Origin of the sequence: Candidatus Tisiphia endosymbiont of Melanophora roralis (genome assembly GCF_964026575.1) — a bacterium.
GTDB lineage: Bacteria > Pseudomonadota > Alphaproteobacteria > Rickettsiales > Rickettsiaceae > Tisiphia.
The window spans coordinates 1268769-1325222 of sequence record NZ_OZ032161.1; the positions used below are offsets into that span (position 1 = coordinate 1268769).

Sequence of the window (56454 nt, forward strand, 5' to 3'; positions counted from 1 at the left end):
TCATAGTAATAGAATTGATGTCACCCCCTGCAAAAACAAGGGTCTACAATCTATAAACACCCCCTCAGAACATTTCTTTCCCGTACCGAGGCTGGGATGACATCGATAGCAGCTAAATAATTTATACCACCCACTGGTAACGACTTTTAAACTGCCCTGTATTTATGTCTATATGCTGAGCTTGCTACTAAACCTTACAAAAATTGTAGGCTATTATGTAATCTACGCTTCTATGTTGTTATCGTCTTTTTTATTATTTAACAACTCTCTTGCTTTAGCAAGTCTTATAAACCGTGCAAAAGCAAAAATCATAGAGTCAACAAAACCATCAAGACCAAACACCCAATATCGTCTTATAAAAAATGATTTAAAAAAATAAAACATAGTTTCTGTAACAATTCTTGTTTTTGATGGACTCCTACCTAGTTTAACTAAGTTTTCTGCTTGCTCAGAGGAATAGCAATTTGCTTTAGCTACCAGTTGTTCAATTGACGTGCCAAGCCTGCGATAAATTATACCATTTAAATCATAGATTTTGTTTTGTAAACTAATATTTAGATTAAATAACACCGAATCATGGGTAGTAATATTATTATCAGAAAAACTACTATATTTACGATTATACAATCTGATGCATTTATTATAAGGAGCAAAGCAGCGAATCTTATCATCATTACGGTGCAATGTGACAATTTTAGTGCGATAGGCTAAATAGTTATCTTGATTATTTGAAGCGAATATAAACTCTATTTCATCCTGTAATTCTTTTGACAATTCTTCATCAGCATCAATATTTAATATCCAATCATTCTGACATAAATTTTTACCAAAAGTCTTTTGTTTAACATATCCATTCCATCCGTTAGAAATCACTTTGACTCCTAAATTTCTAGCAATTTGTACTGTATCATCAGTACTCCCACTATCAACAACAATAACCTCCTCGACAATGTCCTTAACACTGTTGATAGCTCTTGCAATCCTAGTAGCTTCGTTTTTTGTGATAATAAAGGCTGAAATATTTAGCATATCCCTCTCAACTATATCCTTGCATACATTTTCTATCTAGCTTCTGTAAAGGTTTCATTTCTATAGTCTATATGTTCATTAGACTTCTTTCGAAACTCTACTTCTGCTGGTGATTTGTACGCGACGTCTGTACTCGAATCCTCACGTACATTAGAGTCACACTACTGGACAAAAAGGTTAGGTTGGTTGCACAAAGTGTAACTTAAACAATTTTATGATTAAGGAATCAAAAAATTGCTTAGAACGACTATAAGCTTGTTTAATTGATCTTATACCTAACTGTAGTACAGAATAACTCCTACATCCTAGCGTTTTCTTCATTTTTATCGGTTGCTCTTGCTCTCCAATTGCTCCTATTTTTATTGCCATTGCATATGCTATAAATAAACATTTTATAAAATTCTCTAATCGCACTTTACTCTTTATATGCGTATCTTCCATTCTAAAACCATTACTTTTGCACCCTTTAAAGGCTGCCTCGATATCCCATCTCTTGAACGTATTTAGTCTTGAATCTTTCATCTCAAAATGATTATATAGTAATTCGGCTAGTAACATAGAGTACCACAGATTTTTTTGTGTTCAATCTAAAATACTCTATTTACTAGCTCTTGCAACCACCCCATCTCTTTTGTCCAGTAGTGTGACATTAGAGTACGCTGCGGGTCGAGGTTCCGCGTCTCCTTCACACCCTTGCGCATAAGCGAGTTTCGAAAGAAGTCTATTATTTTTAGGGAGTACCCAAAAATTGAATAATTATTGAGGAATTTCTGAGTAAAAAAGTAGCCAAGTAACCACAAGCAGTACATATATGTCCATGAGGAACGAAAGCAAATTTTGACAACAAAACTACCAAAAGGAATCAATTCGTGAACACTTCTTTTGGTTCTCGAATCCTCACTTGCATACCTACTATTACCTACATCTTTTAAAAGTCGTATATTTGAACCTACTGACGTCATATACGACGTCCCACAAATCTAGAGATGTGGGTAATAGTAATAAGGCAGGGATAATACACCCTAGGCTATTAAACTGTCTTTCATCAAACTGAGGTTACACAGAAGGCATACACAAGAAGCTAGAAGCTAATTCATATTTTTAATTTTTTGAGATAATCTACTGATTTTACGTGAGGCTGTATTTAATTTGATAATGTTTTTTGTTACACCTTTCATTATTTCAGATTGTGCAACAGTCAAAGCTAATTTAGCTGATTCTTTCGAGCCATGCGTTACTTCTTGCAAAACTTTTTTTATGTAAGTTTTAATTCTACTTGACCTATTCTTATTTATTAAAGTTTTTTTTATTGTTTGTCTTATTGCCTTTTTTGCTGATGAATGATTAGCCATATTTATTATTTTCCTACAGATTCATTAGTTTTGTTCTTCATGGTTATGACTTTCTGCTTTTGGGGTCATACAGCCTTTACTATTTACATCTCTATCAACGAACTCAATATAAGCTACTGATGCCATATCCCCATAACGAAAACCAGCCTTTATTATCCTAGTATAACCACCTGGACGTTCACTATATCTTTTGCCTAAAACACTAATAAGTTTTTCAGTAGCAACTTTATCTTTGATTTTAGCAAGCACCATTCTTCTAGTCGCTAAATCAGATTTCTTGGCCTTAGTTACCAGCACTTCAATATATGGTCTAAGCTCTTTAGCCTTAGGTAAAGTTGTTTTTATTTGCTCATTCATCACAAGTGCAGCGGCCATATTAGCAAACATCGCCTGTCTATGACTACTTGTTCTATTAAGCTTTCTACCCTTAATTTTATGTCGCATGTTGTTACCTTTTATTAACCTCAATTCGATATAAGAATTGTTAATTCTTATATCGAATTGGCTTGTTATAAGGAAAAATGCATTCTTGAAGCGATTCTACGAATGCATTTTAATCTATTACCGCTAATAATCTTATTTTTATATCGTATAAAAATAAAATTATTAGCAAATTAATACTTAACAATCAGGTAAAGAATCGCTTCAAACCTGATTGTTTCTATATGTATCCCTGAATTAGATATAACTTGTTACATCTAATTCAGGTTTTATTAATATGGATCTTCATAACGCTTAGATAGCTCCTGAATATTTTCTGGAGGCCATCCTGGTATGTCCATACCAAATTTTAAACCAAAGCCTGATAATATATCCTTAATCTCATTAAGAGACTTTCTACCAAAGTTTTGAGTTCTAAGCATTTCTGTTTCTGTTTTGATAACAAGATCGCCTATATAAATTATATTTTCATTCTTTAAACAATTCTGAGATCTAACAGATAATTCTAATTCCTCAACTTTCTTCAACAACGCTGGATTAAATGCTAATTCTTCTAACTTATCCTGTTTATCTTCTGTTTGTTCTTCAAATGTAATAAATAATTGCAACTGATCTTGCAAAATTCTAGCAGCAAGTGCTATAGACATCTCCGGAGAAATACTACCATTAGTTTCAACGGTCATAATCAATTTGTCATAATCTGTAACTTGACCAACACGTGTATTATCAACTTTATAGGTAACCTTTCTTACAGGACTGAATAACGCATCTATTGGGATAACGCCAATAGCTAATTCCGAACCAACGCTGCTTGCAGCGGGAACATACCCTTTTCCCGTCTCACACACTAATTCCATTTCAAGCTGAGCCCCTTTTGCCAAAGTACAAATCACATGATTAGGGGTTAGTACCTCCACATCATGCCCTGTTCCAATCATCCCAGCAGTTACAACGCAAGGACCAGTAGCACTTAATCTGACAATCTTTCTTTCTGAAGAATGCATCTTAATGACCACAGACTTAAGATTCAAAACTACATCAACTAAATCTTCCTTAACCCCAGGTATAGCAGAAAATTCATGCACCACCCCTAGTATCTTTATTGATGTTATTGCAGCACCCTGAAGAGATGAGAGTAGAATTCTCCTCATAGCATTACCTATTGTTAAACCAAAGCCTCTCTCTAAAGGTTCAACCACAATTTTTACTATATTACTACTCTTATCAGGACTGTCATAAACTATCTTAGAAGGTTTTATTAATGCACTCCAGTTTTTATTTAATGATAACATTATTTACCTATGCCCCTATACTCTTCTTCTTTTTGGTGCTCTAACACCGTTATGTGCAACAGACGAAACATCTAAAACTGACGTAACTATAAAATTTTGACTAAATACCGCACGCATAGCCGATTCCCTTTGAGATCCTGCACCTTGCACTCTAATTGAAACAGTTTTCAGACCGTGTTCTTTTGCAACTTCTGAGGCTTTATCAACAGTTATTTGAGCAGCATAAGGCGTAGCTTTTCTAGCCCCCTTAAAACCATGTGTACCTGCTGTTGAAAAAGCTATAGCATTACCTTGTACATCCGTAAAAGTAACAATAGTATTATTAAAAGTTGTCTTTATATGAACAACGCCAAGAGTAATATTTTTTCTTTTTTTCTTGACCTTAGTATTAGCCTGACTCATCATTATACCATATTACTTTGTAACTTTTTTCTTACCGGCAATCGCAACAGCTTTACCTTTTCTTGTTCGAGCATTAGAATGAGTATTCTGACCTCGAACAGGCAACTTTCTTATATGTCTAAGACCTTGGTAACTTCTAATATCCTTTTTCTTCTTGATATTAAGATTCACTTCTCTTCTTAAATCACCTTCTACTTTATATTCTTTTTCAATAATATTACGTAAAATAATAAGTTCTTGATCTGTTAAGTCTTTGACCCTTTTACTTGCAGATATTCCAGTTTTTTGACAAATCTCTTCTGCAGCAGAAAAACCAAGCCCATAAATATATGTTAAGCTCACTACTAATCTTTTGTTTGCTGGAATATTAACACTCGCTATTCTTGCCACAAATAATCTCCAAAATTTCGATAATAACCAAAAGGGAATAATATAAAAATATCCCTTAAAGTCAAATCATTTTTAATACTTTATATAAAACAAGCTCTACTTCTTCTTTATCCTTATTTGCATCAACAACATAGAATTCACTATTATCTCTATAATAGTGAAGTAACGGATAAGTTTCTATTTTATATTCTTCTATTCTTTGCTTAATAGTCTGTTCATCATCATCTTGTCTGTGCATAAACTTATCTGACCCACAAACATCACAGACATTATCAACCTTAGGTTTAATAAAATAACTATTATAAATTTGTCCACAATTCTCACAATTAAACCTACCTAAAATCCTCTTGATAATCACTTGATCGTCTATGTCAAAAAACACAACTTTAATCTTTTGATTAGCAAACATTCTTAAAAAATTAGCTTGCTCTAAATTACGAGGATAACCATCTAGCACATAACCGTTTTTATATATATCCTGAGTTAAAAACTCCTTAACTACATTATTCACCAATTTAGGAGGGACAAGTTTTCCTTGTGCCATATACTCTTTAATTAACAAACCATCCTTGTTATTAACCTTTACCATTTGTCTGAATATATCGCCAGTAGACACATGAGGTAAATTTAACTTTCTTGCCAATAACTGCCCTTGAGTTCCCTTCCCTGAACCAGGAGACCCTATAAGCACTATAATCATTTGAAACTCTTCTTTAAACATAACATAATATATACCCTCCACTAAGTTAAAATGTATAATTTTTTGCTTTAAAGAATTGTTTTTTTATAATATCAGTTAGTTTTTTAACTTCATTTTTTTAATTAATCCCTCATACTTACTGCTAAATAAATGAGTTTGAATTTGTACAAATGTATCTAGAACAACATTAACAACAATTAAAAAACTTGTACCCCCTAAGGCAAAAGATACGGCGTATTTATTCATTAACATTTCAGGAACTATACATATAAAACTAAGATATATACCACCTATTACAGTTAACCTAGTTAACAAATAATCAAAATATTCCGCAGTATTCTTACCAGGTCTTTTGCCAGGAATATATGCCCCATACTTTCTTAAATTATTTGCTGTTTCTTCTGAATTAAAAACTACTGCTGTATAAAAAAAACTAAAAAACATTATCAACGCAACATACAACAAAATATATAAAGGCTTCCCATGCCCTAGATGGAAAGTTAATAAACTCATAATTTCTGAATTATTGCTAGAAAAATTAGCTATTGTCACAGGAAACAACAAAATCGAACTAGCAAATATTGGCGGAATTACCCCAGAAGTATTAAGTTTAAGAGGCATATGAGTCGAATCACCACCATAAATTTTATTGCCAACTTGTCTCTTTGGATATTGTACCAAAACTTTTCTCTGTGCCTTCTCAAAGAAAATTATTATAGCTATAATTACAATAACTCCTAAACAAATAGCCATAACTACTATCGGAGACAAACCACCACTTCTTGACAACTCAAACATGCTTATAATAGCACTTGGTACACCCGACACTATACCTATAAATATAATCAAGGACGATCCATTACCAATACCTCTACCAGTAATCTGTTCACCAAGCCACATTAAGAACATAGTACCTACAACTAAAGTAATAACGGTAGTAACCTTGAAAAAAAGCCCCGGTATAATAACTACTGGACCTACATTAGTTACAACATGTTCCAAACTTACTGCAACACCATATGCCTGAAAAGAGGCTAATAAAACAGTTAAATATCTAGATAATTGATTGATTTTCCTTTTACCAACCTCACCTTCTTTTTTTAAATTCTCTAAAGGCTTGTAGGCTATTGACATTAATTGAATGATAATTGAAGCAGTTATATATGGCATAATTGCTAAAGCAAAAATAGACATTCTACCTAGAGACCCCCCAGATAGCATATTAAACATACCAAGTATACCAGATTGATTTTGTTCAGCCACACTGCTTAACGCAACCGAATCAATACCCGCTATAGGAATAAATGACCCAAATCTACATACTATAAGAGCCAAAATAGTAAAAATAATCCTATTAACTAAGTCTTTATTAGATTTTTGTGTGGAATTTAAACTCATAAATTACAATATTTGACCACCAACTTGTTCTATTAACTTCTTAGCAGAAGCAGAATAAGCATCTAATTGAAATGATAAGGGACTATTAAATTCACCATTTCTAACAGATAGTAATTTAACCAATAATTTAGTATTCTTAATTAACCCGACTTCAACTAATCTCTCTTTTGTTACAACTTCTGTTGAGTTCAAACGATTTTCTGCTATTAAAAATTCTATATCAGCAATATTTACTACACTATATTTCTTAGAACTAGGACAGTTAAAGCCTCTCTTTGGCAATCTTTTAATCATAGGCATCTGCCCCCCTTCAAAACCCTTGATAGCTACACCAGATCTAGATTTCTGCCCCTTAACACCTCTGCCACATGTTTTACCTTTACCACTGCCAATACCGCGACCTACTCTTTTTTTATCTCTCTTGGCACCAAAATTGTTAGATAACTCATTTAATTTCATTTTCTAAACTCTAATTTATTCTAATTTATATTTTCTACTTTTAACAAATGTCGTACCTTCTTGATCATCCCTCTAACAGAGTTTGTATCTTTCAAAATAACAGATTTATGCATTTTATTTAGACCCAAACCTACCAAGGTTTCTTCCTGATCATATTTACGACCTATACTACTACCAATTTGGGTAACTTTAACCTTTGCCTCATTCACTTTTTCTTGATTACTACTCATAAATTCCTACAACCCAATTATTACTTTACTTTAAATATAAAGACTCACTATAGCCCATTGCTTCCAAACCCCATTCACACGCAAATTCGGGATAAGAATTAGTTAATTCTTATCCCGAATTGGGGTTAATAGCCTTTGCAGGTTATTTTTTAGATTCTGCTACCTACGCGAGAATGACATCGAAACTTCTTAAGTTGACACCCATGAGTCTACGCCGAAAGGACTATTACACTATTTAAACTTGCACACTTGGTTCTGATATGATTTGTTGCCCTTTTGTAGATTTAGTTGATACCTCATTTATTCTTTTTCCTCTCCTTTCAGCAATATTCTTTGGAGAAGAGAGTTGAGATAATGCATCAAAAGTTGCAGCAATCATCGCATATACATTACTAGAACCCAAAGATTTGGCAACAATATCATGAACTCCTAAAGAATCAAAAATTGCTCTCATAGCACCACCAGCGATAACACCAGTACCTGCCTTGGCTCTTCTTAAAATGACTTTAGCTGCTCCGCTTTTACCAATGACATCATGATGAATAGTCCTATTTTGATAAAAAGGAATTTTAATCATATCTTTCCTTGCTTCTTGAGTAGCCTTAGCTCTAGCTTCTGTTACCTCTTTCGCCTTACCATGACCATAACCAACCTTACCGGCTTTATCACCAGCAACAATACAAGCAGAAAAAGAGAATTTTCTACCCCCCTTTACTACTTTAGTAACTCTGTTTACATCCACCAAAGTTTCTGTTAGTGCTTCACCCGTATTTTTTTTAGCTTTAGCCATTTCTTAAACCTAAAATTAAAATTTCATTTTTTTTCTTGCTGCATCAGCTAAAGCCTTAACAACACCATGATATTTATAACCACCCTTATCGAATACAACTTCTTGTACCCCTTTAAGCGATGCTCTTTCGCCTATTAAACCACCTACTTTCGTGGCTGTACCAATATTACAGTTGGATTTTTTTAACTGTCTAATTTCTTTATCTAAAGTCGAAGCAGATGCAATAGTTATTGATTGTTTGTCATCTATGACTTGTGCATATATGTGCTTTCCAGACTTAAAAATAGACAGCCTGAGTCTGTTTGATACCTTTGATATCTTAGACCTCACTCTAGCCTTTCTTATATCAAACTTTAACTTTGAACTACGCATATTTAACTCTTAAATTTTAATTTTTCTTACCTTCTTTCCTCTGAACATATTGACCTTTGCGTTTAATACCTTTACCTTTATATGGTTCAGGTGGTCTCTGCTTTATAATAATTGATATAAACTGACCTAACTTTTCTTTATCAACACTTTCCAATATAATCTGATTTTGTTTAGGAGCGGTAACTTTAATATTTTGAGGTATTTCTACTTTAGTATTATGACTTTTAGCAAGCATTAAGTTTAAATATTTATCCTTCACCAAAGCCTTATAACCGACGCCATTGACTTCAAGCTCTTCTGTAAAACCTTCTTTAACACCTTTTATCATACTATTTATTATACTTCGTGCCGTACCCCACATAGATCTAGCACTTTTAGTCTCTGCTAATGGTTTTACAAAAAGCTGATTATCTTGCAATAAAATTGCTATATTTCCTGCGAAAGTTTTTGTTAATTCTCCCTTGGGACCAACAACATTAACTTTCAACCCATCAAGTTCAACTTTCACCCCTTCAGGCACAGGGACTGGCAATTTTCCAATACGTGACATCTTTATACCTTAAAACACTTTACAAATTATTTCACCGCCAATTTTTTGGCTATGTGCTTCTCTATCTGATAAAACTCCTCTAGAAGTAGAAAGAATATAAATACCCATATTGTTATAATATCCTTTTAATTTATCAATAGAAGAATAAATCCTCTTACCTGGTTTTGAAACTCTACTTATTTCACATATAGCAGGTTTTCCATTAACAGAATATTTTAGATCCACTTCAATATGACTTATATTACCATCCTTGACAACTACATACTCTTTTATATAACCTTCTTTTTTTAAAACGTCCAAAATAGCACATTTTATTTTTGAACAAGGTAGAGATATATTCATCAATTTACTTTTTTGACCATTTCTAATTCTAGTCAACATATCCGCTATATTATCTGTCATTGACATACGATAAACCTACTATTTTAACTTCAGTTCGATATAAGAATTATTAATTTTTATATCTAATTGGCTTGTTATAAGGAAAAGTGTACCCTTGAAGCGGTTCTACGAGTACATTTCAACTTTTTTCATCATTCAATGGGTGATTTTAATTATTAAAACCACCTATTGAATAGAATATTACATTTTAACAATCAGGTACTGAACCGCTTCAAACCTGATTGTTTCTACTTAACCCTTGAATTCGATATAATAAGTTATATCGAATTCAAGCTATTTTACCAACTTGCTTTAATCAAACCAGGAACTAATCCCTTACTACCAAGATCTCTCAGCTTATTTCGTGATAGACCAAATTTACTATACACTCCTCTTGGACGTCCAGTAAGCTCACAGCGATTTCGGACTCTATTCATAGCTGAGTTTCTAGGTAACTTAGCTAAAACCATCACTAGCGAAAATCTTTCTTCCAAAGATAAAGTTTTATCGTAAATCTTGTCCTTTAATTTAGCACGCTTGTTATATAAACTTTGTGCCATCTTTCTTCTTCTATTATTCTTTTTTATAGAACTTACTTTAGCCATCTATTTTTCTTCTAAAAATTAATTATAAAAAGGCAAATTAAAGCCAGAAAGTAATAATTTACCTTCTTCATTATTCATAGCACTTGTAACAATCGTGATATCCATACCACGAATTACATCTATCTTGTCGTAATTAATCTCTGGAAAAACAATCTGTTCTTTTATACCAAAAGTAAAATTACCTCTACCATCAAAACTTTTACTGGAGAAACCTCTAAATTCTTTAATACGCGGTAGAGCAACGATTACTAATCTCTCTAAAAAATCATACATTCTATCTTTGCGCAGAGTAACTTTACAACCAACTTTCATACCTTCACGAAGCTTAAAAGTAGCAATAGATTTTTTGGCCTCAGTCACTAAAGGCTTTTGTCCTGAAATTAGAGTTAGATCATTGACAGCATTATTAATTACCTTAGAATCTGCAACCGTTTCACCAACACCCATATTAACAACAATTTTTACAACCTTAGGCATTTGATGTTTATTCTTGTACGCAAACTCTTTCTGTAAGTTTGGTACAATCTCTTTAGTGTATAAATCTTTAAACCTGAGCAACATTACTTACCTTCCTTACTACTAATAATTTCACCAGACTTCTTAGCTACTCTTACTTTAGAACCATCTTCTAGAAATTTAAAAGCAACTTTTGTATGGTTACCTGTTTTAGGATCTATGTGAGCAACATTGGATATATGTATGGATAATTCCTTTGACACTATGCCACCTTCACTTGTTTTACTCGCCTTAACATGCTTGCGAACAATATTTATACCCGAAACAATAGCTCTATTTTGCTCAGGCAAAACCTTTAAGACCTTACCCTTTTTTCCCTTATTTTTTCCGGTGATAACAATAACTTCATCACCTTTCTTAATTTTTAGCTTAATCATTACAACACCTCTTCTGCAAGTGACATAATCTTAACGAATTTTTTTGCCCTTAATTCTCTAGTTACAGGACCGAAAACTCTTGTACCTATTGGTTCTCCTTGCTTATTTAAAAGTACTGCTGCATTAGAATCAAATTTAATTGTACTACCATCTGCCCTTCTAACACCCTTTTTTGTTCTAACAATTAGAGCCCTATGTACGTCACCTTTTTTTACTTTTCCGCTTGGTAAAGCTTCTTTTATAGATACCACAATGACATCCCCAAGATTTGCTATCATGTGATGTGACCCACCAAGCACTTTAATACACATAATTTTTTTAGCACCAGAGTTATCCGCAACATCTAAGATGCTCTGCATCTGAATCATAACTTACTTCCACTTGAGAATTTAATAACGCAACACAATAAACAATCTAAACAACAAAGTCAAAGGATAAAACTCACCATTCTGTAACAACTAAACCTATTATTAAAGAGATACCTCTACATCCCCTAACACTACCCAAGACTTAGTTTTAGATATAGGGCGACTTTCAACTATACTAACCTTATCACCATCCTTATAAGTATTTTCTGAATCATGAGCAGCATATTTTTTAGAAACTTTTACAATTTTTTTGTATATAGGATGCTTAAACCTACGCTCTACTTTAACTGTAATAGTCTTATCAGTTTTTGAACTTACAACAACACCCTGTAGCACTCTTTTCGGCATTTCCCTATTCTCCAGTTTTTGATCTTATAGTTAACTCTGTATTAATACGAGCTATTGTTTTTTTTACAAAAGAAAACCTGCTAGTATTTTGTAATTCACCTAATGTTCTCTGGAATCGTAGATTAAAAAACTCTTTTTTAAACAAAATTCTCTTTTTGTGAAGCTCTTCCGTAGTCTGCCCAACCAATTCCTTTGCTGATACCCCTAAATTATTCATAACGCCTCACTATCTTTGTTCTTACAGGCAATTTTGCACTAGCAAGCTCAAGTGCTTTCGTCGCTACATCATCTGTAACCCCTTCCACTTCAAACATAATTCTTCCAGGTGATACTCTCACTGCAAAAAATTCAGTAGAACCTTTTCCTTTACCCATTCTAACTTCCGCAGGCTTCTTTGATACAGGCAAATCAGGAAAAATTTTAATCCATAATCTCCCCTGCCTTTTCATACAACGAACTGCAGCCTTTCTTGCTGCCTCTATTTGTCTTGCGGTAACCCTTAAACCATCTAATGATTTCAAGCCAAAAGAACCGAAAGCTAGCATAGTACCAGCCTTTGCTTTTGAGGAAACTCTCCCCTTATGTGCTTTTCTAAATTTTTGTTTTTTTGGAGCTAACATTATTTTACTTCAAAATTAATTATGTTTCTTTCTACTTTCCACATGATCACCCCTATAGACCCAAACCTTTATACCTATAACTCCATAAGTTGTCATAGCTTCAGCAGTCGCATAGTCAATATCAGCTCTCAAAGTATGTAAAGGTACTCTACCTTCTCTATACCACTCTGTTCTCGCTATTTCAGCTCCAGCTAAACGTCCAGAACAAGCAACCTTTATACCTAATCCTCCTTGCTTAAAGCAGGCTTGGATAGCGGTTTTCATAGCTTTTCTAAAAGACACTCTTTTTTCAAGCTGCATAGCAATCGTTTGAGCAATAATGTTAGAGTCTATATTAGGCTTCTTTACTTCATGTATGTTAATATATATTTCTTCTAAACCCGTAATTTTTTGGACAGATTTTTTTAATTTATCAATGTCGTTACCACTTTTACCTATAATAACTCCAGGCTTTTTAGCAAAAATATTAATTATAACATTCTTATTAGAAGGCCTCTCTATTAATACTCTACTAACTTGTGCTTGCACATAGTTTTTATTAACTAGATTTCTAACCTCTAAATCTTGGATAAGAAGGACTTTATAGTGCTTCTTATCAGCATATAACACCGAGTCCCAACCTTTAATTAATGTCGGACCAACTCTAAAGCCATGCGGATTAACTTTTTGCCCCATATCTTATTTCCCCTCAACTTCAGTAACTGTAATATATAAATTACTAAAAAATTTATTAATCCTTGTTGCTCTTCCTTTAGCTCTTGGCATAATTCTTTTCATCACCAACGCCTTACCTACAGTTGCAGAAGTAATAAACAAAGTATCAATATCTAAACCAAAATTATTTTCAGCATTAGCAACAGCAGACTGCAAACATTTTTTTACATCTTGAGCAATTCTTCTAGGGGAAAAGGTAAGCTGAATTAGAGCCTCAGACACTTTCATATTCCTAATAGAAGTTGCAACCAAATTCAATTTCCTCGGACTCACTCTAAGAGATTTAGCAATTGCTGTAGTAGAGCCTTTATTCACCTTCACCATATCTATTTTCTCTTAACTTTTTTATCTGTGCCATGACCATGAAAAGTCCTAGTTGGAGAAAATTCACCTAATTTTTTACCAACCATTTCTTCACTTACAGTAACAGGTATAAATTTATTTCCATTATGTACAGCAAATGTTATTCCAACAAAAAATGGTAAAATTGTTGACCTTCTAGACCAAGTCTGAATCATTTCTGATTTACCAGATTCAATCAATTTTTGTACTTTTTTTATCAAATAACCATCTACAAAAGGTCCTTTCCAAACTGAACGAGCCATAATTACTACCTAATTACTTTCTTCTCTTAATAATAAATTTTGATGTAAGCTTATTCTTACGTGTTTTCTTACCCTTAGTTGGGAAACCCCATGGAGTCACTGGATGACGACCACCAGAAGTTTTGCCCTCTCCCCCCCCATGTGGGTGATCGACTGGATTCATTGCAACACCACGAACATGTGGTCTCCAACCTAGCCATCTATTTCTTCCGGCCTTACCTAAATTGGTATTTTTTTGATCAGGGTTTGAAACAACACCTATGGTAGCTTTACAATCTAACGGTATCAATCTAAATTCTCCAGATCGAAGCTTGATCTGTGCATAACCCGAATCCTTACCTACTAAATTAACAGAAGTACCAGCAGATCTTGCAATTTGACCACCTTTACCAACTTTCATTTCTACATTATGTAAAGTAGTACCAACAGGAATAGATTTCAAAGATAAACAATTTCCTACTTTTATGTCAGCTTCATCACTTGATACTATTCTATCTCCTATAATAAGCTTTTGTGGTGCTAAAATATAAGAATACTCACCATCATCGAATTTAATTAAAGCAATGAAGGAAGTTCTGTTAGGATCATATTCTATTCTTTCAACAGTAGCAAATACATCCTGTTTATTTCTTTTAAAATCAATTATACGATAAAGTCTTTTATGCCCTCCTCCTCTATGCCAAGCAGTGGTTCTACCCAAATTATTTCTACCACCAGTCTTAGATAAACCTTTAGTTAAAGCTTTATGAGGCTTACCCTTCCAAAGATCAGATTTATCAACCTGTACTAATTCTCTAAGGGATGGAGTAACTGGATTAAACGTTTTTAAAGCCATTTATTTAATACCCCCTGTAAAATCAATAGTATAATCTTTTTCTAACGTCACAATTGCTTTCTTTTTATCTGATTGTCTGCCATTAACACCCTTGAATCTTTTTCTCTTACCTTTTACATTCATTATGTTAACTTTTTTAACCTTAACCTGAAAAATCTTTTCAACCGCCATCTTGATAGAAGCTTTCTCAGCACTATCAGCAACATGAAAAGTAAACTTATTTTGTTGCTCAGATAAAATATTGGTCTTCTCAGTGATCACAGGATTCCTAATAAGATCATAATGTTTATAAGACTTCACTTTAACCTCTTTTCTAAAGCATCTACAGCTTCTTGTGATAACAAAACATAATCATGGCGTATTATATCATAAACATTTGCACCAATTTGCGGTACTGAAATAGTATTTGGAATATTTTGTACTGCCAAAGAAAAATTGATATCAACCTCATCACCACTAACAATAAAATAACTTTTACCATGAAAATTATTTAATAATTTTATAAGATTAGAAGTTTTGGATTCATGTAATTTTAAAGAATCTACTATTAGCAGTTTTCCTTCAGCTAATTTTTCTGACAAAGCATGTTTTAAACCAAGTTTTCTAACTTTTTTTGGCAATTTTGTAGCATGACTCCTTGTTACTGGACCATGAGAAACTCCACCACCTCTCATTTGGACAGATCTTAAAGATCCTTGCCTTGCATTACCCGTACCTTTTTGCTTAAAAGGTTTCTTTGTAGTACCAGATACTTGCGACACTGTCTTTGTTTGATGTGTACCAGCCATAGCTTTAGCTCTCTGCCAATCAACAACAAGCTTGATAATATCTTCCCTAACAAAATCTACGGCAAAAACTTCGTTATCTAAATCAATCTCACCAACAGCTTCATTTTCAAGATTTAATAATTTGGCTTTCATATAGTTTATCCTATAGCTGTAATGGTTTTCTTAATAGCATCCTTAATGTAGACATAAGATCCTTTTGAACCGGGAATATTTCCACTAACTATGATTATGCTTTTTTCCATATCAGTATCGACTACTTTCAAATTTTGAATAGTAACTCTTGTACTTCCCATATGACCAGCCATTTTCTTATTCTTAAATACTTTACCAGGATCTTGCCTACCACCAGTAGAACCATGCGAACGGTGAGACACAGATACACCATGTGAAGCCTCAAGTCCTCTAAAATTATGCCTTTTCATACTACCAGCAAAACCTTTACCAATAGTAGTACCTACAACATCTATAAACTGACCAATAACAAAATGATCCACATACAATGTAGCACCTACATCAAGGAAACAAGTTTCAGAAATTCTAAATTCCTTCAATTTTTCCTTTGGCGTAACTTGAGCATTAGCAAATACCTGCTTCATTGGTTTTGTTACTTTAGATAATTTTTTATCTTTTACCCCAATAACCAAAGCATTATAGCCATCCCTTTCTAGGGTCTTTTGTCCCACTACTTGGCAATCTTCAACTTGTAGAAAAGTAACAGTAGCTCTCTCACCCTTTTCATTAAAAATTGAACTCATACCAATTTTTTTAGCAATTAAACCGGTTCTCATTACTCAACACTCTCTAACTTAATCTCAACATCAACACCAGCAGGCAAATCAACTTTTTTTAAAGCATCAACAGTCTGAGGAGTTGGATAACTTATTATCAAAAGTCTTTTCTGAATTCTAATCTCAAATTGCTCCCTTGATTTTTTATTGACATGCGGAGACCTATTAACGGTAAATCTCTCAATTGTCCTTGGCAACGGAATTGGACCAATTATATCAGCACCGGTTCTTTTAACAGCCCCTACTATTTCTCTAGTACCTTGCTCAAGCGAGCGGTGATCAAACGACTTTAAACGAATTTTGATTTTTTGATTATTTTTCATTAACTAAACCTTTTTATAAACAGCTAGACCAGTCAAAGCACATTCTTTAATAGATTTACTCTAATTAAACATATTTTGCCTAACCCTAAAAAAATAGTCATCCTGAAATTTTTCAGGATGACTATTTCTTATTATTTTATAATCTTTGATACTACACCGGCTCCTACTGTCCTACCACCTTCACGTATAGCAAAACGTACGCCCTCTTCCATAGCTATTGGAGCGATCAATGCAATTTTCAGATTCGCATTATCACCAGGCATCACCATTGTTTTACCATCTTTCAAAGTGATTTCTCCAGTTACATCAGTCGTTCTAAAATAAAACTGTGGTCGATATTTATCTGTAAATGCTGTATGACGACCACCTTCTTTTGTGGTAAGTACATAAACTTCAGCTTCAAACTCAGTATGCGGAGTTATACTTCCAGGCTTAGCTAACACTTGACCTCTGCATACATCTTCTCTTTTAGTTCCACGCAGTAATATACCAACATTATCACCGGCTTCACCTTGATCTAATAGCTTCTTAAACATTTCCACACCAGTACAAGTAGTTTTTTGAGTATCTCTTATACCGACAATCTCTACCTCTTCACCAACTTTTACTATACCTTTTTCGATTCTACCAGTAACAACCGTACCTCTTCCAGAAATAGAAAATACATCTTCTATTGACATTAAGAAAGGTTTATCTGTATCTCTCTCAGGTTGAGGTATATATTCATCAATAGCATTCATCAACTCTTTAATCGCAGCTTCACCTTCAGGTTTTCCTTCTAGAGCCTGTAAAGCTGAACCTCTGATAACTGGTATATCATCTCCAGGAAAATCATACATTGATAAAAGTTCTCTGACTTCCATTTCTACTAAGTCAAGCAATTCTGGATCATCAACCATATCAACTTTATTCAAAAATACAACTATTGCAGGTACGCCAACTTGCTTAGCAAGCAATATATGTTCCCTTGTTTGAGGCATTGGACCATCAGCAGCAGATACTACCAATATAGCAGCATCCATTTGAGCTGCACCACTTATCATATTCTTTATATAATCTGCGTGACCAGGACAGTCAATGTGAGCATAATGCCTTTTTTTAGTTCTATATTCAACGTGAGCAGTAGCAATAGTTATACCCCTTTCCCTCTCTTCAGGAGCTTTATCAATGTCATCATAATTAGTAGCCTGTGCTCCACCTTCTTTTGATAACACTAAAGTTATTGCAGCTGTTAAAGAAGTCTTACCATGATCTACGTGTCCTATAGTACCTATATTACAATGGGGTAGATCCCTTTCAAATTTTACCTTTGCCATAATTCATTCTCCACAATTTAAGATTTAATACAATTTAACATAAAAATACAAATTTATCCAATTTCCAATTATCACCAATACTCTTGGAGCGGGTGATGGGAATCGAACCCACGTGGCCAGCTTGGAAGGCTGGAGCTCTACCATTGAGCTACACCCGCGTATCTACCTAACCAACTTGTGGTGGAGGAAGAAGGATTCGAACCTTCGTACGCTCACGCGGGCAGATTTACAGTCTGCTGCCATTGACCACTCGGCCATTCCTCCAAAGAATTTACGCAAGTATTAAATGGTCTAATTAAACGTAAAGCATATATATAACTTAGTATAAGTACCAACAAATCTTCTTTGCTCTTTTCCAAGGACATTTGAACTTCGGGCTATAAGCCTTTATAAATAAGGATATAACCCTTAAACAACATCAGTATCATTCCTGCGTAATCGCATGGGTGTTAACTTAAGAAGCCTCTATATCCTTCCCGCGGCGGGAATCCAAAAAACAGCCTAAATGGCTGTTAGGTATCATGGACTTGCCTACACGGGAAGGACATCTTTTTTGTTATAAAGCTGAAACTCAAATGACCCCGGCTCTTTTCTCTTGAACTATCCTAAATAAGCTAATATTAAACTTACATTACTTCAGAACGTTTATCAGTTGTAACTTTCTATAATAAATAGTAGTTTGTGTCAAGAATAAATTACTCTAGGTTCTAATAAGATGAGAAATAAAGCTAAAATTTCTAAAGATTTGCACTATATATACGGCAAACATCCAGTATTTGCAGCATTAAGCAACCCAAAACGTTATATTCAAAATGTTTTATGTACAGAAGATATTTTCAATTTGCACAAAAATTTAATCTCTAACCACCCGTATGAGATTACCAACATAGATTACTTAACCCGTCTTTTTGGTTCAAATCATAATCATCAGGGAATAGCCGCTAACGTTAAAAGTATCTTCTCTAATCGTATTGAAGATATTGACATAACTATTCCTAATTGTAAAGTTGCTATTTTGGATCAAATAACCGATCCACAAAATATTGGTGCTATTATTCGTAGTGCAGCTTCTTTTGACATCACGACCATAATATTACCTCTAGATAATGCACCTGATGAAAATGCTACCATAGCAAAAACAGCTTCTGGAGCTTTAGAGCTAGTACAAATGGTTAAAGTCACTAATTTAAGGTGGTCAATAGAATATCTAAAAAAACATGGGTTTTGGATTATTGGTCTTGATGGCAACGCAAAACAATCTTTAAGTACAAAAATATTTTCAGATAAAATGGCAATAGTACTTGGCTCTGAAGATAAAGGAATCAGACGTCTAGTTAAAGAAGCATGTGATCATTTAGTTAAAATACCCATTTCAAGTAAAGTAGAAAGCTTAAATGTCTCAAATGCTGCTGCAATAGCGTTTTATTTGATTTCATTAGAGGCAAAATAAATAAAGCTTAATTATATAACATGAATTTTTAGCAAAATTATACTAGAAAATTAAGTAATTTTGTATATAACGACCAACCATAATCCGTTTTAAACGGATTAGAAATTTAATGATGAGTAAGAATTATATGCTAAATTTAGAATATGACAATGACAAAATATTAAAATTATTAGAAAAAGCTAAAAACAGCATAGGAACTAGCACCTTAACTATTGACAACAATATATTGAGAGCCATTGGTTTTGAAGGAATCCAGTATATTTTACAAAATAAAGTGCAATTTTCAGGAATGCTTGATAATGTTGATTCTATTAAGATTGACTATCTTAATAAAGATGATTTTGATGACTTTAAAGAGTTTATTTTATCAACCCCTCCGCTACAATATATACAACTAGATTGCCATAATTGCTATGATAATCACATTACATCTTTAAGCATAACATCTGGAGTAGAAATTAAATTTAGTGCAAACGATACTTTAATTAAAAATTTTTATAGCCAAGTTAAGGACTGTGATGCTAATAATCTAAGCAATGATGACTTAGCTAAGTTTGTAAAGAATGCTTGTAATACCTATAATGAAACGAAATCTACAAATAACAAATCAATGCAGTATCTTCATACTTTAAAAATACTCATAAATTTTGATTTTACTGCAATTGATCAACTACATTCTAATCTTAAAGATAAATTAAAATCTATAATATGAATCACAAGAGGTAAAATCAGAAATTTACCATTTACAACTAGTTTACGTTATCATGACCAAGATCTTACAGAAACATATGTTGCTTTTGTTGCAAATAAAATTTGGAAAGATCACAATAAGATTGACCAAGAATCAATTGAAATGTTTATGAGTATGATGACATCTAATACTAATTATTTTTTAAGATAGAATTATTAATTCTATTCCAACTGGTGATAGACCTAATATTAATTATACCTGTTAATTCTATATTGAAAGATAATTAGTATAAAAATGCTCATTTTACTGAATATGTAGGGATTGCAAGAGCCGCTTCTTATAACGGGGAATTTCATAAAAATCTATCAACAAACTTACATAGTTTTATTGCTAAAGCTACATTGGAGCATCATCCAAATAAAGAGTATATGATAACTGTTCCAGCCTCACATATGAGAGCAATATTAATTAAATCATTTGAAGATAATGGCAAGAATAGTAAGATTTTTATAGGAGATAATAATACACAATATAGCGAAGAGCCTTTAGAATCATTGATAAACACCCATGAAGCAATGGTTATTGCTGGATATAATAAAACTGATCGTATGAGTTTTGAGTACAATCAAAATTTACTATCAATTCATTTATCAAAGCAACAAGCATTATTGGAACAAGAAAACACCAAGATGCCTTTAGAAGTTAAAGAAGGTAGTGGCTATAAAAACTATGAGTCATTTAAACTTTCAGCACAAAATGGTATTATATTAAATGACTTAACTGCCAAGGATATGGAAGGGGAATACGCATGGTTTTTTAAAAGCCCATACCTTTTTCACAACTCTTCTACCCAAGAACCAACAATAACATGCGACCTCAAAACTCTCGCAGATTTTTTACCGGCATCTACAGAGCTGGAATATTAATCATCTGTAGAACTTATTGGTGATACAGCATGTTGATTACCCTGTATACTCGATAATCAAGTTTTTTAGAATTATTAAAAAATATGTCTATTAGCGAGAAGCCGCGAAAAAGCGGCGACGCGGCAATCTAGGATACGCCTAGAAAAAACAGCTTCGTTGTTTACCTGGATCGCCACTCATCTTCGAGATAAATATGAGCAGAAATTATGCTATAGAACGTGAGTATTATGCGACGAGTGGAGTGTAGAATTAAATTCTCGTTACTGACTACATTTTTTCACCTGTGGAATTTTATAATAAAGAAATACTGATAAAAGTGTACTTTAATGACAAGAGTTTTTATTTGAAACAAAACAATGGTAATACACATAAGAAGCATTATGTTGACTAATTTTTAGTATGTCAAGTAGAAAAGTGATGTTTACATGACTACAAACTTCATTCCAAAACCACTACGAACCTGATTCTTTAGACGTTTCAAGCACTTTTTCGTCTCGAAGATGAGTCGCCACGGCATCTAAAGAGCCTTGCTATGACGATTATAGAAAAATGTAGGGTACTATGCATCCCAGCCTTCGCTGTCACCCATAACTGTTGAAATTCATCGGATATATATTGGGAAATATTTATTTTGCTAGGCTTGGTGAATACAGAAAAATACTTAAAGAAAGAGCTGTTTTTAAAATTTGATAAACAATCAGTTAAAGGTAGTGACAGCGAAAGTCGGACTTGAGCAAGTATTACAAAAGTAATAACATGCTATAATTAAGTCTTTAAAGGAGGTAATCCAGCCGCAGGTTCCCCTACGGCTACCTTGTTACGACTTCACCCCAGTCGCTAATTTTACCGTGGTTGGCTGCCTCTTACGTTAGCTCACCACCTTCAGGTAAAACCAACTCCCATGGCGTGACGGGCAGTGTGTACAAGGCCCGAGAACGTATTCACCGCGGCATGCTGATCCGCGATTACTAGCGATTCCAACTTCATGCTCTCGAGTTGCAGAGAGCAATCCGAACTGAGATATCTTTTAGGGATTTGCTCCACGTCACCGTCTTGCTTCCCTCTGTAGATACCATTGTAGCACGCGTGTAGCCCAACCCGTAAGGGCCATGATGACTTGACATCGTCCCCACCTTCCTCCGGCTTATCACCGGCAGTTTCCTTATAGTTCCCGGCATTACCCGCTGGCAAATAAGAATGAGGGTTGCGCTCGTTGCGGGACTTAACCCAACATCTCACGACACGAGCTGACGACAGCCATGCAACACCTGTGTGTGGTCCAGCCGAACTGAAGGGATACATCTCTGCTTCCCGCGACCACCATGTCAAGGGTTGGTAAGGTTTTTCGCGTAACATCGAATTAAACCGCATGCTCCACCGCTTGTGCGAGCCCCCGTCAATTCCTTTGAGTTTTAATCTTGCGACCGTACTCCCCAGGCGGAGTGCTTAATGCGTTAGCTACGAAACCGAAAGAAATTCTCCCGATATCTAGCACTCATCGTTTACGGCGTGGACTACCAGGGTATCTAATCCTGTTTGCTCCCCACGCTTTCGTGCATCAGCGTCAGTTGTAGCCTAGATGACCGCCTTCGCCACCGGTGTTCCTCCTAATATCTAAGAATTTCACCTCTACACTAGGAATTCCATCATCCCCTACTACACTCTAGATTAGTAGTTTTGAAAGCAGTTCCGAGGTTAAGCCTCGGGCTTTCACTTCCAACTTACTAAACCGCCTACGCACTCTTTACGCCCAGTAATTCCGAACAACGCTAGCCCCCTCCGTCTTACCGCGGCTGCTGGCACGGAGTTAGCCGGGGCTTTCTTGGTCAGGTACCGTCATTATCTTCCCTGCTGAAAAGGGCTTTACAACCCTAAGGCCTTCGTCACCCACTCGGTATTGCTGGATCAGGCTTTCGCCCATTGTCCAATATTCCCCACTGCTGCCTCCCGTAGGAGTCTGGGCCGTGTCTCAGTCCCAGTGTGGCTGATCATCCTCTCAGACCAGCTACAGATCGTTGGCTTGGTAGGCCATTACCCTACCAACTACCTAATCTGACGCGGGCTCATCCATCAGCGATAAATCTTTCCTCCGAAGAGAATATACGGTATTAGCATTTATTTCTAAGTGTTATTCCGTACTGATGGGTAGATTCCCACGTGTTACTCACCCGTTTGCTACTAACTAATTCAGAGCAAGCCCTAAATTAATCCGTTCAACTTGCATGTGTTAAGCATACCGAAAGCGTTCGTTCTGAGCCAGGATCAAACTCTCAAGTTTGATTCTGTCTACTTTTTATTCAAAAAATTGACAGGTTTAATTTATCACTTTTAGTGATAAGTACATTTTGCTGTCACTACCTATATCTGATTATTTACTTTTAAAAACAGCTACGAATAATTAATGTTCGTCTTTTCGTAGGAGTAGTTATATGCAAAATCTACCATCCTGTCAACTGGTATTTTGAACTTTTTTTATAATTTCCTTATTCATTTTATCTACGACCCATGGCATACTCTACTAACAAATTCTTAATAGGCTGTATATTATCAATAGTTTTAAGCCCCAAACGTCTTAGATACCACAAGGGTTTTGAATGGTTTGAGAAAATACTATTTAAGCTTTCAGTAATCATATACATATGAAAATTATCATTCTGTCTTAATTTTTGATATCGTTCTAGCATTCCTGTACTTATACCACTACTAGCCACTAACCCCGTTAAAGTTTCAATATCCTTTATTCCTTGATTCAAAGCCTGACCAGCTAGAGGATGAATTGTATGAGCACTATCTGCCACAACTGCTATTTTATTATAAAAATATTTACTAGCTATACGAGCCTTTAAAGGAAAAGAGCTAATAGTACTATCTAAAGCAATAGACCCTAAAGAATTCCCACAATTTTTACTTACTAAATACTCAAATTCTTCCTTTGGTAAGCTCATCAATAATGCAGCCTGCTCTTGCCCTGTAGTCCATATTATGGATGAAGCCTTTTGATCCTTGAGAGGTAAAATAGCAAAAGGACCAGATGGCATAAAATGTTCAATAGCACAATTTTCGTGATCTTTCTCATGCTTAATATCAAATGTCAAGGCGATTTGGTTATAGGTTCTCTCTATTTTATTAAAAAAATAATATTGACGAACTTTAGAATTACGTCCATCACAAACAATCAATAAGTCACTATTCATAGTCTTATTGTCATCTAGATATATGGTTGAATGATCAGGTTTACTATCAACTTTTTTATAATCACACTGATCAATTACCTTAATCAAAGGGTTTTTTCTAACATTTGCTAGTAATATTTTCTTAAATTCACTGTTTTTTACTATATAACCTAGTGCATCATTCCCCTTAATATTTGACATACATAACATCTCTGGTGCTTTATTATCAACAACATAGACGTCCAACATTTTGCTAGCTATCTTCTCAATCTCAAACCATACATTAAGGTCTCTTAGAAACTGCACAGAAGCAGGGGTTAAAGCGGTCGTTCTAATATCAGTACAAAAATTATCAGAATTTATCGATTGATACTCAAGGATGGTAGTCTTGATATCCTCTTTCGCAAACGATAATGCCGTAAGCATACCACTGAAACCACAACCCAATATTACTATTTCTTTTTCCATCACATCACATTATTAGATTGATTGATAAAATACTTTAAATATGCTCCACTTGCTATAAAACTTAAGAGAAAATAAATTATAGCAATGTCTAGATAACAATTATTCATTTTAAATGAACCAAGAAAACAAATGAATAAGGTTATTATACTAGTTAAACTATTTAGCACTAAGAGTTTGACAAAAATATTTACATTTTTAATTAATAAATAGATCATTAAACCAATGAACAAAATATTGATAACTAAATAAAAATTTATCATGATACAAAATTAATTTAAACTGATTAGTTGATTATTTATCCATTCTAACATAAAATCCCGGTATCGTTAAACCCCAATTCGTGATAAGAATTAACTAATTCTTATCACGAATTGGCTTTAATATAAGGAAAAATGCATTCTTAAAGCGGCTAACGCGAATGCATTTTAAACCTTTCTAAAGCTAAAAACATGATTTTAAAAGATTAAAATCATGTTTTTAGCAAAATATTAATTTAACAATCAGATGCAGAGCCGTCTCAAATCTGATTGTTGCGATAATTTCACCGAATTTGGGATAAGAATTGACTAATTCTTATCCCAAATTCGCGTATTAGTTGTTACCCTCTTGAACGATCCTTATAAAAACAAAGAGCTATTAGGCTTGAAATAGCACAAGCAATTACATAATAAATAGATGAAGTAATAGTACCAGTTTTTTGTACAAGATATTCTAGTATTAAAGGTGTTGTACCACCAAAAATACTGGTTGCTGTATTATAAGACAATGATAAAGCAGTATTTCTGATATTGGTTGGATAAAATTCAGCTTGCAGTGCAGGTTCAGGACCAATATAACAAGCAGCTAAAATTGATAATACGATTTGAGATATAATTATAAAACAAAATTCTCCAGTTTCAATTACATTCATCAAAAAAGGGATAACTAAAATAATTACCAGTAAATTAATCACAAAAATTTTCTTTCGACCAATTACATCAGATAAATAGCCAGAACATAAAGTAACAATAGCCATGATTATATAACAATAATTAGCTAAATTGCTAACTTGGTCATCGGTAAAACCACGATTTATCCTCAAAAATGACATTAGATAAGTAGCTTGTAGATAGAATATTACTGAACCTGTAGAATTGATGAAGATTGATATTAACATATCAATCCAATATACAGAGATAACTTCTTTCAGAGGAGATTTTAAAATCCCACCATCTTCTTTTATACTTTGAAAACTAGGGGTTTCACTGGTATATTTTTTTATATAAAGTCCAGCAAATAAAATAAAAATTCCTAATAAAAATGGTATTCTCCACCCCCAATCATTAAATTGTTGTGCTGATAAAAGGCTTTGTATAAGCTGTGAAATGACTGATCCAAATAATATGCCAATACAAATACTGGACATTGGTATACTACCAGTAAAGCCACGATGCACCTTACCTGTATGTTCAATAGCAAATGCAATTGAGCCAGTAAGTACTCCGCCCATTGATAAACCTTGCAGCATCCGAAGTAGAATCATTAATATAGTAGCGGTAACACCTATATTGTCATAAGTTGGTAATATGCCAATTAGTGCCGTTGGCAGAGACATACAAAATATAGATGTACTTAGAGCAGTCTTTCTACCAAAACGATCTCCCAGTACCCCAAAAAATACCCCACCTATTGGTCTCATTAAATAACCGATAGCAAATACCAAAAAAGCGTGCAATAAAGACGAGCTAGGACTTGATCCAGGAAAGAACTTTGCCCCTATTACAGGAGCAAAGTAACCAAATAGTGCATAATCATACCACTCAAATGCATTTGCTACACCGCTTGCAAAAACCAACTTACGTTTATTCATATTTTTTATTATTTTTTGGCTATCAAGGGTTAGAACGCTTATTACCCCAATTAGGGATAAGAATTAGTTAATTCTTATCCCTAATTCGCGTTTATTAGCAACATATATGATGGCTTACTCATAATGCCCACTCAAGCTGATTATTAGTACAGTCTTTTCATCTTCAAAAATTTCGTATATCAATCTATGTTTGATATTAATTCTTAGAGAATAGCAACCTTTTAAGTTGCCTACGAGTTTTTCACTGCTGATAGGTCTTGGATTATTTTTAATTCAGTCCATAGTTTTCTAGCCTTATTATCAAATTTTTCTGACTTTAACTTTTGAAAATCTTTAAATGATTTTTTAGTAAATTTCAAATTGTACAATGACATCAATTTATATCATCTTCATTTAAGCACTCATCCAAAGGTTCTTGCCGAGCTTTTAGTATTTCCTTAACTAATCCAGGTATCGAATATAATTCTAATGTTGCTTGCAAAGATTCGTAGTCTTCTCTAGATAATAGCACTGCGTCATAATGCTTACCTTTTAAATATACTGGTTTATGTGTTTCGTTTGCTTCTTGTACAAGGCTAAATAAATTAGCTCTTGCTACCGATATTGTCTGTACGTTCATAATTTATCTCCCTTATAAGTATACTCTTCTGCTTTGAAGAATTGTTTTTTGGAAATATCAAGGACTCGCGTACTTACGTACGCTCCGCTTGCTCGCCCCTTATTTTCAAATCCAATTCTCCAAATCATTTGAGTATATACACATATAGTACATGATATTGTACATTCAATATCATTTCAACAAAATGTTTGAAAAGAACAAGCATTGCTAGCCTGAATTCGATGTAACTTGTTACATCGAATTCATGGATACATATAGAAACAATCAGGTTTGAAGCGGTTCTTTACCTGATTGTTAAATATTAATTTGCTAATAATCTTATTTTTATACAATATAAAAATAAGATTATTAGCGGTAATAGATTAAAATGCATTCGTAGAATCGCTTCAAGAATGCATTTTTCCTTATAACAAGCCAATTTGATATAAGAATTAACAATTCTTATATCGAATTGAGGTATTGCTAGTACTTCTTCATGCAGTAGCTTTATCATTTTGTGTTATATTTCCTTTCTCAGAATATATTATAAACAATGTTGCAGGTATTATTATCAATGCTCCGTATAAAGTACTGTTTTCAGGTATTTCATTAAACACAAGATATCCAGCTGATGCTGAAATTATTAACTCTAAATATCTATAAGGGGCGGTGGCAGTGGCATCAACTAGAGAGAAAGCCTTTAATAAGAAAAATAAGATTAAACTACCCCCAGCTCCTAAGGTAAATAGCAAAATAAATTCTGAACTGGTAGGTGTTTGCCAATACATTATTGATGGTGGTATTGATACTAAAGATGTTACTAGAGCAGAATAAAATAGCATACTAATCATTGATTCTTTTACTACAAATTTCTTATTGATAATATCTAACATTGCAAAAGCTACAGAAGCTAAGACAAAAATTAATATCTGTGGATTAAAGTCACTAGCATGAGGTTTTAGGGTAATAACAATACCAATAAAACCAAATAAAGTTGCTGCCCATCTTTGCCAAATAATATTCTCATTTAAGAAAAAAACTGCTAGAACTAGAGTAAATAAAGGTGTAGCAAAACCAATAACTGTAGCAGTAGTCACGGGGGCAATACTGAGACCATAAATCCAACACGTCATTGCAAAAAACAATAAAACCCCTCTTGCAATATGTATAAAAGGACGATTAGTTTTAAGAGTCTGTTTCCCATAATATAAAATAAAAGGGACAAGAATTAAAGCACTAAAGAAAAAGCGAAAACTAGTCACCTCAAAACTATGTAGCCTAAGTCCAAGATATTTTGCTGTTATGTCATTAGTTGCACTACTTACCAAGCTTAATATAAACCAACTAATACCAACAAAATAAGTTTTTAATTTATTATTCATTGTATAGACCTTAATTCATTATTTTTTTATATTTTTTGTATTAGTGTTTTCTATATTTAGTGTTATAGTGTCACTAATGTTGAACAAGTTTAAAAATCTTATTATCAATTTGATTTCCAAATAAGAAAGAATATATATAATACAGCAATATATTTAAAGCAAGCAAAGGTTTATAGTTATGATAAAAGTCACGAAAAAATTTGGAATATTGCTGTTGGCAAGTTGTGTAAGTATCTCTAGCTTTGCTAATTCTGATTTAACTAATAATGACTATGATGCCGATTATTATGAAAATGAAGGTAATCTTGTTTTTAAAATAAGAGGGGGGGGGATAAAATCTAGTGCAAAGCAAAAAGGCTTTCCTAAGGCTACCGCCGCAAGCCCAGTATCGATCGGTAATTTTGTTGAAAATGGTTACGGTTTTGATGCTTCTACATCAATATTCTTTGCTAGTAATGTTGCTGCAGAGTTATCTTTAGGTTTTAATGTATTACGTACTAAAAATAATAGTTTAAAGAATGTGGCTTATAATTATGGTGGTAATCCAGCAGATGTTGGTAAGAGAAAAGATCTTTATATGATTCCCCTGACTGTCACGGGACAATATCATATAGCTCCCTTTGGTGCTATTAGACCTTATGTTGGCGTTGGTTATCATGGAGCTTATATGTTCAGTAAATCTAAAGGATGTACAGTCAAAAATGGTCACGGTGCTGTATTACAGATCGGGGTTGACTTATATGCTAAGGATGATACATTGATTAACTTAGATGTAAGGCAGTATTTTCTTAAGACCAAAGTTGATTATAAAAATAGTTTAATAAAACAACCTATATCATCTAAAGTAAGATTTAATCCGTTAATGATTGCAGTAGGTATTGGTTTTAGGTTTTAGCCTGACCTAATTAAGCGAGAAATTGAAATAGTCTAAGATGTCTATTGTTGACTTATTAGTTAGAAGAGACTATATCTTTTCTAGACATATCAATATTATATTATTAGTTTTTTACTATGAGTTCACAACAAAAATTACCCATACTGCCTAGAGCAACTGCTATTTGGTTGATTGATAATACTGCTTTAACGTTTAAGCAGATAGCTGATTTTTGTGGGATTCATGAGTTTGAAATTAAAGGCATTGCTGATGGTGAAGTGTCCCAAGGTATTATGGGGCTAGATCCTATTGCTGGAGGACAATTAACTCAAGAAGAAATAATGCGTTGCACGAAAGATCCAAGTAGTAGTTTAAGACTTTTTGTGAGTAGTGCCTATGATTTGGTAAGTACAAAGAAAAAACAACAATCTAGATATACTCCTATTGCTAGACGTCAGGATAAACCAGACGCGATATATTGGTTACTTAAAAATTGTCCAGAAATTTTAGATAATCAAATTATAAAACTCATTGGTACTACTAAGTCAACCATAGAAGCTATCCGTGATCGTAGTCACTGGAACATGAAAAACATTCGCCCACGTGATCCAGTTTTACTTGGAATTTGTAGTCAAGTGGAATTAGACAAGAGTATTGAGCAAGCACAGCTTTTATCTAAGCAAGAAAAAACTGCTAAATAATAAGTCAGGGCAATTTAAAAGCCGCGAACGGTAGTTGCTATAGACATGCCTGCAAAGGCTATGAGATATTATAGATTCCCGCCTACGCGGGAATGACCTACTCATGATTCATGCAACAAATCCTCCATGCGGAAGTTGGGAGGATTTAAAATGGCATCTTTAGTCCAGGTGGCAAACCAATATTACCTAAAGCATCAGACATAGAGTTTTGTGAATCTTCATCGACCTTGCTTTTAGCATCGTTGAAAGCAGCAACAATTAAATCTTCCAATAATTCCTTCTCTGTCTCTTTAAGCAAAGAGGAATCAATGGAGACCTTTCGAACCTCACCACGACCACTAACGGTAATATTTACTAACCCACCACCTGCTTTCCCAAAATATTCAGCATTTGCCATTTTTTCCTGCATTGCTTGCATTTTTTTCTGCATTGACTGAGCTTGTTTTAAAAATTGATTAAAATTTGTCATACTATGTCCCTTTTAATTTTCTAACAAAATATCTGAAATTGTAACATTTGGAAAGTGTTGTGTTAAAATTTTCCAATCTTGACTTGATTTTACTTTATTTAGCAATTGTTCTTTAAGAGTGATTATTTTTAACTGTTTTGTAATGATAACATTCCAAGTTTTCCCTGACCAAGCAAATAATAAATTAGCAATTTGTTCTTTTATTTTTGTATTGAGATCGCTTCCAGCAATTTCTATAGTTTGAAGAACAAAAGATTTTAACTCCACTTGGTTTAGTAATCTGTAATAAACTTCCATCTCATTATGCAAATGTAAAAACTCAAGAAAATCGATAAGAAGAGCGGTAATTTGATAATTCTGAGTTGATTGTTGTAATACCGGCTGTTCTAGTTGTTCCCCATCATTATATTCCGCTAATTCTTCTAGCGATGGCAACATCTGGGAGTAAATAGATTTTATCACCAGCATTTCAGCTTCTATCAATTGATTATGTGAAGTTCTCATCTCTATAATTCCTTTACTATATATTTGCCAAATAATAGATAATTGAGGAAGAGTAATTTTTGTTAAAATATTTGTAACATTATCATTAAAAGATACATATATAGGATTTTGATAATTAGGTATACTATTCTGCTTTGAAGAATTGGTTTTTGCAAATACTTGCGGGGTATTCGCGTACTCACGTACTTCATGTACGCCTAGTTCGCTCACCCCTTGTTTATTGTCCCCATTCTCCAAATCATTTGAGTATAATATCTTTATTTTATTAAGATAGGCAGTAAAATCAGCAACTAATGCTACAAAAGTTTCTAAATTTGCTGAAGACATATAGAGATTGTTTACTAAATCAATCGATTTAGCAGCATCTTTTTGAATAATATATTCAAAAAACTTAATTATACTAGCTGTATCCACTAAACCAAGTATTTGATAAACGATTTCAGGAGTGATCAAATATCCTGCTGCCAAACTAGTTGCTTGGTCTAGTACTGAAACTGCATCTCTAGCTGAACCATCGGATCTAGACGCAATTATTCTCATAGCCTCTATCTCAACGTTTAACTGTTCTTTTTTAGCGATGAACTGAAGCAATTGAAAAATTTCATCAAATGTTAGCCTCCTTAAATCATATCGCTGACATCTAGAAATTACGGTTAATGGAATTTTTTGTGGTTCAGTAGTAGCAAATATAAATATTACATGTGCTGGTGGTTCTTCAAGGATTTTAAGTAGAGCGTTGAATGCACCTTTAGATAGCATATGAACTTCATCAATTATGAAGATACTGTACCTAGCGATTAGCGGCTTATATTCACTACTTTCTATTATTTTACGGATATCATCAACACTTGTCTTGCTAGCAGCATCAATTTCAATTATATCGGGATGGTTATTTTTATTAAAACTGCTACAATTCTGACAACTCTCACAAGGTTTAATACTATCACCTTCAACTATCAGATTGGTACAATTAATAGTTTTAGCGATAATACGTGCTGAAGTAGTTTTGCCAACACCCCTAATACCAGTAAGAAGATAACCTTGAGATATACGATTTTTTAGAATAGTATAGCTTAAAATCTTTGTTAAAACTTCTTGTCCGTATAGCTCAGAGAAATTAGTAGGGCGATATTTTCTAGCAAAATTAATATATTGGTCAGTTGTTTTTGTCACTATGGTATATTCACAAAAATATGATCTACTCAAATGATTTCAAATCCAATTCTTGAAAACAGAAGAGTATGCTAGTAATGACCCACTAGAGACTATTTTGGCTGCTTCCTTTCGAACCTGACCACCTGAACAGCACCAATGCCCACTACTAGCACATGATAAAATAGTTCTTTTATCATCTAGAGGCAAGTTATTTAAGTAGCTAAATTGTATTTTTTTTCTATATCGCTTTTTGTCAGTCTACTTGGTGTTCTGAATATGTCTGGATTCTTAAGCTTAAATAAATCATCATCAAATTTTTGTACTTTTGCAATATGATTAAATATTATGGTAATAACATTTTCATCTTCAAGTATTTCTAGCTTTTTTATTTGTTTAGTTTTTTTATCAAAGGTAATCTGACTATGTCGTTCTGATAAAGTATGGTAAATAGTAATTTTAAACATATTATCTTGATCTATTACTGACTCAATTTTGAAATATTTATCAAAATCTATACTATCTTCTAATAAAAAATTAAATACATTCTCTTCTGCCTTAATACGACTTACATGTTTCATATCATAGTCATACACAGAAACATAATTAGCATTACCAATAACCACCAAAGGGAATGGTGGGTAATAATTACATCGAAACTTAGAAGGCTTATTTATTAATAACTTACCTTCAGCTTTATTCCCTGCTGAATCCTCTTGGCTAAAGTCCACAGCCATGGATTTTATTTCACGTAAATATATTTTGAGTTGATCAGTAGCTTTGTTATCAAGAGGTTTATTCTCTAATATTAGAGCTCTAGCAGAATTCGCTTCTACTAGGGAATTTGTAGGAGGATCGGAACGCAGAATCGTAGCGTACTCTAGTGTACGTGAGGATTCGAGTCTAGTCCCGATGCCCAAATTACCAGTAGAAGTAGAGTTATGCAAGAGGTCTATTTCAGCATAGGCTATGGTTAGAAACCAATAAATGACAATAATACCTTTACAAAGCCAGCTCATCTTTTATACCTAATATACGCGAATTCGGGATAAGAATTAGTCAATTCTTATCCCAAATTCGGTGAAATTATCGAAACAATCAGATTTGAGACGGCTCTGCATCTGATTGTTAAATTAATATTTTGCTAGAAACATGATTTTAAAAGATTAAAATCATGTTTTTAGCTCTAGAAAGGTTTAAAATGCATTCGCGTTAGCCGCTTTAAGAATGCATTTTTCCTTATATTAAAGCCAATTCGTGATAAGAATTAGTTAATTCTTATCACGAATTGGGGTTAATATGTGTTATATTTTGTTTCGCTGCTTTAAGTGTATTCTTTAACAAATAAGCGACAGTCATTGGTCCAACACCGCCTGGAACTGGGGTTATATATCTCACTTTATCAACAACATTGGTAAAATCAATGTCTCCTACCATCTTGTCGCTATTAGGAAGTTTACTAATACCAACATCAATAACTATAGAGTTAGGACTGAAATATTCTTTTGTTAGTGTTAAAGGAGATCCAATAGCAGATATTACTATATCAGTACGGGAAGTTATAGAACTTAAATTTTGAGTTCTTGAATGGCATATAGTCACAGTACAATCTTCTCTAAGTAATAAAGCTGATAATGGTTTACCTACAATATTAGAACGCCCTATAACTACAGCATTTTTTCCAGCTAAATTTGGTTCAACTTGTTTAAGTAAATCAATGCAACCAAGAGCCGTGCAAGGTATAAAGCCATTGCCTGAGTTACTATGTAGATAACCAACATTTATAGGATGGAAACCATCGACATCTTTGCTAGGATCGATGGCAGATAAGATTAAATTTTTATTGATATGTTCAGGTAGAGGAAGTTGTACGATAATTCCAGAAATATTTGAATCATTGTTGAGCATACTGATTTCATGCAGCATATGGTCAATATCAATTTCATTGGGCAAATTTATTTGCAAGGCGTTCATACCAATTGCTCCTGCTGCTTTGATCTTATTTCTTACATATATACTACTAGCTGGGTTATCACCCACTAGTATAATAGCAAGGGTTGGTACTAACTTGTGTTGTTCCTTGATTAAATTAATCTCTGCCCTTAACTTAGATAATATTTGTTCTGCAACATATTTGCCATTGATTATATTACTACGTTCATTCACTATTTATGCACTCCTTTGGTAGTTGAATATTCGAAGTGTAAGGCCTTACCCTCAAATACCCTGCCATAGGCGTGATGTAAGCTGCTAGCTGCTTCGGCAAAACCAGTAAGAATTAATTTTAATTTTGCAGGATAACTAGCAATATCGCCAATTGCATAAATGCCCGAAATATTTGTTTCGAAATATGAAGGTTCTACAACTATATGATTAGTTTTGAGATTTAATCCCCAATTTTTTATGAGGCCCAATTCTTGGGCAAGTCCGAAGAATGGTAATAAAATATTCGCGGGTAAAGTACAAATATTTCCCTCAAAATCTTTGACGTTGACTGCTTCTAGTTTGCCGTCTTTTCCTACTAAATGGTCCAGTTGATAATTAATTACTAACTCAATTTTGCCACTATTTGCTAGTTCTTTGAGTTGCCTTATACTTTCATTCGCCGCCCGAAATTTCTCACGCCTATGCACTAAATATATTTTTTTAGCAATTTCAGAGAGTGATATTGCCCAGTCTACAGCCGAATCCCCTCCACCAGCTATTACAATTTCTTTGTTGGCAAAACTATTGCGGTTATTGATAAAATAAAATACTGATTTTCCCTCAAATGCTTCTATATTAGGTAATGGAGGTCTGTTAGGTCCAAAAGAGCCGCATCCAGCAGCTATAATAATAACCTTAGCAGTAACTAGGATGTCTTTAGAAGTGGTAATTTGGAATTGCCCCTCTTTTTTTTTTAACTGCACTACTTGCTGATTTAGATGATAAACCGGATCAAACGGTTGTGCTTGCAATGCCAATTGTGCTATCAACTCTTCTGCCATAATTTTAGGATATGCTGGTATGTCATATATAGGTTTTTCCGGGTAAAGTTGGCTGCATTGGCCTCCTATTATCTCTTGGGAGTCAATAACATGGCAACGCATACCAAGCATCCCAGCTTGAAAAATAGCAAATAGACCAACTGGACCTGCACCAATTATTATAATATCAGTATTGTGCATAAAATAAAATTTTTATAAATAAAAAAATAGTCAAACTCTTAACACGCGAATTTGGGATAAGAATTTGTCAATTCTTATCCCAAATTCGGTGAAATTATCGAAACAATCAGATTTGAGACGGCTCTGCATCTGATTGTTAAATTAATATTTTGCTAGAAACATGATTTTAAAAGATTAAAATCATGTTTCTAGCTTTGGAAAGGTTTAAAATGCATTCGCGTTAACCGCTTTAAGAATGCATTTTTCCTTATATTAAAGCCAATTCGTGATAAGAATTAACTAATTCTTATCACGAATTCATACAATAAAAAAAACCATGATAAATATAACATGATCAGTTATATATAGTGGCAGGATGGGTAAACTGTATCTCGAATTGAAGCTTTGAATTTTAAAGACTTCGTACCTGAGCAAAGACCCATCCTGTTTGGATAAAGACTACAAACGGATGTCATAAGGTTTAAACCTTGCGTATGAGTATGTAGCGTATCCTATTATTAATATAAATCATGAGGCTCTATATGGCAACAACTTATATTGGTGTGGACGTTAGTAAAAAAACTTTAAGTATCTATATACCAGCTACCAACATGGCTTTACTACTATGCTTAGCACTATTAATAAATACTATCCTGTCTTATCTGAATTAAATGTTGTCTTTGAACCTACTGGTGGATATGAACATAATTTAAGAGAATTTTTAAAAATAAATAAATTGCCTTTTGCTACAGTACACCCTAATAAAGTGCGTAGTTATGCTAAAGCTAAAGGATGGCTTGCTAAAACTGATAATATCGATAGTAAATTGTTGCATGATTATGCAACGTGCTTTGCTTTACCAGTGAATGTTACTTATGATAGTAATAGCCAACAACAGTTACATGCTTTATTAAAAAGAAGAGAACAATTACAAGAGATTGATGACAGTATTAAAGAATTAATTTCTCAAGCTCAAGAAATAAAGGATAAAATTGATCGGCTTACTTCTATTCCAGCAGTTGGCATTACTCTTACTAGCACTGTAATATGTGAAGCCCTAGAGCTTGGCAATATTACTTTTAGGCAGTTAACATCTTTAGTAGGTCTTGCTCCTTTTGCTAGAGAAAGTGGTAGTTATAAAGGTAGAAGAAGTATTTTTGCAGGTAGAGGTAATCTTCGAAGAGTTCTTTATATGGCTGCAGTAGCTGCCTTACGATGTAATAAGTGCTTACGCAATTTTTATGACCACTTAATTGCTAAACATAAACCAGCAAAAGTTGCTCTTGTTGCTGTTATGCGTAAATTACTAGCTTTTATGCACTCTATTGTAAAAAATAATTCTTCTTGGAATGAAAATTTATGTTAAGTTACTATTTTTTATTGACTTCCATTACGGATGCTGGGGTAACTAATCTAAAGATTTTTCTAGCATTTATAGCAAAATTATCTATAAATTACTTAGTGGCTTGATAAAATAATATATACTAGCCATATTATACTCAAATGATTTGGAGAATTGGATTTGAAAATGAATGGTGAGCAAGCGGAACGTACATATAGTACGTGAGCATGCGAATCCATGACATTTTCAAAAAACAATTCTTCAAAGCAGAAGAGTATACAATTTTTGATAAACAATAAACTTGAATTTTATGACAGAAGTGATAGCTAAAGAACAATTAGAACAATATATAAATCAAATAGAAGGACTTGAACAAGAGAAAGCTGAATTATCTGAAGCAATAAAAGATATATTTGATGCAGCCAGCTCTAGTGGCTTTGATACCAAGGCTATGAAGTCGGTGTTAAAATTAAAAAAACTTGATAAAAATAAGCTAGCTGAACAAGATGCGATCTTAGAATTGTATAGACAAGCTCTCGGTATATAAATTAAAGAATTCAATAATGCAATTATATCCATTAAGGCTTTTACCTGATAAAATCAACTTGGATTTTATCAAATTTAAAAAAGTAAGTTATACGATATCCATTATTTTATCTCTTGTAAGTATTATTTGGATAGGGATTTACAAATTTAATTTTGGTATTGATTTTGCTGGTGGGATTGTTATAGAAGTGCGGCTTGATCAAGACCCTGATTTAACCAAAATGCGTGAAGTACTTAATAACCTTAAGATTGGTGAAGTAATATTGCAAAATTTTGGTAATCAGCATGATTTGTCAATACGAGTTGGCAGCAATAGTGAAGATACTTTAATGCAAAATATTGATCTTATAAAATCAACTTTAAAAAACCAATTTCCTTATAAATTTGAGTACCGTAAAGTAGATTTTGTTGGTCCACAAGTTGGTACTCAACTGATAAAATCAGGAATAACGGCACTAATTCTTTCGTTTCTTGCCATAATGGTTTACACTTGGGTTAGATTTGAGTGGTATTTTGGGCTTGGTATACTTGTAGCTTTGTTACATGACGCCATACTAAGCTTAGGTTTTATGAGTGTAATGAGGCTAGACTTCAATTTAAGCTCCATAGCTGCTATTCTTACCATAATAGGTTATTCTGTGAATGATTCAGTAGTTATCTATGATAGAATCAGAGAAAATTTACGTAAATCACATAAGAAAGTAATGCCACAAATTATTAATCTGAGTATTAATGAAACTCTGTCTAGAACTATTCTAACAGTTGTTACAACCTTACTCGCAAACCTAGCTTTGGTAATATTTGGTGGGGAAGCTATTTATAGTTTTAGTGTATTAGTGTTTTTTGGTATAATAGTTGGTACATATTCATCTATTTTTATATCTGCTCCTATATTGACCTACTTCAAAAACTTGAAGAATTGATAAATCAATTTTCAAGTTTTTGGATAAAAGTTGAGTGGCAAAATTGAAGTAGAGGTCTTCAATTCTGCTACAAAATAATAAATATTAAAAAAAAATTAGTTTTAAAAATGTTTATTAAAGATTTTGATAGTAAAGGTTTTCTATATCAATGTACTGATTTAGAAAAACTAACAGAGCTAATGAAAAACAGCAAAATCTCTGCTTATATTGGTTTTGATTGTACAGCACAATCTTTACATGTAGGTAGTCTGATGCAAATTATGATACTGCGTTTATTGCAACAATATGGTCATAAGCCAATAGTACTCCTAGGAGGGGCAACTAGTAAAATTGGTGATCCTACTGGTAAAGATGAGGCAAGGAAATCTTTAACAAAAGAAGAAATTGCCCAAAATGCTGAAGGTATAAAAAAATCATTATCAAAATTTATTAAATTTGGTACTGGGGAAAATGATGCAATATTAGTTGATAATTCAAATTGGCTAGAATCGTTAAATTACTTAGATTTTCTTCGCAATTTTGGTAGTTTTTTTTCTGTGAATCGTATGTTATCTATGGACTCTGTAAAATTACGTTTAGAGAGAGAGCAACATATGAGTTTCTTAGAATTTAATTATATGTTGCTACAAGCCTACGATTTTTATCATTTAAATAAACTATATGGTTGTTCTTTACAAATAGGTGGTAGTGACCAGTGGGGTAATATAGTAATGGGCGTTGATTTTACAAGGAAACTAACAGGTAATGAAGTCTTTGGTATGACTACTCCCTTACTAACAACTGCTTCTGGCAACAAAATGGGCAAGTCTGTTGGTGGAGCTGTGTGGCTAAATGAGGATATGTTAAGCCCGTACAATTATTATCAATATTGGCGGAATTGTGAAGATCAAGATGTGGTCAAGTTCGCAAAATTATATAGTGAGTTAGGAGAAGATGCCATGCAAGAGTTTATCTTACTTAGTGCATCTGATATTAATAGTGCCAAAAAGCAATTAGCCTTTAATTTAACTAAACTTTGTCATGGTAAAGAGGCAGCTATGATAGCTTTAGAAACAGCTACCAAGCTTTTTGAACAAGGAGAAATTGATTGCAATTTACCAACTATTTATCTAGAACAGGGGAGGTTAGCTCTAGGTATTCCAGCATATGAGTTACTTTATGAAGCAGGTCTTGCTAAATCAAAATCCGAAGGACGTCGGTTGATTAGAGGGGCTGGAGCAAAAATCAATAATCAATTAATCCAAGACGAAAACATGGTTATTGATTTGATCTTTATGCAGGACAACCAAGTTATTAAGATATCCGTAGGTAAGAAAAAATATGTGTTGATCAGGTTGACATAATAGTAAGCTAAAAAATATCTACTTCTGCTGGTAATTTTTTCATGTATAGATATCCTGTAAAATGACTCCTGTTTAAATTGAACTTAATTTATTTTTGAAGCTGTTCTTTCTGAACTTTGACTTCGTTCTAAAATAATGAAGTATACTGCTCGTAAATGAAGAGTTGATAGACGATAGAATCAAAATCATGATAGTAGCAGGAATTACCAAGTCGAGGTGTAACCGTTCACGAGTATTTAAGTTTTGAAAGAAAATAGTTGAAAATAGGTATAAGATTTTGTAAGTTATAGGATAGATAATTTAAAGTGTATGGTTACCTACAATTACAGTATGTCTATTAGACTTCCTGCATAAGTCAAAAATAGTTGAGGGATTTTTAGAAGAAACGAAGCCGAGCACCGCAGCGTACACAGACGTACGTGAGGAGCGAAGGCGAATTTCGACGACAAAATCACCAACTAGATTGATTTATGCAGGAAGTCTATTATTACAAACAAAAAGATTGCCCTAGATATACTTCCTTTACTTGATAGCTTGTGGCTATTTCTTGTGGAGTTCCTTCTAATAGGACTTTTCCTTCGTAAATAACATAGGCTCTGTCAACTATATTAAGAGTATCTCTAACATTGTGATCGGTAATTAGGATGCCGATATTGCGGTTACGTAAGTGAACAATCAAATTTTTAAGATCCTCAATTGCTAACGGATCAATGCCTGCAAGTGGTTCGTCAAGCATAATAAATTTGGGATCTAGTGCTATTGTTCTTGCGATTTCTAGCCTACGTCTTTCTCCGCCGGATAGTCCTATTGCTGGCATGTCTTTTAGATGAAGAATAGAAAATTCTTTAAGCAAATCTAATGTTTTTTGTTCGATAATTTCTTGGTCATTTTCTAAAACCTCTAGCATTAATCTAATATTATCTCCTACAGATAGCCCACGGAAAATTGATGGTCCTTGAGGAAGATAGCTAAAGCCAAACCTAGCTCTTAAATAAATTGGTAAATGAGTAATATCATGATCATTATAAAATAATGCTCCACTATCTGGTTTGGTAAGTCCTATAATAATACTAAAACAGGTAGTTTTACCTGCACCGTTTGGACCAAAAAGACCAACTATTTCTCCTGTTTTTAATTGAAGAGATACGTCGTTTAGGATCACTCTCTTATTATAAGATTTTGAAATACTACTTACTTGTAATTTCTCTATTATTAAATGCGGCATACTTTAAAAAATTTCTTACATAACTAATTTTTTGATTTGGTATAATCTATATTATTGAGTTCCGTATAATATACTAGTTTGTCAGTTTTTATAATACCATCCTTATTCTGTACTATTACATCACCAAGCAGTACTAGTTCTTTTCTTTCTACAAAATATTTTGCAGAAGTAGCAGTTAGTAACTCTTGACTATTATTCCTCTTAGCAATCAATCTTGACGGTATGGAGATGTAATCAATAGTTTTTTTATTATCAACTGTTTTATAAAAAATTTCTAAATTAGTTGTTTTTACCATCATATCATCAAACCACAAAATCACCTCTCCTGTAAAACAAGCTTGATTCTTAGTTTGATCAATTACTAAATTGTCAGAATGAATATATAATCTATCCATACTCGAATGTTTTGAGTACGGATGTTTCCCATAGGCTACGGATGAACTTATGATTAGAAAAAACAATACATAGCAAATTATGCTAAAAATCCGATACATCAATAACCGTCGATACATTACCTTTGAAATTTATAATATCATTATCATGTGTAGCACTAAAATTATTAGAAGTAATTTTACAATTTTTATAAGATAATACCACTCCTGTGTTACTATATGTTTCTTTATTTAGTAGATTCAGTTGGGCTTCTTGTGCTTTTAATGTGCTTTCTCCTAAAAAAAACTGTACATCATCTTTTAATTTTAATATGCGACTACTCTCATTTAATATACCATTTTTTGCACTGATCACTAAGTCTTTGTTATCATTTATTTTATATGTAGCATTAATTTCTTCTAGTTTATATTGATTACCTAAAGTCCTAACTGCTTGCACAGCCTGAATCTGGTAAGGATTTAAGTTTTTATTGAACCCCTTAAAAATTGAATTTGAAATTTTTATTTCATAATCTTTATCATTTGGATTAAAAGCACTATTGCTACTATTGTCCTCAGTTGATTTTGCATTATTACTGATAGGATTTAAATTTATATAAATAAAATATAAGGTTAATACTATTCCTAAACAAGATAAGATCTTTGATAAACTAATTGAACGTCTATAAGATGAAATGATAGCACTACTACCTTTATCTATGAAGGGAATCTTAACCATAATATTACCAACATTATTATGAACATTCATCAGCTGATTCCTGCCCTAAGTAAGTCATGGATATGAACAATACCAATCACCATATTATTTTCAGTTACTGGTATGCTAGTAATCGATTTACTATTCATTAGACCTAAAGCCTCTCCCGCTAATTTCGAAGGAGAAATTTGTTTTGGGTTAGAAGTCATTACATCGCTTGCATACTTCATATCTATTTTATCATTAATATGTCTACGCAAATCTCCATCTGTTATAATACCAACCAAACTCAAATCTTTATCTACCACTATAGCACATCCAAGACTCTTTTGATTCATAACCAATATAGTATCGGTAAATGAGGTATCAGCATATACTAAAGGCAACTGATCTTTCACCCGCATTAAGCTCTCTACCTTTATAAGATTCGCTCCAATCTTTCCTCCAGGATGATACAGCCGAAAATCATCTTCAGAAAAACCTCGTGCTTCATGTACAGAAGTAGTAAGTGCATCTCCAAGAGATAACATCATTACTGAAGAAGTTGTTGGAGCGGCAATATAAGATGCTTCATTGATTCTTGGTATTAATAATAGGAAATCGCTATTGATTGCTATAGTAGAGTTGGCATTCATAGTCATGGCAATTATTTTTATAGAAAATCTCTTACAATATTTCATTATATCAAATAATTCTTTTGTCTCCCCTGAATTAGACAGCATGAATACTACATCATTGTCAGTTACCATACCAAGATCACCGTGGCTAGCCTCAGCTGGGTGCAGATAAAAAGCAGCCGTACCGGTAGAAGCAAAACTTGCTGCTATTTTATGAGCTATATAACCACTCTTTCCTATGCCGGTTAAAATAATCCTACCTTTATAGTTAATTATATAATCTACTATATTGTTAAAATCACTAGGAATATTATTAGATAATTCAACTAATGCAGCAGATTCTTTTAATATAACCCTTTTGGCAACATCACAATGGTATGGTATTTTCATATAGTGTCCGAATTGTTCAATGATGTTGTCGTAGCTAGAGGAATGACAGAATATTAGAACATATTACACATCAAGCCTGACGCCGAGTGATACATTATGACCTTTATATGCTAATGATTTAATATGATTTTTTATTTCTTTTGTGCTACCAAAATCTTTCCAACTGTAAGCTGCTTCAACTTTTACTCCTGGGGCTAACTTTGTAGCAGCTCCAAGAGTAAGCTGGTAGACTAGGTTATTTTTTTTACCACTAGAAACTGATACACCATTATTCTTAGTAATTTGGTTTTTCAGTTGACCAACTCCAGCACCAGCACCAACAAAAAATTCACAAATACTTATATCAACAATATCCACATAACCATTAAGCATTAAAGTAGCAATTTGAGGCTTAATTTTTGAGTCTGTACCGGCAAAAGAATGCTTAGATTGATGATTAGCAATCCAAGCAAGCATGAGATCAGCTCTAACATTATTTAGAATATAATAACCCAAACCTCCGCCAAGAAACATAGCGGTATTTTGCTTTAATTTTTTATCATTTAACTTAATATTAGCCATTTTATTCGCCCCAACCTCTGCTTTCAAATAAAATTGATTTTCAATAGCCAAAGAGGAAACAGAGAATAAAAGTGAAATAGCTGTAATCGTTACTAAGAGTAAATGTTTCATAATTCTATTTTTTAATTTACAGCTTACTATAAATTAAACTAATCCGCTAGCTTATTTTCAAGATCACCCTACAAATAACAAAAGAAGAGGGTTACTAAAAGCCCTCTTCTTTTGTAGAACAAAAATAATAAATCTATAAATTATTTACTATTAGATATCAAATCTTAAGCCAGCCATTAAATTGTGACCTCTGTAAGCAGTTTTAGGTAGTTTTACAGTCTCCTTCTTATCTTTATTTTTAGAATTTGATTCTCCATAATCTCTCCAGCTATAGGCAAGCTCAACATTCACACCATCAGCCACATTAGCAGAAGCACCAACAGTCAACTGATAAGCAAAATTATTAGCGGGTTTCTTAGTTACAGAACCTTCCGATAGCTTTTTACTGTCTTTAGTTCTTTCCACACTTATCTTTTCTTTTACTTGAGCCATACCAATACCTGCTCCGGCAAAGAATTTAGCAAAACCTGCATCATACAAATCAACATAACCACTGAGCAATAATGACATCACTTGTCCTTTAGCTGTCGCTTTTTCAGTTGCACCCGAAGTTTTAGATATAGAATTAGTAAATTCTGGATTGACTAGGAAATCAAGTGTCAATTCTGCTCTAACATTATCCATGGCATAATAACCAGCACCAAGACCCAAAATCGCGTTAGTTTTAGATTTTAATTTCAAGCTATCTTCTTTCTTTATTTCAACATCATCCCATTTCATTTTCGTATTATTCAACTTAGTCGCACCACCTTCGGCTTTAATATAAAACTGCCCTACATCTGCAAAAGATGTAGCAGAAGTTAAAAGAGCCGTACTTGTAGCAGCGATTAAAAACAACTTTTTCATAATATTTCTCCTTAAATTATATAGACAAGAATCCCCTTATTAGATTCTCAAATAAGGCCCGTGAAACACAAATCTCTCCAAATCCCACTTAGACCACCTAGTTCGGTATATATAGCATACTATTTCCCTTAGGGCAAACTAAAAACTATTATGAGCATTAATCAATAGTGTTATAGAGATACTTTGTGGTAATAAAAACACAATAGACTGATCTATAGTTAACCCGCAAATGTTTAAGCCATAGTAATGGTGATAGAATTTATGCCATTGCCCTGATATTACGCGAATTCAGGATAAGAATTTGTCAATTCTTATCCCTAATTTATTCAGGCATAACTGAAAATATCTAGCAAATTCTCTACGCTATCTGTGTTCGCAAGCTTGTTATTTTTATATTCTCCACATTTAAGACATTTATGGGTTAGAATTATGCCCTTTTTACTATCGAGTTTATAGGAAACTGGCTGCATTAGTCCGTTACATCTAGAAGCTCTATCCCCAGGGTTAATATCCACATGCTTGCTGTAGAAGCATGTTGAACAATGGTTAGTATAACCATTTCCTTGTACCAATTCACTACATATCTCACAAATAAAATCTTCTTTATTTCTGTAAAACCTTTTTGTAACCATTCTTTAACTTTTTTTAATTTTTTTTGGCAACACATGCTATTTTTTTAGACCCCCTACCTACGCAGGGAACACCCCACAACTGTTGAAAGTTAAAAAACCGTCATTGCGAGGAGACCGTAGGTCGACGAAGCAATTGTAAGTTAAAAGTATGATATCCATATGACAAGCTTCATGGATTGCCACGCTCACGTACGTTCGCTCGCTAATAGACGGTTTAAGCCTTATAACAACGCTTCGTAATGACGATTTTTAACTTTCAACAGTTGTGCTTTGGTCGCGGGAACGCCAATTCTTGAAGTTCTACCTGAGTATACATCGATATTTGAGGTTAACTAATGATAGCAACAACGGGTATATGATCAGAAGGCTTAATTTTTGTTCGTAAACTATAATGCATGTAACAATCATTTAGATAATCTGCAACATTGCTTGATGCAAGTATCATATCAATACGCATACCTTTATTTTGTTCGAAGCAACCTGCTCTATAATCCCACCAAGAGAATTCTTGCTTAGTAGGATTTGATAATCTATATAAATCCTCAAAACTAGAATTTAAAATAATTCTCAGTCGTTGTTTTTCTTCACTAGTAAAACAAGTAATATTTTGTAACTCTTTTGCGGAGTATACGTCAATATCAAAAGGAGCAATATTAAAATCTCCTCCAACTATCACCTTAGTATCAAGAGATCTCTTGGATTCGAAGTAATTAATTAAATTGTCATAAAATTCTAATTTCATTTTAAATTTATCACTACCTACCAATGAACCGTTAGGTGCATATAATGAAGTGATACTACAAAAACCTATAGGAGTTTGTAGAGATATTTCTATAATCCGTGCTTGATTAGTACAATTAATACCCGGAAAGTCTTTTACCACTTCATCAGCTGGAAACTTTGATAAGATAGCCACACCATTATAGGATTTCTGACCATACACATAGAAATTATACGCTAGATCTGATAGTTCATCAAAAGGAAACTTATCAGTCTCACACTTGATTTCTTGTAACAAAACAATGTCTGGATCTACTTCTGTTAAAAAGTCCCGTAAATGTTGTAGTCTTATTCTTATAGAATTAATATTCCAAGTAGCTATTTTCATTTCTAATTCTTATCCCAAATTGGCTTTAATATTAGTAAATACACCTTCTCTACACGTCATTGCGAGCGAATGTACATGAGCGTGGCAATCCATGAAGCTTGTCATATGGATTGCTTCGTCGACCTACGGCCTCCTCGCAATGACATGATTTAACAATCAGATGCAGAGCAGCCTCAAATCTGATTGTTTCGATAATTTCACCGAATTTTACATCGGCTTAAAAACCATTAAAAAGAAAATAATAACTAGGCTGATAAATGCTGGCCAGCCAAGATAAAACCATAAATTAAATAATTTATAATACTGTGCTGGTAATTGCTCATTATTTTTTAATGTTCTGACTGCAATATTCCGTAATTGTATTTGAATCCATACTACTGGTAGCCAACATGCTCCTGTAATAGCGTATCCTAAATAAGTTAAAACAAGCCATAAATCAAAGAAATCATATCCAACTATATTGATTAATATTATGCCGCTAATTGGTTGAATAATAGCACTAGTGGTAGTAAAGAGAAAATCGGCAATAACCGTAGTACGTGCTGCATAAACTTTGGCTGCTAAATCCCCAGTTTTATTCGCCCACCACATAAAAAAAGCAATACCAATACCTGTACCAAACAAAATAGTAGAGCTAATGATGTGAATAGTTTTGACGACAGAATACCAATCCATTATTTATCCTTTTCTATAGCAAGTAGGACAAGAGTAAGAAGTATTATGGGAATATTTTTAGTAAGTGACCCCAAGGGGTCTAGCCATAAATCAGGCTTAAGAAAGGTTAGAAAAAATGTATAAGCTAGCATTAATAAAATCTGTAGTATACATACTCCTATAATTCTTGGCTTGATCATCATCAGAGTTCCAAGAATTATATCAGCAAGACAGCTTGAATATAACATAACTTGTGCAATTTGCTTGCTAAATCCTAACTCTGTTATTATTTTCAGACCTCGTTCTGAAGTAAAAACCCCTGTAATGACGCCTGTCATAATCCAAAATAAACCTAAAATGATTTTTAATAGTGGTTTCAACAAAAAAAGTCTTGCATGCCATAGTGATTGGACAGTAAGAGGTTCAGTGGCTAATCCTTGCTCAAAACTTCTTGGAACAACAGAAGTAAAATTGATAAAGTCTTTCTTATCTGCAATATTCGGCTGTAATAACATATTATATGAAGTGCTATTAAGTGGTCCTATACTAAAAAAGTCTCCTAACTTAGCTGCAATTCTAATGAATATTAAAGGAATCTTTATTAGCCTGGCAGTGTCTAGACCAAGCCAGCTCCTAAAATTAATCAATATATCTTTTACTGTAACTATTTCTGGACCAACTATTTTTAATACTCTACAAATTTTTCCTTCTCTTTTAGTACAATTAACAACCACTTTAGTTAAGTCATCCATATGTATTGGTTGGAATTGTTGTGATCCATCTCCTATTAAAGGAATAAACCAAGGTAAAGCTGCAAGAGATCTAAATAATGAAGTGCCTCCATAACAACCACTTGTATACACAAGCGATGGTTGTAAAATCACCCAATCAATATTTTTTAAAGTTTTTAAATAATTGTCAATTTTTTTCTTTGTTATAGCATAGTCAGTAGTTTTCTCATTATCTATACCAAGAGCTGAAATATGAATAATTCTTTTTACTTTAGCTAAAATACATGCATCAAATAAAGCTTTTGGACCAAAGAAATGAACATTCTCTATTTTGTTGTTATTAGTTGAAGTTAACACTCCGGATACATTAATGACTACATCAATATTTTGTAAATTGTTAAGCCACTTTTGTTGATCAGTATCATTGTTAAAATCACAAGCTAAAATTTCTAGGTTAGGGAATTTTCTTTTAGTAGCTTTTATATCTCTAACTGCACAAACTACATCATGATTATCTTTTAATAACTCAGCGGTGATATATGAACCAATAAAACCATTAGCACCTACTACTAAAACTTTCACCCTATCCTCTCTATAACATAGCAAATTCAAATCAACTGATTGTATAAACCTCAATTTCGGATTAATTTCATTAATCCGAAATTGGAATGAGAAAGTAAACAATCAGGCTTAAAGCGGTTTGACGCCTGATTGTTAAATATTTCATTTGCTAATAATCTTATTTTTATATAAATAAAAATAAGATTATTAGCGATAATAGATTAAAATGCATTCGTAGAAGCGCTTCAAGAATGCATTTTTCTGATATTATAGCCAGTTTTGGATTAAAATTAAAAATTTTAATCCAAAACTGAGGTTATAATAACATAAAATAACTAAACACTAAGTACATTAATCTCAATTCGATATAAAAATTATTTAACAAATTATATCATTTGGAAGCTCTTTCTTATTTATAAATTAATAATTTGATCTTGACAGGGTAATAGTTTTTATTAATATTACAGGTATATTCGATGCTTTTGAAGAATTGCCTTCGTAAATACTTGCGAATTCTTGATAGTAAAGTATATATAATAATCTAAATCAATAATTAAAGTAACAGTATGCATTTTATGTTATACGAGGATATTGATAATTTACACAATATCACTGATATTATTAGTACTAAATTGCAAGAGAATTTTATAGTAGCGAAGATATCTTGCAGATTAAAAGACCCTTATTCTATCGTAAAGAAGTTGGTAAGAAAAGGTATTGGTTTTTATCAATTAACTGACCTCATTGCTTTTAGAATTATAGTTGATACGCTAGAAGACTGTTATAAAGTACTGGATATTATTAATGATATATATCCTAGTAACCATGAAAAATATAAAGACTATATTGTTAATCCCAAAGATAACGGCTATAGTTCCTTGCATATTGTGACTACTATTGGTACATCTAGACGTAATGTGGAAATACAAGTACGGACTAGTCAAATGCATGATATAGCAGAGTTTGGCATCGCTAATCATGGTGAATATAAAGAAGCACAAGAAGCAAGGATAAAAAAATTATTTTCTCCAGAATTACTTAATATAATTGTTCTTCACATCGGACTAAATAATTTATATAAACTTTTTGAACAATTTAATTGGACTATGTCTGAACTGGTTGCTTACGAACAAGAAATTAAAAATTTTTGGGATAATTTTCAAGATAACTTGCAAACAATACAAGAACAATTTATAAAAGAAATAAATAATGTAGAACCGTTAGAGAGAAATTTTGTCTAATTAATCCAAGGTTGGCGGTTGGCTATAGTCACTTCAGGAGGATTTGGTGCTAGGAGCGATGGAACGACGCCTATATGTAATAGGCGAGTGACGACGTCACCAACTTCTCATCAATTGACTATAACTCTATAAATATTTGTGGGTAATAGTAAACTCTACTGTCTAGAATAACGTCCATAACTGTCGAAAGTTAAGAAATCGTCATTGCGATGAGCTTTGTAAGCCCTAAACCGTCTATTAGCGAGGAGTCGCTGTAAGCGACGATGTGGCAATCTTGTGAAGAAGAGTTTACTTCATAAGATCGCCACGGCGTCTGTCAACGCCTCGCGATGACGATTTTTAACTTTCAACAGTTATGGGATAACATCAGAGTTGGTCATGCCAATCATTATAAAACTTGCCTAAATCAAGTCTTATTCTTTTCGATCGCTCAGCAGTGATTATAGAATATATTGTTTCAAGAGTGGTATCAAAATCATCGTTAATAACCACGTAATCATATTGTTTGGCATAATACACTTCTTTAGTAGCCAATTTCATACGCAACTTTATTGATTCTTTACTATCTTGCCCTCTATTTTTAATTCGTTGTTGCAAAATACTAGGACTCGGTGGCAAAATAAAAATTGCAATTACATTTGGCAAGGTTTTTTTTATTAGCTTTGTACCTTGCCAATCTATATCAAACAAAACATCTAACCCTTGACTTAGTAAGTCTTCTACAACTTTTTTAGGTGTTCCATAATAATTATTGTAAATATTTGCATATTCAAGAAATGCATCTTGCTCAATTAATTTATTAAATTCCTCTTTGGTCTTGAAATAGTAACTTACTCCATCAACTTCATCTGTTCTTGGCCTTCTAGTAGTTGCAGAAACGGACAATCTAAGATTACTATCAATTTTTAAAACTGCTCTAGCTAAGCTAGATTTACCAGTAGCCGAGGGCGAAGACAAAATAATAGCTAATCCTTTACTTCTGAGAGATAGTAGCATTCTTGGTGAAACCTTTATATAGCAATAGAATTTTATCTTTTAATATTAATTTTTGTTTCTTTAACTGCCTGACTTTAGTATTATCTTGCAAATGCAAAAATCCGGTATTTATTAGTCTTTCTAAATCATTATGTTTTTTTTGTAAACTTTGTATGTGGCTCATGAGACTCATTTGCAAACTCCATAATCAGTTAAAAGCTTGGTTTTTTAGCTTGGTTTTTTGTAAACCAAGCATCATTTTAATATAAGCAAACACACTTTGAAAGGAAAAAATATAGCTATGACTAGCGATAATAAAAAAAAATTGCTTGTGGCAATCTCTGGAGCTTCTGGAGCAATATATGGTATAAGGTTACTTGAGATTCTGAGGCAGATAAATATTGAGAGTCATCTAATTATTTCAAAATCTGCTCATCTTACCATATTACATGAGACGAATTATTCCATAGAACAAGTAAAAGATTTAGCAGATTACTGTTACAATCTTTCTGATATTGGTGCTAGGGTTGCTTGCGGTGCTTTTAGGACATTTGGCATGATAATAGCCCCATGTAGCATGAGAACTCTTGCATCAATTGCTGGCAGTATTGAGAATAATTTAATCAGTAGAGCAGCAGGGGTTACACTAAAAGAACGAAGAAAACTGGTGTTGATGATAAGAGAGACTCCTTTACATCTAGGTCATTTAGAAAATATGTTAAAAGTAACGAATTATGGTGGGATAATTGCACCTCCAGTACCTGCTTTTTATAGTTTACCTAAAACCTTGGATGACATGATAAATTATTCAATTTCGCGGGTTCTTGATATTTTTGATATTAATACTGATTTAATAAAACGTTGGGATGGTATGCCTACAAAAATTTAAAATCTATTAGTGCTTGAAAAATATCTGCTATAATTGCAGTGACGTCTTGAGGGTCATATATGCAACAAAGTTTTGAAAAAATACTAAAAGGCTATCAGCTATTTAGAAAAAAATATGCTTATGGTAATAAATCTATTATGCAGAGTCTATCCCGGGATGGTCAACAACCAAAGATTATGGTGGTTGCTTGTTGTGATGCACGAGTAGATCCGGCATTAATACTACAATGTGATCCAGGGGATTTATTTGTTGTACGTAATGTAGCAAATATTGTTCCTCCTTACGAAAAAGATGGATCTCATCATGGCACAAGTGCTGCCTTAGAGTTTGGAATATGCTTTTTGAAAGTTGAACACTTAATTATATTAGGACATAGCCAATGTGGAGGAATTCAAGAATTATTAAATAGTGACGATAGAGTGCAAAATGATTTTATAACCAACTGGGTTTCTCTGATAAAAACACCTAATTTTAGACATCATAATGCTGATGATTATACAAAATTAGCACTTAAACAATCACATCAAAATTGTATGACGTTTCCATGGATTAATGAACTAGTGACCAAGAAAGAGCTAATTATTCATTTATGGTTTTTTGATATAAAAACTGGGCAAATTTTTACTTATTCTGATAAGCAACAAACATATCTACCCCTTGCTTAGGTTCTTGAGCATACTCAGGTATACTCGGTGAACTTCAAGAATTGGCGTTCCCGCGACCAAAGATCTCCGCTGCTCACGTACTAATGTACGCTCCGCTGCTCGACTTTGACACTCCTAGCTCTTCTTGAAGTTGACCTTCGTCTACCCAACTTTTGAAATCATAGCAGTATAAAAAGATTCCCGCGACCAAAGATCAAATACAGTCATGTATCCGGCTTATAGCAAAGTAAATTTTATTAATAGATATCTTTGGCAAACTCGCTTATTAGAAATCTAAAATTAAAAAATTAGACTAAAAAGCAGGATTATTAGAATTAGTATTTATCTAGTATTTATTAAATTGACCATTTTTATAATTTTAGTTACTATGTATATAGTTGTATCTTTATATTAATCTTAACATTATCGGTATATATTATGACAGCATTAAAAAGTTATATAGATAGTAATGGGAGACTTGCTATCCCCGCTAAAATTAGAAAAAAACTGCATCTTAAAGCTGGTGATGAAGTGTCCATTAAATATAAAGATTCTGAATTAATAGTTTCGACTTATCATGCTAATATAGAAAAAGCTAGAAATATTTTAAGTAAATACAAGAATATTGATTTACAAAAAGAGCTAAAACTGATGAGGAACGAAGATGCAAACAAGTTCTAAATCTCTAATCAAGACTAAGAAATTTTTATTAGATACATCTGCAATCATTGCCTTATTAAAACAAGAATCAGGTTATAAAATATTAGAGGATGTTATTGCAAGTAGTGCCTTATCATCAGTTAATTTAAGTGAATTAGTTTCTGTCTTAACTAGATCTAATATAAAAGAAAATGAAATTGATACAATCATAACAGATATAGTTCCAGACATCATACCATTTTCTGAAAGTATAAGTATCAAAGCAGGTAAGTTAATAAGTTTAACAAAAGATTATGGTTTATCTTTAGGTGACAGAGCATGCATAGCAACTGGTGGTTATTATAATATGGAAATTTATACTACTGATAGAATTTGGTTAAAATTATCTGATAAGCTTCCGGTAAAAATTACTTTAGTACGTTAATAAAAAGATGTCATCCCTACAAAAAAGCAGAGGGATGACATCAAAGTACGCGAATTCAGGATAAGAATTAACTAATTCTTATCCCGAATTGGGGTTTATTCGTATGAAGAAATGAGCGTTAGAAGTCCATACCGCCCATGCCGCCCATACCACCACCCATGCCACCACGTGGCATAGCAGGTTCATCTTTATCAGTTGGTTCATCAATAATAAATGCTTCAGTAGTAATAATCAAAGAAGCAACTGATGCTGCATCTTGCAAAGCTGTACGTACAACTTTTGTTGGATCGATAATACCAGCCTTAATCATATCAACATAAGTCATGTCTTGAGCATTGAAGCCAAAATGTTTGTCTTTACTATCATTAAGTTTTCCAACTACAATAGCTCCTTCCACACCAGCATTTTCTGCGATTTGTTTTACTGGAGCTTGCAATGCCTTCTTAACTATGTTAATACCAGCCTGTTGATCTTCGTTAGTATTTTTTAACGATTCTAAAGCTTTTGCTGCATAGAAAAGAGTGACCCCACCCCCTGCAACAACACCTTCTTCTACTGCAGCTCTAGTAGCATGCAGGGCATCCTCGACACGATCTTTCCTTTCTTTTACTTCAACTTCGGTAGTACCACCAACTTTTAAGACAGCTACACCACCAGCAAGTTTAGCCAAACGCTCTTGTAATTTTTCTTTATCGTACTCTGAAGTAGATTCATCAATTTGTTTACGAATTTGTGAACAACGAGTAGCGATATCCGCCTTACTACCAACACCATCAATTATGACAGTATTTTCTTTAGAGATGGTAACTTTTTTAGCAGTACCCAACATTTTGATATTAACATTCTCAAGCTTCATACCAAGATCTTCGCTGATAAGCTGACCATTGGTTAAAATAGATATATCTTCCATCATGAGTTTTTTTCTATCTCCAAAGCCAGGAGCTTTAACTGCCGCAACTTTTAACCCACCACGTAATTTATTTACTACTAGAGTAGCCAGTGCTTCTCCTTCTACATCTTCAGCGATTATAAGTAAAGGACGTCCTGATTGCATTACCGCTTCAAGTACTGGTAACATTTGTTGTAAATTTGATAATTTCTTTTCAAATAGTAAGATAAAAGGATTTTCCAATTCTGCTACCATCTTTTCAGAATTAGTAACAAAATATGGTGATAGATAACCTCTATCAAACATCATACCTTCAACTACATCTACTTCGAAACTAAAATTCTTGGCTTCTTCGACGGTAATTACTCCCTCTTTGCCTACTTTTTCCATAGCCATGGCAATTTTTTCACCAATTTCTTTATCACCATTTGACGAAATAGTACCAACTTGAGCAATCTCCTCTTGGCTACTGATCTTTTTACTTGCTTTCCTAATTTCTTCAACTACTAGGTTAACCGCTGAGTCTATACCGCGTTTTATATCCATAGGATTAAAACCGGCTGCTACGGCTTTATTGCCTTCTCTTGCTATTGCTTGAGTTAGCACAGTTGCAGTAGTTGTTCCATCACCAGCAACATCAGATGTTTTGCTAGCCACAGATTTCACTAATTGAGCTCCCAAATTCTGAGCTTTGTCTTTTAGTTCAATGGCTTTTGCAACAGTTACACCGTCTTTGGTTAGCCTTGGTGCCCCGAATGATTGTTCAATTGCAACATTTCTACCTTTTGGACCTAATGTTACTTTTACGGTATCAGCTAAAATATCAATACCTTTTAGCATTTGTTCACGTGCATGTAAGCCGTGTTTTATTAATTTTGCTGCCATATATATATTCTCCTTACAATAAATAAATTATTAACCAATTATGCCCATGACATCACTTTCTTTCATAATGACCAAATCTAAACCATCAACTTTTACTTCAGTGCCAGCCCATTTGCCATAAAGTACTTTATCTCCTACTTTTATTTCTAATGGATGGACAGTACCATTCTCACTTTTTGTTCCCTTACCTACAGCTACTACTTCACCTTGTATTGGTTTTTCCTTTGCTGTATCAGGAATAATAATTCCTCCACTTGTTTTTTCTTCTTGTTGAATTGGTTTTACCGCAATTCTATCGTGCAATGGTCTAAAAGACATTCTTACCTCCATAGATTTAATACTTAATAATGTGTATTCTATATATGCTTGATTTTATAACAGTTCAAGGGGTAAAAAGAAAAATTTTTAAGAATAATTGCTGTGAGCAAATTGTGTGTAATACTCGATAATCAAGTTTTTCCTTAACCGTTATCGCGGGGCATCTTTAGATGCCGTGGCGATCTAGGTAAACAGCGAAGCTGTTTTTTTAGAGTAACGCTTCACGTATACTGGATTGCCGCGTCGCCGCTTTTTCGCGGCTTCTCGCTAATAGACGTATTTTTTAATAATTCTAAAAAACTTGATTATCGAGTAATACCTTTTTTATCCTCGCATAAGTTTTTCTATTATTGACTTTATAGGAGTATAGTTTAAAATTAAAAATGAAGTAACTGCAAAGTTACTTTGGGGTGTAGTAACCTCTTATAGCATCGGAACACATCTGCCGAATAAAGGTGTAATCCTCGATTGTTATGGTCGGGGAGATGTTAGCTATGTTCAGGGTTTAAGGTGTAAACCTTAAACCTAAAGGCTAGCGTAGCTGTTATGCTATACAGTTTACTAACTCCCCGATCGCCAAAGTAATCTCTCAAGGTTCTTTGGTGGTTAAAACTTGATAACTTTAAGTTTAATCATAAAGGGGATACTGCTATGACATATGCAACAACTTTACCTTCTGAAGCAATCATCTTTCTTGATCCAGCTTATGACCATCCTAAGGATCTAAAACTTAGAGATGATGTTAGTGCTACTAGTGAACAAGATGGATTAACAATAGTTGAAATTATCGAATCTAAAGGACCTTATGACCACAGTACTTTTGGCAAGTTAATCCGCCGAGTAATGAGCTGCAATAATAAGCCTGTCACCATCCTAATTAACGAAGATATACGGCATACAACAATTAACACTCTACTTTGGTCTGTACTTGGTACTTTGTCATCTGCCGGTCTAATTACCGTTACTACTTACGAAAGATCCTATAAAAAAGTACTCTTGAAAAAAGTAAATATAGAGGATGATTATTTTTTATACGTGGCTGCTACTTATTGTAAAAACCATTATAAATTTGCTAATGAACTATTAAATTTCAATACAGATGAATAATATACTACTCGTAAATGAAGAGTTGATATACGATAGAATCAAAATCCTGATAGTAGCAAGAGTCAAAGGGTCTAGGTGCTAGGCGTACATATAGTACGTGGCTACCTACGAATACGTCTATAAAAGGCGTCTATAAAACGTCATTGCGAGGAGACCATAGCACAACTGTTGAAAGTTCAACAAACGTCATTGCGAGGAGCGTTGTTAGCCCTAAACCGTCATTGCGAGGAGGCATGAGCCGACGAGGCAAATGCTAAGTTACGTGATTTAACTAGCTCTGCAGAAGCAATAAAAATTTAAACCAAATTTATTTAAATTTTTATTGCGAACATAGTTGATCCATATGACAAACTTCATGGATTGCCACGCTC

At 33.4% G+C, this 56454-nt stretch carries 71 protein-coding genes, 2 tRNA genes, 1 rRNA gene and 1 other RNA gene; 15 read left to right on the forward strand and 60 right to left on the reverse strand.

What is annotated here, in order from left to right:
- Positions 1 to 222: 222 nt before the first annotated feature.
- From AAGD53_RS06030 to AAGD53_RS06190, 33 genes are all read right to left on the reverse strand, one after another.
- Positions 223 to 1029, reverse strand: coding sequence for a glycosyltransferase family 2 protein (locus AAGD53_RS06030; RefSeq protein ID WP_341762579.1), 807 nt, complete (start codon positions 1027 to 1029; stop codon positions 223 to 225).
- Positions 1030 to 1206: 177 nt separating this feature from the next.
- Complete coding sequence (locus AAGD53_RS06035) at positions 1207 to 1587, reverse strand: hypothetical protein (protein ID WP_341762580.1); 381 nt, start codon at positions 1585 to 1587, stop codon at positions 1207 to 1209.
- A gap of 530 nt (positions 1588 to 2117) precedes the next feature.
- Positions 2118 to 2381 carry a 30S ribosomal protein S20 gene (gene rpsT, locus AAGD53_RS06040; protein ID WP_341761521.1) on the reverse strand — a complete coding sequence of 88 codons (264 nt, stop codon included), beginning with the start codon at positions 2379 to 2381 and terminating at the stop codon, positions 2118 to 2120.
- Positions 2382 to 2405: 24 nt separating this feature from the next.
- Positions 2406 to 2825, reverse strand: a complete 420-nt coding sequence (rplQ, locus tag AAGD53_RS06045) for a 50S ribosomal protein L17 (protein WP_341761522.1) — start codon at positions 2823 to 2825, stop codon at positions 2406 to 2408.
- Between the two features lie 269 nt (positions 2826 to 3094).
- Positions 3095 to 4114 (reverse strand): DNA-directed RNA polymerase subunit alpha, encoded by a 1020-nt coding sequence (locus tag AAGD53_RS06050; RefSeq protein WP_341762581.1) that lies wholly within the window; start codon positions 4112 to 4114, stop codon positions 3095 to 3097.
- A gap of 15 nt (positions 4115 to 4129) precedes the next feature.
- Positions 4130 to 4516, reverse strand: a complete 387-nt coding sequence (gene rpsK, locus AAGD53_RS06055; protein ID WP_341763434.1) for a 30S ribosomal protein S11 — start codon at positions 4514 to 4516, stop codon at positions 4130 to 4132.
- Between the two features lie 12 nt (positions 4517 to 4528).
- Entirely contained in the window at positions 4529 to 4906 is a 378-nt protein-coding gene (gene rpsM, locus AAGD53_RS06060) for a 30S ribosomal protein S13 (RefSeq protein WP_341761524.1), read from the reverse strand.
- A 61-nt stretch (positions 4907 to 4967) separates the two neighbouring features.
- Positions 4968 to 5606: an adenylate kinase gene (locus tag AAGD53_RS06065; protein ID WP_341763435.1), complete on the reverse strand. Its 639-nt coding sequence runs from the start codon at positions 5604 to 5606 to the stop codon at positions 4968 to 4970.
- A gap of 96 nt (positions 5607 to 5702) precedes the next feature.
- On the reverse strand, positions 5703 to 7004 hold the full coding sequence (secY, locus tag AAGD53_RS06070; RefSeq protein WP_341762582.1) for a preprotein translocase subunit SecY: 1302 nt from the start codon (positions 7002 to 7004) through the stop codon (positions 5703 to 5705).
- A 3-nt stretch (positions 7005 to 7007) separates the two neighbouring features.
- Positions 7008 to 7463, reverse strand: coding sequence for a 50S ribosomal protein L15 (rplO, locus tag AAGD53_RS06075; RefSeq protein ID WP_341762583.1), 456 nt, complete (start codon positions 7461 to 7463; stop codon positions 7008 to 7010).
- A gap of 20 nt (positions 7464 to 7483) precedes the next feature.
- On the reverse strand, positions 7484 to 7693 hold the full coding sequence (gene rpmD / locus AAGD53_RS06080; RefSeq protein WP_341761527.1) for a 50S ribosomal protein L30: 210 nt from the start codon (positions 7691 to 7693) through the stop codon (positions 7484 to 7486).
- Between the two features lie 235 nt (positions 7694 to 7928).
- Positions 7929 to 8483, reverse strand: coding sequence for a 30S ribosomal protein S5 (gene rpsE / locus AAGD53_RS06085; RefSeq protein WP_341762584.1), 555 nt, complete (start codon positions 8481 to 8483; stop codon positions 7929 to 7931).
- Between the two features lie 15 nt (positions 8484 to 8498).
- Complete coding sequence (gene rplR, locus AAGD53_RS06090; RefSeq protein ID WP_341762585.1) at positions 8499 to 8855, reverse strand: 50S ribosomal protein L18; 357 nt, start codon at positions 8853 to 8855, stop codon at positions 8499 to 8501.
- Positions 8856 to 8871: 16 nt separating this feature from the next.
- Positions 8872 to 9405, reverse strand: coding sequence for a 50S ribosomal protein L6 (gene rplF / locus AAGD53_RS06095; protein ID WP_341748187.1), 534 nt, complete (start codon positions 9403 to 9405; stop codon positions 8872 to 8874).
- Between the two features lie 9 nt (positions 9406 to 9414).
- Complete coding sequence (gene rpsH / locus AAGD53_RS06100; protein WP_341762586.1) at positions 9415 to 9813, reverse strand: 30S ribosomal protein S8; 399 nt, start codon at positions 9811 to 9813, stop codon at positions 9415 to 9417.
- Between the two features lie 272 nt (positions 9814 to 10085).
- Positions 10086 to 10391: a 30S ribosomal protein S14 gene (rpsN, locus tag AAGD53_RS06105; RefSeq protein WP_341748185.1), complete on the reverse strand. Its 306-nt coding sequence runs from the start codon at positions 10389 to 10391 to the stop codon at positions 10086 to 10088.
- Between the two features lie 18 nt (positions 10392 to 10409).
- Positions 10410 to 10949 carry a 50S ribosomal protein L5 gene (rplE, locus tag AAGD53_RS06110; protein WP_375331539.1) on the reverse strand — a complete coding sequence of 180 codons (540 nt, stop codon included), beginning with the start codon at positions 10947 to 10949 and terminating at the stop codon, positions 10410 to 10412.
- Positions 10950 to 10951: 2 nt separating this feature from the next.
- The gene (gene rplX, locus AAGD53_RS06115) at positions 10952 to 11284 is read right to left on the reverse strand and encodes a 50S ribosomal protein L24 (protein WP_341754669.1); all 333 of its coding nucleotides are present in this window, start codon (positions 11282 to 11284) and stop codon (positions 10952 to 10954) included.
- Positions 11284 to 11652, reverse strand: a complete 369-nt coding sequence (rplN, locus tag AAGD53_RS06120; protein WP_341748182.1) for a 50S ribosomal protein L14 — start codon at positions 11650 to 11652, stop codon at positions 11284 to 11286. The genes rplX and rplN overlap by 1 nt, the downstream gene beginning before the upstream one ends.
- A gap of 102 nt (positions 11653 to 11754) precedes the next feature.
- Positions 11755 to 12000, reverse strand: coding sequence for a 30S ribosomal protein S17 (rpsQ, locus tag AAGD53_RS06125; protein ID WP_341761530.1), 246 nt, complete (start codon positions 11998 to 12000; stop codon positions 11755 to 11757).
- A 4-nt stretch (positions 12001 to 12004) separates the two neighbouring features.
- Positions 12005 to 12217 (reverse strand): 50S ribosomal protein L29, encoded by a 213-nt coding sequence (rpmC, locus tag AAGD53_RS06130; RefSeq protein WP_341761531.1) that lies wholly within the window; start codon positions 12215 to 12217, stop codon positions 12005 to 12007.
- Entirely contained in the window at positions 12210 to 12620 is a 411-nt protein-coding gene (rplP, locus tag AAGD53_RS06135) for a 50S ribosomal protein L16 (protein WP_341761532.1), read from the reverse strand. Before rplP ends, rpmC begins: the two co-directional genes overlap by 8 nt.
- Positions 12621 to 12635: 15 nt before the next feature.
- Positions 12636 to 13295: a 30S ribosomal protein S3 gene (gene rpsC / locus AAGD53_RS06140; RefSeq protein WP_341762587.1), complete on the reverse strand. Its 660-nt coding sequence runs from the start codon at positions 13293 to 13295 to the stop codon at positions 12636 to 12638.
- Positions 13296 to 13298: 3 nt separating this feature from the next.
- Positions 13299 to 13658, reverse strand: a complete 360-nt coding sequence (rplV, locus tag AAGD53_RS06145) for a 50S ribosomal protein L22 (protein WP_341748177.1) — start codon at positions 13656 to 13658, stop codon at positions 13299 to 13301.
- Positions 13659 to 13660: 2 nt separating this feature from the next.
- Entirely contained in the window at positions 13661 to 13939 is a 279-nt protein-coding gene (gene rpsS / locus AAGD53_RS06150) for a 30S ribosomal protein S19 (RefSeq protein ID WP_341748176.1), read from the reverse strand.
- A 13-nt stretch (positions 13940 to 13952) separates the two neighbouring features.
- Entirely contained in the window at positions 13953 to 14774 is an 822-nt protein-coding gene (gene rplB, locus AAGD53_RS06155; protein WP_341762588.1) for a 50S ribosomal protein L2, read from the reverse strand.
- Positions 14775 to 15074 carry a 50S ribosomal protein L23 gene (gene rplW, locus AAGD53_RS06160; RefSeq protein ID WP_341762589.1) on the reverse strand — a complete coding sequence of 100 codons (300 nt, stop codon included), beginning with the start codon at positions 15072 to 15074 and terminating at the stop codon, positions 14775 to 14777.
- On the reverse strand, positions 15071 to 15694 hold the full coding sequence (gene rplD / locus AAGD53_RS06165; protein ID WP_341748173.1) for a 50S ribosomal protein L4: 624 nt from the start codon (positions 15692 to 15694) through the stop codon (positions 15071 to 15073). Before rplD ends, rplW begins: the two co-directional genes overlap by 4 nt.
- Before the next feature lie 5 nt (positions 15695 to 15699).
- Entirely contained in the window at positions 15700 to 16350 is a 651-nt protein-coding gene (gene rplC / locus AAGD53_RS06170) for a 50S ribosomal protein L3 (RefSeq protein ID WP_341762590.1), read from the reverse strand.
- Positions 16350 to 16673: a 30S ribosomal protein S10 gene (gene rpsJ / locus AAGD53_RS06175; RefSeq protein WP_341748171.1), complete on the reverse strand. Its 324-nt coding sequence runs from the start codon at positions 16671 to 16673 to the stop codon at positions 16350 to 16352. Before rpsJ ends, rplC begins: the two co-directional genes overlap by 1 nt.
- 131 nt (positions 16674 to 16804) lie before the next feature.
- Entirely contained in the window at positions 16805 to 17989 is a 1185-nt protein-coding gene (tuf, locus tag AAGD53_RS06180; protein WP_341748170.1) for an elongation factor Tu, read from the reverse strand.
- 84 nt (positions 17990 to 18073) lie between these two features.
- Positions 18074 to 18147: transfer RNA gene (locus AAGD53_RS06185), tRNA-Gly, on the reverse strand.
- Positions 18148 to 18167: 20 nt separating this feature from the next.
- Positions 18168 to 18253, reverse strand: a tRNA-Tyr gene (locus tag AAGD53_RS06190).
- 451 nt (positions 18254 to 18704) lie between these two features.
- On the opposite strand from AAGD53_RS06190, the gene rlmB reads away from it, so the two are divergent.
- The 3 genes from rlmB (at position 18705) to AAGD53_RS06205 (ending at position 21056) form a co-directional block, all read left to right on the forward strand.
- A complete protein-coding gene (gene rlmB, locus AAGD53_RS06195; RefSeq protein WP_341762591.1) occupies positions 18705 to 19439 on the forward strand; it encodes a 23S rRNA (guanosine(2251)-2'-O)-methyltransferase RlmB in 735 nt (244 codons plus the stop codon).
- 112 nt (positions 19440 to 19551) lie between these two features.
- A complete protein-coding gene (locus tag AAGD53_RS06200) occupies positions 19552 to 20151 on the forward strand; it encodes a hypothetical protein (protein WP_341762592.1) in 600 nt (199 codons plus the stop codon).
- A 407-nt stretch (positions 20152 to 20558) separates the two neighbouring features.
- Positions 20559 to 21056 carry a hypothetical protein gene (locus tag AAGD53_RS06205; protein ID WP_341762593.1) on the forward strand — a complete coding sequence of 166 codons (498 nt, stop codon included), beginning with the start codon at positions 20559 to 20561 and terminating at the stop codon, positions 21054 to 21056.
- Positions 21057 to 21831: 775 nt separating this feature from the next.
- Here the strand turns inward: AAGD53_RS06205 and AAGD53_RS06210 are convergent.
- From AAGD53_RS06210 to AAGD53_RS06235, 7 genes are all read right to left on the reverse strand, one after another.
- Positions 21832 to 23334 (reverse strand): 16S ribosomal RNA (locus AAGD53_RS06210).
- A 214-nt stretch (positions 23335 to 23548) separates the two neighbouring features.
- Complete coding sequence (locus tag AAGD53_RS06215; protein ID WP_341762594.1) at positions 23549 to 24697, reverse strand: FAD-dependent monooxygenase; 1149 nt, start codon at positions 24695 to 24697, stop codon at positions 23549 to 23551.
- The gene (locus AAGD53_RS06220; protein WP_341762595.1) at positions 24697 to 24957 is read right to left on the reverse strand and encodes a monovalent cation/H+ antiporter complex subunit F; all 261 of its coding nucleotides are present in this window, start codon (positions 24955 to 24957) and stop codon (positions 24697 to 24699) included. Before AAGD53_RS06220 ends, AAGD53_RS06215 begins: the two co-directional genes overlap by 1 nt.
- 338 nt (positions 24958 to 25295) lie before the next feature.
- Positions 25296 to 26546 carry an MFS transporter gene (locus tag AAGD53_RS06225; RefSeq protein ID WP_341762596.1) on the reverse strand — a complete coding sequence of 417 codons (1251 nt, stop codon included), beginning with the start codon at positions 26544 to 26546 and terminating at the stop codon, positions 25296 to 25298.
- Positions 26547 to 26660: 114 nt separating this feature from the next.
- Positions 26661 to 26819, reverse strand: a complete 159-nt coding sequence (locus AAGD53_RS07800) for a type II toxin-antitoxin system YoeB family toxin (RefSeq protein WP_410521130.1) — start codon at positions 26817 to 26819, stop codon at positions 26661 to 26663.
- Between the two features lie 100 nt (positions 26820 to 26919).
- A complete protein-coding gene (locus AAGD53_RS06230) occupies positions 26920 to 27165 on the reverse strand; it encodes a type II toxin-antitoxin system Phd/YefM family antitoxin (protein ID WP_341762597.1) in 246 nt (81 codons plus the stop codon).
- A 473-nt stretch (positions 27166 to 27638) separates the two neighbouring features.
- On the reverse strand, positions 27639 to 28526 hold the full coding sequence (locus tag AAGD53_RS06235) for a DMT family transporter (protein ID WP_341762598.1): 888 nt from the start codon (positions 28524 to 28526) through the stop codon (positions 27639 to 27641).
- A 178-nt stretch (positions 28527 to 28704) separates the two neighbouring features.
- Between AAGD53_RS06235 and AAGD53_RS06240 the strand changes: the two genes are divergently transcribed.
- Positions 28705 to 29421: an OmpW family outer membrane protein gene (locus tag AAGD53_RS06240; protein ID WP_341762599.1), complete on the forward strand. Its 717-nt coding sequence runs from the start codon at positions 28705 to 28707 to the stop codon at positions 29419 to 29421.
- 116 nt (positions 29422 to 29537) lie between these two features.
- Positions 29538 to 30101 carry a cell cycle transcriptional regulator TrcR gene (locus tag AAGD53_RS06245; RefSeq protein ID WP_341762600.1) on the forward strand — a complete coding sequence of 188 codons (564 nt, stop codon included), beginning with the start codon at positions 29538 to 29540 and terminating at the stop codon, positions 30099 to 30101.
- Between the two features lie 145 nt (positions 30102 to 30246).
- Here the strand turns inward: AAGD53_RS06245 and AAGD53_RS06250 are convergent, their stop codons facing one another.
- The 6 genes from AAGD53_RS06250 to AAGD53_RS06280 form a co-directional block, all read right to left on the reverse strand.
- Complete coding sequence (locus tag AAGD53_RS06250; RefSeq protein WP_341761546.1) at positions 30247 to 30570, reverse strand: YbaB/EbfC family nucleoid-associated protein; 324 nt, start codon at positions 30568 to 30570, stop codon at positions 30247 to 30249.
- Between the two features lie 12 nt (positions 30571 to 30582).
- A complete protein-coding gene (gene dnaX / locus AAGD53_RS06255; RefSeq protein WP_341763436.1) occupies positions 30583 to 32250 on the reverse strand; it encodes a DNA polymerase III subunit gamma/tau in 1668 nt (555 codons plus the stop codon).
- A gap of 59 nt (positions 32251 to 32309) precedes the next feature.
- Positions 32310 to 32405: signal recognition particle sRNA small type (ffs, locus tag AAGD53_RS06260), an RNA gene on the reverse strand.
- A gap of 36 nt (positions 32406 to 32441) precedes the next feature.
- The gene (locus tag AAGD53_RS06265) at positions 32442 to 33245 is read right to left on the reverse strand and encodes an outer-membrane lipoprotein carrier protein LolA (protein WP_410521099.1); all 804 of its coding nucleotides are present in this window, start codon (positions 33243 to 33245) and stop codon (positions 32442 to 32444) included.
- A 262-nt stretch (positions 33246 to 33507) separates the two neighbouring features.
- Complete coding sequence (locus AAGD53_RS06275; RefSeq protein WP_341762601.1) at positions 33508 to 34392, reverse strand: bifunctional 5,10-methylenetetrahydrofolate dehydrogenase/5,10-methenyltetrahydrofolate cyclohydrolase; 885 nt, start codon at positions 34390 to 34392, stop codon at positions 33508 to 33510.
- Entirely contained in the window at positions 34392 to 35393 is a 1002-nt protein-coding gene (locus AAGD53_RS06280) for an NAD(P)/FAD-dependent oxidoreductase (RefSeq protein WP_341762602.1), read from the reverse strand. Before AAGD53_RS06280 ends, AAGD53_RS06275 begins: the two co-directional genes overlap by 1 nt.
- 604 nt (positions 35394 to 35997) lie before the next feature.
- Between AAGD53_RS06280 and AAGD53_RS06285 the strand changes: the two genes are divergently transcribed.
- The 4 genes from AAGD53_RS06285 (at position 35998) to tyrS (ending at position 39526) form a co-directional block, all read left to right on the forward strand.
- Positions 35998 to 36738 (forward strand): transposase, encoded by a 741-nt coding sequence (locus AAGD53_RS06285; RefSeq protein WP_341762603.1) that lies wholly within the window; start codon positions 35998 to 36000, stop codon positions 36736 to 36738.
- A 286-nt stretch (positions 36739 to 37024) separates the two neighbouring features.
- Positions 37025 to 37261: a GapR family DNA-binding domain-containing protein gene (locus AAGD53_RS06290; RefSeq protein ID WP_341762604.1), complete on the forward strand. Its 237-nt coding sequence runs from the start codon at positions 37025 to 37027 to the stop codon at positions 37259 to 37261.
- Positions 37262 to 37277: 16 nt separating this feature from the next.
- Complete coding sequence (secF, locus tag AAGD53_RS06295; protein WP_341762605.1) at positions 37278 to 38183, forward strand: protein translocase subunit SecF; 906 nt, start codon at positions 37278 to 37280, stop codon at positions 38181 to 38183.
- 107 nt (positions 38184 to 38290) lie between these two features.
- A complete protein-coding gene (tyrS, locus tag AAGD53_RS06300) occupies positions 38291 to 39526 on the forward strand; it encodes a tyrosine--tRNA ligase (RefSeq protein ID WP_341761554.1) in 1236 nt (411 codons plus the stop codon).
- Positions 39527 to 40013: 487 nt separating this feature from the next.
- On the opposite strand, the gene lptB is transcribed toward tyrS, so the two are convergent.
- From lptB to AAGD53_RS06350, 10 genes are all read right to left on the reverse strand, one after another.
- A complete protein-coding gene (lptB, locus tag AAGD53_RS06305; RefSeq protein ID WP_410521100.1) occupies positions 40014 to 40751 on the reverse strand; it encodes an LPS export ABC transporter ATP-binding protein in 738 nt (245 codons plus the stop codon).
- A 23-nt stretch (positions 40752 to 40774) separates the two neighbouring features.
- A complete protein-coding gene (locus AAGD53_RS06310) occupies positions 40775 to 41146 on the reverse strand; it encodes an LptA/OstA family protein (protein WP_341762606.1) in 372 nt (123 codons plus the stop codon).
- An 82-nt stretch (positions 41147 to 41228) separates the two neighbouring features.
- Positions 41229 to 41891, reverse strand: coding sequence for an LPS export ABC transporter periplasmic protein LptC (gene lptC, locus AAGD53_RS06315; protein WP_341762607.1), 663 nt, complete (start codon positions 41889 to 41891; stop codon positions 41229 to 41231).
- Positions 41891 to 42847: an SIS domain-containing protein gene (locus AAGD53_RS06320; protein ID WP_341762608.1), complete on the reverse strand. Its 957-nt coding sequence runs from the start codon at positions 42845 to 42847 to the stop codon at positions 41891 to 41893. Before AAGD53_RS06320 ends, lptC begins: the two co-directional genes overlap by 1 nt.
- A 63-nt stretch (positions 42848 to 42910) precedes the next feature.
- A complete protein-coding gene (locus AAGD53_RS06325) occupies positions 42911 to 43519 on the reverse strand; it encodes an outer membrane protein (RefSeq protein ID WP_341762609.1) in 609 nt (202 codons plus the stop codon).
- A gap of 150 nt (positions 43520 to 43669) precedes the next feature.
- Positions 43670 to 44365: an outer membrane beta-barrel protein gene (locus AAGD53_RS06330; protein WP_341762610.1), complete on the reverse strand. Its 696-nt coding sequence runs from the start codon at positions 44363 to 44365 to the stop codon at positions 43670 to 43672.
- A gap of 326 nt (positions 44366 to 44691) precedes the next feature.
- Positions 44692 to 44997, reverse strand: coding sequence for an RNHCP domain-containing protein (locus AAGD53_RS06335; protein ID WP_341762611.1), 306 nt, complete (start codon positions 44995 to 44997; stop codon positions 44692 to 44694).
- 328 nt (positions 44998 to 45325) lie between these two features.
- Positions 45326 to 46105, reverse strand: coding sequence for an exodeoxyribonuclease III (xth, locus tag AAGD53_RS06340; protein WP_341762612.1), 780 nt, complete (start codon positions 46103 to 46105; stop codon positions 45326 to 45328).
- A 207-nt stretch (positions 46106 to 46312) separates the two neighbouring features.
- Positions 46313 to 46780: a DUF2269 domain-containing protein gene (locus AAGD53_RS06345; RefSeq protein WP_341761690.1), complete on the reverse strand. Its 468-nt coding sequence runs from the start codon at positions 46778 to 46780 to the stop codon at positions 46313 to 46315.
- On the reverse strand, positions 46780 to 48072 hold the full coding sequence (locus AAGD53_RS06350) for an NAD(P)H-binding protein (RefSeq protein ID WP_341762613.1): 1293 nt from the start codon (positions 48070 to 48072) through the stop codon (positions 46780 to 46782). The genes AAGD53_RS06345 and AAGD53_RS06350 overlap by 1 nt, the downstream gene beginning before the upstream one ends.
- A gap of 545 nt (positions 48073 to 48617) precedes the next feature.
- Here AAGD53_RS06350 and AAGD53_RS06355 point away from each other — a divergent pair.
- Positions 48618 to 49292 carry a bifunctional (p)ppGpp synthetase/guanosine-3',5'-bis(diphosphate) 3'-pyrophosphohydrolase gene (locus AAGD53_RS06355; RefSeq protein WP_341762614.1) on the forward strand — a complete coding sequence of 225 codons (675 nt, stop codon included), beginning with the start codon at positions 48618 to 48620 and terminating at the stop codon, positions 49290 to 49292.
- 366 nt (positions 49293 to 49658) lie between these two features.
- Here the strand turns inward: AAGD53_RS06355 and gmk are convergent, their stop codons facing one another.
- Both gmk and AAGD53_RS06365 read right to left on the reverse strand, forming a co-directional pair.
- Positions 49659 to 50288 (reverse strand): guanylate kinase, encoded by a 630-nt coding sequence (gmk, locus tag AAGD53_RS06360; RefSeq protein WP_410521101.1) that lies wholly within the window; start codon positions 50286 to 50288, stop codon positions 49659 to 49661.
- Positions 50266 to 50451, reverse strand: a complete 186-nt coding sequence (locus tag AAGD53_RS06365) for a DUF465 domain-containing protein (RefSeq protein WP_341755487.1) — start codon at positions 50449 to 50451, stop codon at positions 50266 to 50268. The genes gmk and AAGD53_RS06365 overlap by 23 nt, the downstream gene beginning before the upstream one ends.
- Positions 50452 to 50568: 117 nt before the next feature.
- Here AAGD53_RS06365 and AAGD53_RS06370 point away from each other — a divergent pair, with 117 nt between their 5' ends.
- From AAGD53_RS06370 to AAGD53_RS06385, 4 genes are all read left to right on the forward strand, one after another.
- Positions 50569 to 51156: a UbiX family flavin prenyltransferase gene (locus tag AAGD53_RS06370; RefSeq protein ID WP_341761685.1), complete on the forward strand. Its 588-nt coding sequence runs from the start codon at positions 50569 to 50571 to the stop codon at positions 51154 to 51156.
- 59 nt (positions 51157 to 51215) lie between these two features.
- The gene (locus tag AAGD53_RS06375) at positions 51216 to 51821 is read left to right on the forward strand and encodes a carbonic anhydrase (protein WP_341762616.1); all 606 of its coding nucleotides are present in this window, start codon (positions 51216 to 51218) and stop codon (positions 51819 to 51821) included.
- A gap of 417 nt (positions 51822 to 52238) precedes the next feature.
- Positions 52239 to 52481, forward strand: coding sequence for an AbrB/MazE/SpoVT family DNA-binding domain-containing protein (locus AAGD53_RS06380; protein WP_341747931.1), 243 nt, complete (start codon positions 52239 to 52241; stop codon positions 52479 to 52481).
- Positions 52465 to 52884, forward strand: coding sequence for a type II toxin-antitoxin system VapC family toxin (locus tag AAGD53_RS06385; RefSeq protein ID WP_341762617.1), 420 nt, complete (start codon positions 52465 to 52467; stop codon positions 52882 to 52884). The genes AAGD53_RS06380 and AAGD53_RS06385 overlap by 17 nt, the downstream gene beginning before the upstream one ends.
- A 118-nt stretch (positions 52885 to 53002) precedes the next feature.
- Here the strand turns inward: AAGD53_RS06385 and groL are convergent, their stop codons facing one another.
- Positions 53003 to 54658 (reverse strand): chaperonin GroEL, encoded by a 1656-nt coding sequence (gene groL / locus AAGD53_RS06390; RefSeq protein ID WP_341761683.1) that lies wholly within the window; start codon positions 54656 to 54658, stop codon positions 53003 to 53005.
- A gap of 30 nt (positions 54659 to 54688) precedes the next feature.
- On the reverse strand, positions 54689 to 54976 hold the full coding sequence (locus tag AAGD53_RS06395) for a co-chaperone GroES (RefSeq protein WP_341762618.1): 288 nt from the start codon (positions 54974 to 54976) through the stop codon (positions 54689 to 54691).
- 651 nt (positions 54977 to 55627) lie between these two features.
- Here AAGD53_RS06395 and AAGD53_RS06400 point away from each other — a divergent pair.
- Positions 55628 to 56083, forward strand: coding sequence for a hypothetical protein (locus AAGD53_RS06400; protein WP_341762619.1), 456 nt, complete (start codon positions 55628 to 55630; stop codon positions 56081 to 56083).
- Positions 56084 to 56454: the final 371 nt, after the last annotated feature.

Bases quoted from the DNA above. Each gene is read 5' to 3' on its own strand.
- AAGD53_RS06250 (WP_341761546.1), bottom strand. From the start codon at position 30,570: ATGACAAATTTTAATCAATTTTTAAAACAAGCTCAGTCAATGCAGAAA.
- lptC (WP_341762607.1), bottom strand. From the start codon at position 41,891: ATGAATGTTCATAATAATGTTGGTAATATTATGGTTAAGATTCCCTTC.
- AAGD53_RS06065 (WP_341763435.1), bottom strand. From the start codon at position 5,606: ATGATTATAGTGCTTATAGGGTCTCCTGGTTCAGGGAAGGGAACTCAA.
- rpsN (WP_341748185.1), bottom strand. From the start codon at position 10,391: ATGGCTAAAGTAAGTTCTATAAAAAAGAATAATAGAAGAAGAAAGATG.
- rplR (WP_341762585.1), bottom strand. From the start codon at position 8,855: ATGCGTAGTTCAAAGTTAAAGTTTGATATAAGAAAGGCTAGAGTGAGG.
- AAGD53_RS06365 (WP_341755487.1), bottom strand. From the start codon at position 50,451: ATGAGCCACATACAAAGTTTACAAAAAAAACATAATGATTTAGAAAGA.
- AAGD53_RS06400 (WP_341762619.1), top strand. From the start codon at position 55,628: ATGACATATGCAACAACTTTACCTTCTGAAGCAATCATCTTTCTTGAT.
- groL (WP_341761683.1), bottom strand. From the start codon at position 54,658: ATGGCAGCAAAATTAATAAAACACGGCTTACATGCACGTGAACAAATG.
- AAGD53_RS06205 (WP_341762593.1), top strand. From the start codon at position 20,559: ATGATAACTGTTCCAGCCTCACATATGAGAGCAATATTAATTAAATCA.
- secY (WP_341762582.1), bottom strand. From the start codon at position 7,004: ATGAGTTTAAATTCCACACAAAAATCTAATAAAGACTTAGTTAATAGG.
- AAGD53_RS06285 (WP_341762603.1), top strand. From the start codon at position 35,998: ATGCTTAGCACTATTAATAAATACTATCCTGTCTTATCTGAATTAAAT.
- rpsJ (WP_341748171.1), bottom strand. From the start codon at position 16,673: ATGAAAAATAATCAAAAAATCAAAATTCGTTTAAAGTCGTTTGATCAC.
- rpsH (WP_341762586.1), bottom strand. From the start codon at position 9,813: ATGTCAATGACAGATAATATAGCGGATATGTTGACTAGAATTAGAAAT.
- secF (WP_341762605.1), top strand. From the start codon at position 37,278: ATGCAATTATATCCATTAAGGCTTTTACCTGATAAAATCAACTTGGAT.
- AAGD53_RS06395 (WP_341762618.1), bottom strand. From the start codon at position 54,976: ATGTCTTTTAGACCATTGCACGATAGAATTGCGGTAAAACCAATTCAA.
- AAGD53_RS06265 (WP_410521099.1), bottom strand. From the start codon at position 33,245: ATGAGCTGGCTTTGTAAAGGTATTATTGTCATTTATTGGTTTCTAACC.
- rplF (WP_341748187.1), bottom strand. From the start codon at position 9,405: ATGTCACGTATTGGAAAATTGCCAGTCCCTGTGCCTGAAGGGGTGAAA.
- AAGD53_RS06375 (WP_341762616.1), top strand. From the start codon at position 51,216: ATGCAACAAAGTTTTGAAAAAATACTAAAAGGCTATCAGCTATTTAGA.
- AAGD53_RS06280 (WP_341762602.1), bottom strand. From the start codon at position 35,393: ATGCACAATACTGATATTATAATAATTGGTGCAGGTCCAGTTGGTCTA.
- rplP (WP_341761532.1), bottom strand. From the start codon at position 12,620: ATGTTAGCTCCAAAAAAACAAAAATTTAGAAAAGCACATAAGGGGAGA.
- tyrS (WP_341761554.1), top strand. From the start codon at position 38,291: ATGTTTATTAAAGATTTTGATAGTAAAGGTTTTCTATATCAATGTACT.
- rpsE (WP_341762584.1), bottom strand. From the start codon at position 8,483: ATGGCTAAAGCTAAAAAAAATACGGGTGAAGCACTAACAGAAACTTTG.
- AAGD53_RS06230 (WP_341762597.1), bottom strand. From the start codon at position 27,165: ATGAACGTACAGACAATATCGGTAGCAAGAGCTAATTTATTTAGCCTT.
- gmk (WP_410521101.1), bottom strand. From the start codon at position 50,288: ATGCTACTATCTCTCAGAAGTAAAGGATTAGCTATTATTTTGTCTTCG.
- AAGD53_RS06320 (WP_341762608.1), bottom strand. From the start codon at position 42,847: ATGAAAATACCATACCATTGTGATGTTGCCAAAAGGGTTATATTAAAA.
- rplX (WP_341754669.1), bottom strand. From the start codon at position 11,284: ATGATTAAGCTAAAAATTAAGAAAGGTGATGAAGTTATTGTTATCACC.
- AAGD53_RS06235 (WP_341762598.1), bottom strand. From the start codon at position 28,526: ATGAATAATAAATTAAAAACTTATTTTGTTGGTATTAGTTGGTTTATA.
- AAGD53_RS06050 (WP_341762581.1), bottom strand. From the start codon at position 4,114: ATGTTATCATTAAATAAAAACTGGAGTGCATTAATAAAACCTTCTAAG.
- xth (WP_341762612.1), bottom strand. From the start codon at position 46,105: ATGAAAATAGCTACTTGGAATATTAATTCTATAAGAATAAGACTACAA.
- AAGD53_RS06370 (WP_341761685.1), top strand. From the start codon at position 50,569: ATGACTAGCGATAATAAAAAAAAATTGCTTGTGGCAATCTCTGGAGCT.
- rpsS (WP_341748176.1), bottom strand. From the start codon at position 13,939: ATGGCTCGTTCAGTTTGGAAAGGACCTTTTGTAGATGGTTATTTGATA.
- AAGD53_RS06335 (WP_341762611.1), bottom strand. From the start codon at position 44,997: ATGGTTACAAAAAGGTTTTACAGAAATAAAGAAGATTTTATTTGTGAG.
- AAGD53_RS06345 (WP_341761690.1), bottom strand. From the start codon at position 46,780: ATGGATTGGTATTCTGTCGTCAAAACTATTCACATCATTAGCTCTACT.
- AAGD53_RS06030 (WP_341762579.1), bottom strand. From the start codon at position 1,029: ATGCTAAATATTTCAGCCTTTATTATCACAAAAAACGAAGCTACTAGG.
- AAGD53_RS06220 (WP_341762595.1), bottom strand. From the start codon at position 24,957: ATGATAAATTTTTATTTAGTTATCAATATTTTGTTCATTGGTTTAATG.
- rplD (WP_341748173.1), bottom strand. From the start codon at position 15,694: ATGAAAGCCAAATTATTAAATCTTGAAAATGAAGCTGTTGGTGAGATT.
- rpsT (WP_341761521.1), bottom strand. From the start codon at position 2,381: ATGGCTAATCATTCATCAGCAAAAAAGGCAATAAGACAAACAATAAAA.
- AAGD53_RS06240 (WP_341762599.1), top strand. From the start codon at position 28,705: ATGATAAAAGTCACGAAAAAATTTGGAATATTGCTGTTGGCAAGTTGT.
- AAGD53_RS06290 (WP_341762604.1), top strand. From the start codon at position 37,025: ATGACAGAAGTGATAGCTAAAGAACAATTAGAACAATATATAAATCAA.
- rplN (WP_341748182.1), bottom strand. From the start codon at position 11,652: ATGATTCAGATGCAGAGCATCTTAGATGTTGCGGATAACTCTGGTGCT.
- AAGD53_RS06310 (WP_341762606.1), bottom strand. From the start codon at position 41,146: ATGGATAGATTATATATTCATTCTGACAATTTAGTAATTGATCAAACT.
- AAGD53_RS06215 (WP_341762594.1), bottom strand. From the start codon at position 24,697: ATGGAAAAAGAAATAGTAATATTGGGTTGTGGTTTCAGTGGTATGCTT.
- rplC (WP_341762590.1), bottom strand. From the start codon at position 16,350: ATGAGAACCGGTTTAATTGCTAAAAAAATTGGTATGAGTTCAATTTTT.
- AAGD53_RS06355 (WP_341762614.1), top strand. From the start codon at position 48,618: ATGCATTTTATGTTATACGAGGATATTGATAATTTACACAATATCACT.
- rpmD (WP_341761527.1), bottom strand. From the start codon at position 7,693: ATGAGTAGTAATCAAGAAAAAGTGAATGAGGCAAAGGTTAAAGTTACC.
- rplQ (WP_341761522.1), bottom strand. From the start codon at position 2,825: ATGCGACATAAAATTAAGGGTAGAAAGCTTAATAGAACAAGTAGTCAT.
- AAGD53_RS06225 (WP_341762596.1), bottom strand. From the start codon at position 26,546: ATGAATAAACGTAAGTTGGTTTTTGCAAGCGGTGTAGCAAATGCATTT.
- rpmC (WP_341761531.1), bottom strand. From the start codon at position 12,217: ATGAATAATTTAGGGGTATCAGCAAAGGAATTGGTTGGGCAGACTACG.
- rplO (WP_341762583.1), bottom strand. From the start codon at position 7,463: ATGAAATTAAATGAGTTATCTAACAATTTTGGTGCCAAGAGAGATAAA.
- tuf (WP_341748170.1), bottom strand. From the start codon at position 17,989: ATGGCAAAGGTAAAATTTGAAAGGGATCTACCCCATTGTAATATAGGT.
- AAGD53_RS06200 (WP_341762592.1), top strand. From the start codon at position 19,552: ATGAGTAAGAATTATATGCTAAATTTAGAATATGACAATGACAAAATA.
- AAGD53_RS06380 (WP_341747931.1), top strand. From the start codon at position 52,239: ATGACAGCATTAAAAAGTTATATAGATAGTAATGGGAGACTTGCTATC.
- lptB (WP_410521100.1), bottom strand. From the start codon at position 40,751: ATGCCGCATTTAATAATAGAGAAATTACAAGTAAGTAGTATTTCAAAA.
- AAGD53_RS06385 (WP_341762617.1), top strand. From the start codon at position 52,465: ATGCAAACAAGTTCTAAATCTCTAATCAAGACTAAGAAATTTTTATTA.
- AAGD53_RS06245 (WP_341762600.1), top strand. From the start codon at position 29,538: ATGAGTTCACAACAAAAATTACCCATACTGCCTAGAGCAACTGCTATT.
- rplB (WP_341762588.1), bottom strand. From the start codon at position 14,774: ATGGCTTTAAAAACGTTTAATCCAGTTACTCCATCCCTTAGAGAATTA.
- rplV (WP_341748177.1), bottom strand. From the start codon at position 13,658: ATGGTGAAGGTGAATAAAGGCTCTACTACAGCAATTGCTAAATCTCTT.
- AAGD53_RS06035 (WP_341762580.1), bottom strand. From the start codon at position 1,587: ATGTTACTAGCCGAATTACTATATAATCATTTTGAGATGAAAGATTCA.
- AAGD53_RS06330 (WP_341762610.1), bottom strand. From the start codon at position 44,365: ATGAAAAAGTTGTTTTTAATCGCTGCTACAAGTACGGCTCTTTTAACT.
- rpsQ (WP_341761530.1), bottom strand. From the start codon at position 12,000: ATGCCGAAAAGAGTGCTACAGGGTGTTGTTGTAAGTTCAAAAACTGAT.
- rpsK (WP_341763434.1), bottom strand. From the start codon at position 4,516: ATGAGTCAGGCTAATACTAAGGTCAAGAAAAAAAGAAAAAATATTACT.
- AAGD53_RS06325 (WP_341762609.1), bottom strand. From the start codon at position 43,519: ATGAAACATTTACTCTTAGTAACGATTACAGCTATTTCACTTTTATTC.
- rlmB (WP_341762591.1), top strand. From the start codon at position 18,705: ATGAGAAATAAAGCTAAAATTTCTAAAGATTTGCACTATATATACGGC.
- rpsC (WP_341762587.1), bottom strand. From the start codon at position 13,295: ATGGGGCAAAAAGTTAATCCGCATGGCTTTAGAGTTGGTCCGACATTA.